The sequence below is a fragment of the Cupriavidus sp. SHE genome (assembly GCF_000812445.1).
Lineage (GTDB): Bacteria > Pseudomonadota > Gammaproteobacteria > Burkholderiales > Burkholderiaceae > Cupriavidus > Cupriavidus metallidurans.
In genome coordinates, this window is the sequence record NZ_JWMB01000042.1 from 113,473 (window position 1) to 168,575 (window position 55,103).

Sequence of the window (55,103 nt, forward strand, 5' to 3'; positions counted from 1 at the left end):
GATTTCGCCACGCGGCACCGCCAGGCTGACGGCATCGACGGCACGCACTTCGGTGCCATCCTTTTGGTGGAAGGTCTTGGCAAGTTTGTCGAGTTCTATCATTGACGGATTCCTTTCGGCGTCAGCGCGCGCTGCAGTGCCTGCAGGCACGCGTCCGCCACAATGGCGAGCAGGCTGACGAGAACCGCGCCCACGGCCAGCTTGCTCATGTTGCTCTGGCTGATCGCTTGCAGGATCAGCACGCCCAGGCCACCGGCGCCGATGACCGCCGCGATCGTGGCCACACCGATGTTCATCACGACGGCGGTACGCACGCCGCCCAGGATCACGGGCACGGCGAGCGGAAGATCCACCAGCCGCATACGCTGCCATGTGGTCATGCCAATGCCGCGGCCGGCTTCCTGGATGCCAGGATCGATATTGGCCAGCGCGGTGTACGTGTTGCGCATGATCGGCAGCAGCGAGTACAGGAACACGGCGGTCACGGCCGGCAGGTAGCCCAACGCGTGGCCGAAGCGCGCGAAGATCGGGATCATCAGGCCGAACAGCGCAATCGACGGCAGCGTCAGCACCACGGTCGCCAACGCCAGCATCGGCCCGGCCAGAAAGCGGTGTCGCGTGATCAGGATGCCGAGCGGCACACCGATGACGATGGCCAACCCGACTGCGGAGCCAACGAGCGCAAGGTGCTCGCCAGTCAGCCGCAGCAGCATCGGCCAGCTATGGTGAAGGTAGGTCAGCAGATCCATGATGGGCTCCTCAGATCAGGCCATGGCTGCGCAGGAAGTCTCCCGCCACCTTGTCCACTGGCTGCTGGTCGATGTCGACCTGATAGTTCATATCGGTCATCGCCGCGTTGTCGAGCTTGGCGGCGAGCGCGTTGAGCAGGTCGGCAAGTTCGGGATGCGCGTCGAGCGCGGCCTTGCGCACCACGGGCACCGCGTTGTACGGCGGGAAGAAATGCAGGTCGTCCTCGAGCAGGACCAGATCGAAGCCCTTCACTCGGCCATCGGTCGTATAGACGAGACCCAGGTCCACCTGGTTATTCTTCAGCGCCGTATAGACCAGGCCCGGATCGAGCTGGATGACGTCCTTGCGCGTGAATGGCAAGCCGTAGGCGGCTTTCAGTGGATCGAGTCCGTCAGGGCGCGCGGCGAATTCCATGTCCACCGCCAGCGGGTGCCGCTTGTCCTCGCCGTCGGCACGCATTTTCTCGGCATACGCGGATAGCGTGGTGGCGGTGCCGGCGCGCTCCTTCGGCATCGCCAGCGCGTACGTATTGTTGATGGCCGACGGATCGAGCCAAACCAGCCCCTTGGCCGCGTCGAGCGCCTTCACACGCGCGTAGCTCTGCGGGCCGTCCAGCTTTTCCTCGACCTTGTTGAAGACGATCAACGCCGTGCCCGTGTAGTCCCACACGACGTCAAGCTGACCGGACTCCATGGCCTGGCGCATCAGCGTGCTGCCCAGCCCCGCGGTCAACGTGGTGTCGACACCGTGGGCACGCAGGTACTGCGATGTCATCGACGACAGGATCAGCTGTTCGGTGAAGTTCTTGCCACCGATGCGCACCGGATCGCTGGCGCTCTGCGCGCGTGCCGGAGCGGTGGTCAGCAGGATCGCCGCGAACGCCGCGCCCAGCGCGACGACCAGCCAGTAGAGCCGGCTCTCGGAGAACGGCGAACGGTGTCGGTTCTTGTTGGATCTCATGGATGATTCCTCAGCGTGCCAGCCCGCGGCGGCGCAGGTAGACATGGCCAGCGGTGGCGAACAGCGCGTCCAGCGTGAGGGCCAGCAGCGCGGTGGCGCCGGCACCCAGCAGCAGGAGCGACTGGTTGTTCAGGTAGATGCCCGGGAAGATCAGTTCGCCAAGGCTGTTGGCACCGATCAGGAATGACAGCGGCACGGTGCCAACATTGATCACCAGGCTGATACGCACGCCGGCCAGGATCACGGGCAGCGCATTGGGCAGTTCCACGCGGATCAGTTGCTGGCACGGCGTCATGCCGATGCCGCGCGCGGCTTCGAGCAAGGCAGGCGACACATTGCGCAGGCCCTCGTACGTATTGCGCACGATCGGCAGCAGCGATGCCAGCCACAGCGCCAGGATGGCGGGCCGTTCGCCGATGCCGAGCACCGCCAGCGCCAGCGCCAGCACCGCCAGCGAAGGCACGGTGTTGCCGACGTTGAAGATCTGCATCAGCCGGTCGGCCCAGCGGTGCATGCAGGGGCGGCTCAGTCCGATTCCGGCGGGGATGCCGGTAGCCAGCGCGAGCGCCATCGAAATGGCCACGAGGCGCAGGTGATCGACCACATCGTAGAGCAGGCGTTCCTGGTACTGGTTGATCACATCGACGCCAATCCAGGCGACGAGTCCCGCCAGTGCGACGGCAACGACGCCACTCCAGGCAAATGCCCGGATGGTTTGCTTTGACATATTCCCTCTCTCCTCTTCCGGAACGAAAAGCGAAAGAGATTTCGCCGCCACTTCCGAAATGCGGAAAACAAAGGGGCCGGCGGAGTTGATTGGGGGTGCCCGCCGGGGCCCGTTTCAGATTGCCTTGCCGCCATGACCGGCACGATTGCCGGCGGACGGACTTTCGGGTGTCACACCACCGATGGCAGTGGCGAATCACCCTGTTGATGGGGTTCGAGCAAGAAGCCAGAACCCGCAGATTGCGGCGCAACCCGGAGGGCTGGCCAGTGGCGGCGACTGATGTCGTGTCAAACGCGCTTCGGTGGAGCGCCGCCAGGTCAATCGGCCGTTGACGGATAACGCTTCGCGGGGTTCAGGAAAGGTCCGAGCCCATCGAAATTCACGTCAACGGATGACAAAGAGAGCGCTATTATACACATCTTCTGCGATTTCGTCATCATCGCGAATTCTGACGCCTCAATGACCCGATTTCGCCGGCATTTTCCGGCCACCGCGGCGTTGCAAAAATGCGCAGGACATACCCATTCTCGTCCCATACACAGAACAATCTGTTGCCTCCTGCCCCACTACCGCTTTGGCGCCAAAGCCTTACATTGAGTGGGTAGATCCGACGGCCAGAGCGCCGTCTCAATGGAGAGAAATTCATGGACACCACCCGCATCCAAACCGTTCCGGCAACCGCCACGGAAGCCGTGCAGCGTTCGCGCAGCGTGGACCGCGTGGTTCGCGGCATTGCCACGTCCGACGGCGCCGGCGTCAAGCTGACCCGTGTGCTGACGCAGAACCTGCAGCGCAGGCTCGATCCGTTCCTGATGCTCGATGCCTTTGGCACCGACAACAAGGACGACTACATCGGCGGCTTCCCCGATCACCCGCACCGCGGCTTCGAGACCATCACCTACATGCTGGCCGGCCGCATGCGTCACCGCGACAGCGCCGGCCATGAAGGCCTGCTGGAAAACGGCGGCGCGCAATGGATGGTCGCAGGCGCCGGCGTGGTGCACTCGGAACTGCCGGAGCAGGAAGACGGCCGCATGGAGGGCTTCCAGCTCTGGCTGAACCTGCCGGCTGCGGACAAGATGACGACGCCGTGGTATCGCGACATGCCGGCGTCGGCCATCCCGACCGTGGCGCTGCCATCGGGCGGCACCGTGCGCGTCCTGGCGGGCGCCTCGCATGGGGTGGCGGGCGCGGTGACGCGGCCAGTTACCCAGCCGCTGTACCTCGACGTGCACCTGCCCGCGGGCCAGACGTTCGCGCAGACGCTGACGGCCGGCCATAACGCGTTCCTCTACGTCTATCGCGGCGCGGTCACCGTGGGCGATGCCGATGGCGCCGTGGTTGAGGCCCAGCGCATGGGGGTGCTCGACAACGCCACCCGTGCCGACGGGGTCGTGATCAAGGCCAATGAGGACGCGCGCTTCCTGCTGATCGCAGGTCAGCCGCTGAACGAGCCGATCGCGCAGTACGGCCCGTTCGTGATGAATACGCAGGATCAGATCTACCAGACCCTGGCAGACTTCCGCGATGGCCGTTTCGCCACGATTCCGGCGAACCAGGCCAGTTGACCTGACCGTCTGAGCGCGTCGCCCGACGCGCCCGACGTGCACCCAGCCGCCGCTGGGTCGGGGTTTCCCCGGCCCAGCGGCGGTTTTTCTTTGCCACTGTGGTCGGCACGCGACTTGCAACCTTCCTGGAACCGTTGTGGGGCATGGGAAAGGGGTCAAAGTGACCCGCCGAACCCCCACGCACTTATATAATTCACCGCAAATTCCGGGCATCACGCAACCATGATGATGACGACCTGCCGCGCAGCGATGCTGCGCCACGCACAGCCGCTGTCACGTGCCTGATCTCAACGTTGCTGCCACAACAATTCGAGCCGCCTCAGTGACATTACAAACTCCCTCCAGGCTGGCGCTTGCGCATATCACCAAGCGCTATCCCGGCGTGACCGCCAATGACGACGTCAGCCTTAGCGTCGCACCCGGCGAAATCCATGCCGTCCTTGGCGAAAACGGCGCCGGCAAATCCACCCTCATGAAGATCATCTTCGGCGCGGTTCGCCCCGACGCCGGCGAGGTGCACTTCAATGGGGCGCCAGTATCGATCAACAGCCCGCATGACGCCCGCAACCTGGGCATCGCGATGGTCTTCCAGCATTTCTCGCTGTTCGATACGCTGACCGTGACTGAGAACATCGCGCTTGGGCTGCCCCCCAAGGACATCGGCAGCATGAAGCAGCTCGCCGAGCGAATTCGCGCCACGGCCGAACGCTACGGCCTGCCGCTGGAGCCGCACCGGCACGTGCACACGCTCTCCGTGGGCGAACGCCAGCGCGTAGAGATCGTGCGCGCGCTGCTGGCCAATCCCCAGTTGCTGATTCTCGACGAGCCCACTTCGGTCCTGACACCGCAGGCCGTGGAAACGCTCTTCGTCACGCTGCGCCAGTTGGCCGCCGAGGGCACAAGCATTCTCTATATTAGCCACAAGCTCGACGAGATCCGCGCGCTGTGCCATCACGCGACGGTGATGCGAATGGGCAAGGTCACGGGTGTGTGCGATCCGCGCGAGCAAAGCGCCGCGTCGCTGTCGCGCATGATGATTGGCGGCGAGCCGCCGCGCGAAGCCCGCGTGACTGCCGAACGCGGCCCGGTCCGGCTTGCCGTGCGCGATCTGTCGCTGCCGCCCGCGCACCAGTTCGCTACCGAACTGCAGCGTATCTCGCTGGATGTCCATGCGGGCGAGATCGTCGGCATCGCCGGCGTTTCCGGCAATGGCCAGCAGGAACTGCTGGCCGCGCTGTCCGGCGAAGACGCACGCACGGCAAGTACAGCCGTGCATCTCGACGGCAAGGCGGTCGGCAAGCTTGATGCGCGTGGCCGTCGCCGCGCCGGCCTGGCCTTCGTTCCCGAGGAGCGCCTGGGCCGTGGCGCGGTGCCGGGCATGAGCCTGTCGTCGAACACGCTGCTCTCTCACCAGACGCCGCCGTTCGTCCGCCATGGCATGGTGTCACCGAAGGCCGCCGATGGCCTGGCGGCCGGCATCATCAACCGCTTCCGCGTCAAGGCAAGCGGCCCCGCCGCGCTGGCGCGCAGCCTTTCGGGCGGGAATCTGCAGAAGTTCATTGTCGGCCGCGAGATCGAGACCGGTCCGAAGGTGCTGATCGTTGCCCAGCCAACCTGGGGCGTCGACGTCGGCGCCGCCGCCCAGATCCACAACGAGATCCTGGCGCTCAAGGCTACCGGCTGCGCAATTCTCGTCGTCTCCGAAGAACTCGACGAACTGTTCGCGATCTGCGACCGGCTACACGTCGTCGCCAAGGGCCACCTGTCGCCGTCGATTCCGGTGGAATCGGCCACGCGCGAGCAAGTGGGCCTATGGATGAGCGGGCTATGGGAAGGCGGGCCAGCCAGCCAGCATGACGGCGTTGCCGCGGAGGTGACCGCCCATGGCTAAGCTCCTCTCCCCCGTCGTGCTCGCGCCGCGCGGTGTCCCCTCGCGCCGCATGGCCTATGCGTCGCCGCTATTCGCGATCGTGCTGACGCTGTTGTTCGGCGCCATGCTGTTCCTGTTGATCGGCAAGGATCCGATGGCCGCGCTCAAGGTCTTCCTGGTCGATCCGCTCAAGGACAAGCGGGCGATCGGCGAAGTCCTGCTCAAGACCGTGCCGCTCGTGCTCTGCGCGCTTGGCCTCTCCGTCTGCTATCGCGCCAATGTGTGGAATATCGGCGCGGACGGCCAGCTCATTCTCGGCGGCATCTTCGCCGGGGCCACCGTGCTCTGGTTCGACACGCCGGGCAACACCACCAGCGGCTTCGTCGTGCTGGTGCTGGCTTCGCTGGCGGGTGTCGTCGGCGGCATGGTGTGGGCATCCGTCACCGCGCTGCTGAAGGATCGCTTCAATGCCAACGAGATCCTGGTCTCGCTGATGCTGACGTATATCGCGCAGCAACTGCTGCTGTGGGTCGTCAATGGGCCGCTCAAGGACCCGAATGGCATGAACTTCCCGCAGTCGAAGGTGTTCTCCTCGGCATTCCTGCTGCCGAACCTGCTGCCCGGCTCGCGCCTGCATGTGGGCTTCGCGGTGATGCTGGTGCTTGTGGTCATCATGACCGTGTTCGTGTTCCGCAGCTTTGCCGGATACCGCCTGCAGGTGGGCGGCACCGCGCCGCTGGCCGCGCGCTACGCCGGGTTCTCGTCGCGCAATGCGCTGTGGAGCGCGCTGATGGTCTCAGGCGGCACCGCCGGGCTCGCTGGCGCGTTCGAGGTCACCGGCCCGATCGGTCAATTGCTGCCGTCGATCTCGCCGGGCTACGGCTTTACCGCGATCATCGTCGCGTTCGTGGGTCGGCTGCATCCGGTGGGCGCCGTGTTTGGCGGCATCGTGATGTCGCTGTTCTATATCGGCGGTGAGATGGCGCAGTCCCGACTGGGCTTGCCGTCGGCAATCGGCTGGGTGTTCCAGGGAATGTTGCTGTTTTTCCTGCTGGCCTGCGACACGCTGATCGATAACCGCCTGCGCTGGCGCGCCCGCGCCGCCTGATCCGGAGCCCACAAGAACATGGAACAACTCGCTCCCCTGATCGCCACCGCGATCAACGCCGGCACCCCGCTGCTGCTGGCCGCGCTCGGCCTGCTCATCAACGAACGCGCCGGCGTGCTCAATCTTGGTGCTGAAGGCATGATGCTGGTGGCCGCCGCATTCGGCTTCATGGTCGGCTACCAGACCCAGTCGCCGATGCTCGGCTTTGTCGCGGGCGCCGTGGCCGGCATGCTGATGGCCACGCTGTTCTCGTGGCTCGCGCTGGTGCTGGCCACCAATCAGGTGGCCACCGGCCTGGCGTTGTCGATCTTCGGCACGGGCCTGTCGGCATTCATCGCCCAGCGCTTTGTCGGTTACGCGATGCCCGCGCAGGCCAAGTCGGTCCCATATCTGGCCGACCTGCCATTCGTCGGCCCGGCGTTCTTCCAGCATCACTGGATGGTCTATTTCAGCCTGGCCCTGTGTTTCGCCATCATGTGGTTCCTGTTCCGCACACGCGCCGGCCTGACACTGCGCGCGATCGGCGAATCGCCCGAATCGGCGCACGCGCTCGGCTATCCGGTGCGCTGGATCCGCTTCTGCGCGCTGCTGTTCGGCGGTGCGTGCTGCGGCCTTGCCGGCGCGTACCTGTCGCTGGTCTACACGCCGATGTGGGTGGAAAACCTCGTGGCCGGCCGTGGCTGGATCGCACTGGCGCTGACCACGTTCGCAACCTGGCGTCCTGGCCGCGTGCTGATCGGCGCCTGGCTGTTCGGCGGCGTGACGATTCTGCAGTTCTACCTGCAGGGTATCGGCGTATCGGTGCCGTCGCAGTTCCTGTCGATGTTGCCGTACGCGGCGACGATCGTCGTGCTGGCACTGATTTCGCGTAACCCGGCCTGGATCCGCCTGAACATGCCGGCCTCGCTCGGCAAGCCGTTCCGCCCCGGCAACGCGTGACCCGTTTTCAGCAGTCAAACGAAGTCGAACCACAACTCGAATCACAAACGCATCACAAGACGTTCTACTAGGAGAGATCGATGATCGTCACACGCAGGACCACCCTCGCGGCCCTGGCCGCCACCGCAGTACTGGCGCTGGCCGGCTGCGGCAAGAAGGAAGCCGAGAAGCCGGCCGAAACCGCCGCCCCGGCATCTGCGCCGGCCGCTGCGGCTGCCGAGCCGCTGAAGGTGGCGTTCGTCTACATCGGACCGGTCGGCGACGCCGGCTGGACCTATGCCCACGACGCGGGCCGCAAGGCCGTCGAAGCCAAGTTCGGCGACAAGGTGAAGACCACCTTCGTCGAGAACGTGCCCGAGTCCGCCGCTGACGCCGAGCGCGTGTTCCGCGACCTGGCCAGCCAGGGCAACAAACTGATCTTCGGCACCACGTTCGGCTACATGGAATCCATGCTGAAGGTGGCCAAGGAGTTCCCGGACGTCAAGTTCGAGCACGCCACCGGCTTCAAGACCGCCGAGAACCTGGCGCAGTACGACGTGCGCACCTATGAGGGCGCGTACCTGGCTGGCGTGGTGGCCGGCAAGATGAGCAAGACCGGCAAGATGGGCGTGGTGGCGTCGGTGCCGATTCCTGAAGTGATCCGCAACATCGACTCGTTCACGCTGGGCGCGCGCAGCGTGAACCCGAAGGCCACGGTCAAGGTGGTCTGGGTCAACAAGTGGTTCGATCCGGGCAAGGAACGTGAAGCCGCCACGACGCTGATCGGCCAGGGCGTAGACATGCTGATGCAGAACACCGACTCGGCCGCCGTGGTGCAGACCGCACAGGAAAAGGGTGTGTACGCATTCGGCTGGGACAGCGACATGAGCAAGTTCGGCGAGAAGGCTCACCTGGCCGCGTCCGTGATCTCGTGGGGCGTCTACTACAACAAGGTGGTCGAGGACGTGCTCAACAACCAGTGGAAGCCCAACACCACGTGGTGGGGCCTGAAGGAAGGCATGATCGACCTGAAGGGCTTCAACACCGTGGTGCCGGATGACGTCAAGGCACTGGTGGAAGAGCGCAAGAAGGGTGTGATCGACGGCACCGCGCCGATCTGGAAGGGTCCGCTCAAGGACAACGCCGGCAAGGAACAGCTGACCAAGGATCAGGTGGCCGACGACAACTTCCTCCACAACATCAAGTTCTACGTGGAAGGTGTGGAAGGGAACGTTCCGGGCTGATTGACCTGGTGACTGGTTCCCCACTCCCGCCTTGCGGGAGTGGGGAGAAAACCAAAGGAACTTGAATCGGCTCCGGGCAGCCCAAACTAGCTGTTCACGCGCATGCGTGACATGTGATCGAGGAGGCCCACCATGTGGAAACGATTCTCAGCCCTGTGGACGCTGGTACGACGTGACGGCCGGCTATTCTGGTTTGCCCTGCGCCACCCGGACTCGCCGCCGTGGCTGAAACCCGCCGCAGCCGGGCTGCTGCTCTACGCGATCTCGCCGATCGACCTGATTCCCGACTTCATCGCCGGACTCGGCATCGTGGACGACGTCGTGCTGATTCCACTCGCCATCCATCTGATTCTGAAGCGCCTGCCGCCGCATATCCTGCGCCAGGCTGAAATGCGCGCCAGCGCGACCACCGTGCGGTCGCGCTGACTGCCGTACTACTACCGTACTTCCTCAGGGTGCCGCGTCGTCGGCGGCTGCCTGATCTTCCTCAAAGCAGATCCGCGCAAGTTCCACGACCACCAGTTCCGCCGTGGCAAGGTTCGTCGCGCATGGCACGTTGTGCACGTCACACGCGCGCACCAGCGCGTTGATATCCGGTTCGTGCGGCTGCGGCGTCATCGGATCGCGCAGGAAGACCACCGCGGTGACGCGGCCTTCCGCGAGCTGCGCGCCGATCTGCAGGTCACCGCCCCACGGGCCGGACAGCATCCGCGCGACAGGCAGCCCCGTTTCGGCAGCGATCCGGCCGCCGGTGGTGCCGGTGGCCAGCAGGTCGCACTGGGCCAGGAAGTCCCGATGGCGACCCGCGAACGCGACGATGTCATCCTTCTTGTGATCGTGCGCGATCAGCGCGATGCGTGGCTTGCTGCGCATGTCAGAACGTCCCCGGATACGCACCGCCGTCGAGCAGCACATTCTGGCCGGTCATGTATGCGGCTTGGCGGCTGCACAGGAACGCGCAGGTAGCGCCGAACTCAGCCGGGTCGCCGAAGCGGCGCGTCGGGTTGGACGCCGCGCGGCGCTGCGCCATTTCATCGACGCTGATGCCAGCCTTCTGCGCGCCGCCTTCCATCGTCTTGTAGAGACGATCGGTGTTGAACGGTCCGGGCAGCAGGTTGTTGACGGTCACGCCGTGCTGCGCCACTTCGCGCGCCAGGCCGGCGACGAAGCCGGTCAGCCCCGAGCGGGCGCCGTTGGACAGGCCCAGCACGTCGATCGGCGCCTTCACCGCGCCGCTCGTGATGTTGATGATGCGGCCCCAGCGGCGCGCGATCATCCCATCGACCGTGGCCTTGATCAGTTCGATCGGGGTCAACATGTTGGCGTCGAGCGCCTTGAGCCATTCATCGCGGCCCCAGTCGCGGAAGTTGCCCGGGGGCGGGCCGCCGGCGTTGTTGACCAGGATGTCGAGATCGCCCAGCTTTGCGGCTGCGTCGAGGGCAAGCTTGCGGCCTTCCGGCGTGGTGATGTCGGTAGCCACCGCCAGCACGCGGCGGCCGTGACGGGCGCGCAGATCGGCTGCTGCCTTCTCCAGCGGCTCGGCGCCACGCGCCACGATCACCACATCCACGCCTTCCGCCGCGAGCGCATCGGCACACGCAAACCCGAGCCCCTTGCTGGCGCCACACACCAGCGCATGCTTACCGCGCAGTCCGAGATCCATTTCTTGCTCTCCTTCCTTGGTTGATTCTTCTCGAATTTTCGAATTCAGGCTTTCTTCGTCGAAAGCAGATACATGCCGCCGAGCACCAGGGCGCTACCGATCATCTGCACGCCGCTGATTGGCTCGCCAAGCAGCCAGAACGCCAGCAGCAACGTCGAGACCGGACCGATCATGCCAGCCTGCGACGCCATCGGCGCACCGATCCGCGCCACCGCGATCATCGTCAGCGACACCGGCAACACGGTGCAGAACACCGCGTTCACCACCGACAGCCACATTACCGGCGCCGGCTGCGCGAGTTCCGCGATCGGCCGGCCCAACGCCAGATATTGCACCACGCAGCAGAACGTGGACACGCACATCGCATAGGCGACAAGCCGCAGCGATCCCACGCGCTGCACCAGTTCACCGCTCAGGATCAGATACACACCATACGACATGGCGCTGCCAAGCACCAGCGCGCCGCCCAGCCAGACCTGCGGGCCGCTCACGTCGAGGTCGTGCGCGAACACCAGCACGATGCCCGCATAGGCCAGCAGCAGCGATATCCACTGGCGGGCCGCGATAGGCCGGCGGAAGACCAGCGCGGTCGTCAGCAGCACGAAGGAAGGAGTCAGAAACAGGATCAGCCGCTCGAGGCTCGCGGTGATGTATTGCAGCCCGATGAAATCGAGGAAGCTCGACAGGTAGTAGCCGATGAAGCCCAGGAACACCACACGGCCGCGATCGGCCCAGGACAACGCGGGCAGCTTGCGCGCCTGCCACCAGCCGATCGCCATGAACAACGGCACCGCGAACAACATGCGTAGCGTGATCACCATCACGGCGTCGACGTTGTAGCGGTACATCAGCTTGGCGACGATGGCCTTGGCCGAGAAAAGCACGGCGCCGATGGCCGCGACGGCAAGCCCGACGCGCTGTGCGGCAGGCACTTCGACGGGCGGAGACAAAGACTTCTGGGAGGCAGGCACGGGGGGACGCAGTTCGGGCATACGCCGGGCCGGCACGTTCGATTCGTGCGGCGCTTGGCGGGAACCCGGCGATTGTATGCCAAAAGACGCAATGCTCGCCGGGGCCGCGCCAATGCCTGCTTTCCCATACAATGGCCGGCGCCTGTCCGGCTCGCCAGAGCGGCGCGCCGGACAGGAACAACAAGAAACTGGAGATACCCGAGTCATGCCGTCCTACCGCTTCACGGCGCGCCGCCGTGCCATCCTGTCCGCCACCCTGCTCGCGTTCGCCGTGCCGTCGGCCGCCTTTGCCGCCGACAGCTTCCCGAGCAAGCCGATCCGCTTCATCGTGCCCTACGCCGCAGGCGGCACCACCGACCTCGTAGCCCGCACCGTGGGCCAGCGCGTGGCCGAAAAGCTCGGCCAGCCGGTCGTCATCGAGAACCGGCCGGGCGCCGGTGGCAACATCGGCATGGATGCCGTGGCCAAGGCACCGGCCGACGGCTACACGATCGGCTTCGGCGCGATCTCGACCAACGCCCTTAACCCGCATATCTACAAGCACGTGCCGTTCGATCCGCGGCGCGACTTCACGGCGATCAGCCTGCTCGGCACCTCGACCATCGTGCTGGAGGTGAGCGAGAGCCTGCCGGTGAAAACCGTTCCGGAACTGATCGCCTATGCGAAGGCTCATCCGGGGCTGACCTATGCCACGGCTGGCACGGGCACGTCGATGCACCTGGCCGGCGCGATGTTCTCGCAGGTGACGCAGACGAATCTAACTCATGTGCCGTACAAGGGAAGCAGCCCTGCCATCAACGACATGCTCGGCGGCCACATCCAGGTGATGTTCGACAATCTGCCGGCCTCGCTGCCGCACATCCAGGCAGGCAAGTTGCGCGCGCTGGCGGTGGCTGGCAAGACACGCTCGCCGTCGCTGCCGAACGTGCCGACGCTGGCCGAAGCCGGACTGCCGGGCTATGCCGTGGACCCATGGTTCGGCGTCTACGGCCCGGCCAACCTGCCGGCGCCAGTGGTGCAGGCGCTCAATGCGGCGTTCGTCGAAGCGCTGGCGCGTCCGGACGTGCGCGACAAGCTGGCCCTGGCCGGCTTCAACCCGAAGGGTTCGAGTGCAGCCGAATTGCAGACACTGACCCAGACCGAATACGAACGTTTCGGAAAGGTCGCAAAGTCGGCCGCGATCACGGTGGACTGACCACCGGGCAGGCCCGCGCATCCATTACAATCGCGCTGCACAGGGCCCTCCCGCTCCAGGGAGGGCCTTCCCGATTTCCGAGCCTGCCGCCATGAAACAAGATCCGCGCTTTCCCAATCTCTTCATCCTCGATCACCCACTGATCCAGCACAAGCTCTCGCACATGCGCGACAAGGAAACGTCGACGCGCACGTTCCGCGAGTTGCTGCGCGAAATCACGCTGCTGATGGGCTACGAGATCACGCGCAACCTGCCGCTGACCACGCGCCGCATCGACACGCCGCTGGTACCGCTGGACGCCCCGGTCATCGCCGGCAAGAAGCTGACGATCGTGCCCGTGCTGCGCGCCGGCGTCGGCATGAGCGACGGCCTGGTGGAACTGATTCCGTCGGCGCGTATCGGCCATATCGGTGTATATCGTGACGATCAGCACCGCCCGGTGGAGTATCTGGTGCGCCTGCCGGACGTGGAAGATCGCTCGTTCATCCTGTGTGACCCGATGGTCGCCACCGGCTATTCGGCCGCCCATGCGGTGGATGTGCTCAAGCGCCGTGGCGTCAAGGACGAATCCATCACCTTCGTGGCGCTGGTGGCTGCGCCCGAGGGCGTCGAGGTGTTCCAGAAGGCCCACCCCGGCGTGAAGCTCTACGTCGCCTCGCTGGACAACCATCTGGACGACCATGCCTATATCGTGCCGGGCCTCGGCGACGCCGGCGACCGTCTCTTCGGCACCAAGAACTAAGCTCGAACTGAACTGGATTCGTCTGAATGAAATTGAGGCGCTTGATGCGCCTCAATGTTTTTGTGGGATGGCCTTTCCCTGTGACTTGTACTGACTACACTGTCCGCCATACACGGTGAATCAATATAAAAGCGAAGGGAGTCCCACATGGAAGCCATCAAGATCCTGTTCACAACGCCCACCGGGCTCGGCAGTCTGGCCGTCATTGCCTTCATCATCGGGATGGGCGCGTTCTTTGCGCGGATGTTCGCACGCAAGATGCGCGAGGACGCAGAGGCCGCGCGGCGCGGCGGCAACTGAGCCCCTGGCCAGCGGCACCGACGCTGGCCCCGGCCCCTGACCATCCCCATGAAAAACGCCCGCATCGCGCGGGCGTTTTGTTTTGATGCATCGGCGTTGGTCCTGCTTCGCAGGCTACTTGCGCTTGCCGCCGCCGAGCAGACTGCCCAGCACGCCGCGAATCAGTTCCCGTCCCACCTGGGAACCCACCGTCCGCGCCGCCGACTTGGCCATCGACTCGAGGATCGAATCGCCGCGCCCGGTCTTGCCGGTGCCTTTCGTCAGCGTGCCGAAGATCTCGCCAGCCTGATCGAGCCAGCCGCCCTGCTCCGCGCTACCACTTGTCCCGCCTGCCGCGCCGCCAGTGGCCGGCCCCGCCGTTCCCGTTCCCGACGCCGCCGCGTTGCCGCGCAACTTCTCGTACGCCGATTCCCTGTCAATCGTTTTCTCATAGGTACCCGCCACCAGGGACCCCGCGATCAACGCCCGACGCTCGTCGTCCGTGATCGGGCCGATACGGCTGCCTGGCGCAAGCACCCAGGCACGCTCGGTGACGCAGGGCGTGCCCTTGGCGTCGAGGCACGACACCAGCGCCTCCCCCACGCCGAGTTCGCCGATAACCTGCTCCAGATTGAGCTTCGGGTTCGCGCGCATCGTCGTGGCCGCCACCTTGACCGCCTTCTGGTCACGCGGCGTGAATGCGCGCAGCGCGTGCTGCACGCGGTTGCCAAGCTGACCGAGCACAGTGTCCGGGATATCGACCGGATTCTGCGTCACGAAATACACACCCACGCCCTTCGAGCGCACCAGCCGCACGACCTGCTCGATCTTGTCGAGCAGCGCCTTGGGCGCATCGTTGAACAGCAGATGCGCCTCGTCGAAGAAGAACACCAGCTTGGGCTTTTCCAGATCGCCGGCCTCGGGCAGCTTCTCGAACAGCTCGGACAGCATCCACAGCAGGAAGGTCGCGTAGAGCCGCGGCGCGTTCATCAGCTTGTCGGCGGCCAGGATGTTGACCACGCCCTGCCCCTTCTCGGTCTGGATGAAGTCCTCGAGATTGAGCATCGGCTCGCCGAAAAACTTGTCCGCCCCCTGCGATTCGAGCCCCACCAGACCACGTTGGATCGCGCCGATCGACGCCGCCGAAATATTGCCGTACTCGGTCGTGAACTGGCCCGCGTTGTCGCCCACGTACTGGAGCATCGCCCGCAGATCCTTGGAATCGAGCAGCAGCAGGCCGTTGGCGTCCGCGATGCGGAATACCAGGTTCAGGACGCCTTCCTGGGTATCGTTGAGTTCGAGCATCCGCGACAACAGCAGCGGCCCCATATGGGAAACCGTCGCGCGCACCGGATGGCCTTTTTCGCCGAAGACGTCCCAGAGCGTGGTCGGACACGCGCCCCAGACCGGCTCGGGCAGGCCATGCTCGGCCAGGCGGGCCTTGAGCTTGTCCGTGGGCTGGCCGGCCTGGGAAATGCCGGTCAAGTCACCTTTTACGTCAGCCATGAACACCGGCACGCCCAGCCGCGAGAAGCCCTGGGCCAGCGTCTGCAGCGTGACGGTCTTGCCCGTGCCGGTCGCGCCGGTGATCAGGCCGTGGCGGTTGCCCATTTCGGGCAACAGCACGAGTTCTTGGTCGGCATTCTTGGCGATGAGGATGGGATCGGCCATGTGATCTCGGGAAGCGGGAATGAACGGGGTAGAAATGCACCCGCGGCCACCGGCAGAGGCGCGATGCATGGCGCTTCGGAGCGGCGGGGGCGCGTGATAAAATCCTGCGCTGATTATAGCCAGCAGATTGGCACATCAATCACATGGCGCGGCCGCCGGATTGTCAGCAACTGTCAAGGAAGCCTGATCCACGCCCGCGCCGCGCCAACAGCGGCTGCACGCCGCACGATTCGTTTTTGCGCCACGGAGAGAAACATGGCCGGTCATTCCAAATGGGCCAACATCAAACACAAGAAAGCCGCCGCTGACGCCAAGCGCGGCAAGGTCTGGACGCGCCTGATCAAGGAAATCACCGTTGCCGCCAAGCTCGGCGGCGGCGAATTCGACTCCAACCCGCGTCTGCGCCTGGCCATGGAAAAGGCCATGGACGCGAACATGCCCAAGGACAACATCCAGCGCGCGATCCAGCGCGGCGTGGGTGGCCTGGAAGGCGCAAACTACGAAGAAATCCGTTACGAAGGCTACGGCCTGGCCGGTGCCGCCATCATCGTCGACTGCCTGACCGATAACCGCACCCGTACCGTGGCCGAAGTCCGCCACGCGTTCTCGAAGCACGGCGGCAACATGGGCACCGAAGGTTCGGTGGCCTTCATGTTCACGCACTGCGGCCAGTTCCTGTTTGCCCCGGGCACCCCGGAAGACAAGCTGATGGACGCCGCGCTGGAAGCCGGCGCGGACGACGTGGTCACCAACGACGACGAATCGATCGAAGTGACTTGCCCGCCCAATGACTTCGGCGCGGTCAAGGCCGCGCTGGAAGCCGCCGGCTTCAAGGCCGAAGTGGCCGACGTGGTAATGAAGCCGCAGAACGAAGTGAGCTTCGTCGGCGACGACGCCGTCAAGATGCAGAAGCTGCTGGACGCGCTGGAAAACCTGGACGACGTACAGGAAGTCTTCACCAACGCGGTGATCGAGGAATAAGCCTCTCGCGCCGCGCCCCATGGCGGCAGCCCGGCACCAGCCAGCTGCCGCTTTTCGCATGCGTTTCTTTTCTGGCAGTGGATCATGAAAGTTTTGGTTGTCGGCTCGGGTGGACGTGAACACGCGCTGGCGTGGAAGTTGGCCCAGTCCCCCAAGGTGCAAGTCGTATACGTGGCACCGGGCAACGGCGGGACGGCGCTGGACAAGCGTCTGCAGAACGTGCCGCTGACCGACCCGGAGGTGCTGGCCGCCTTCGTCGAGCGTGAAGGTGTGGCGTTCACCGTGGTTGGCCCCGAGGCGCCGCTGGCTGGCGGGATCGTCGACGTGTTCCGCGCCCGCGGCCTGCGTATCTTCGGCCCGACCAAGGCCGCCGCCCAGCTGGAATCGTCGAAGGACTTCGCCAAGGCCTTCATGCACCGCCATGGCATTCCCACGGCCTATTACCAGACGTTCTCCGACGCCGCCGGCGCCCACGCCTATATCGACGCCCAAGGCGCGCCAATCGTGATCAAGGCCGATGGCCTGGCCGCGGGCAAGGGCGTGGTGGTGGCGATGACGCTGGAAGAAGCGCACGCTGCGGTCGACATGATGCTGGCCGACAACAAGCTCGGCGATGCCGGCGCCCGGGTCGTGATCGAGGAATTCCTCGAAGGCGAGGAAGCCAGCTTCATCGTGATGGTCGACGGCAAGAACGTGCTGGCACTAGCCACTAGCCAGGACCACAAGCGCCTGCTGGATGCGGACGCGGGCCCCAACACCGGCGGCATGGGCGCGTACTCGCCTGCCCCCGTGGTCACGCCCGCGCTCCATGCGCGCGCGCTGCGCGAAATTATCCTGCCGACCGTGCGTGGCATGGAAAAGGACGGCATCCCGTTCACGGGCTTCCTGTACGCCGGCCTGATGATCGACGCCAACGGCAACCCGAAGACGCTGGAATTCAACTGCCGCATGGGCGATCCGGAAACGCAGCCGATCATGGCGCGCCTGAAGACCGACCTGGTGGACGTGATGGAAGCGGCCGTGGACGGTAAGCTGGATCAGATCGAGCTGGACTGGGACCGCCGCACCGCGCTGGGCGTGGTCATGGCCGCCTACGACTATCCGGAAAACCCGCGCAAGGGCGATGCGATCACCGGCATCCCCGCGGAAACCGCCGACGCCGTGACGTTCCACGCCGGCACCACGCTCAAGGATGGCACGCTGCTGACCTCCGGCGGCCGCGTGCTCTGCGTGGTGGGCCTGGCCGATACGGTCAAGGCAGCACAGAAGAACGCCTACGCCGCAGTGGAACAAATCCGCTTCGACGGGATGCAATTCCGCACCGACATCGGATACCGCGCCATCAAGCGCTGATGACCCCAGGTATCCGACCATTCGCCCCACGACACGTGGGGCGAAGCCAGCCGGTACAATCATGACACCGCAATGACAGCCGGAGCGCCCGCCGCCCGGCTGTCCTGCTACCGGCCTATTCAGACCCACCCATCATGATCGATTCCCAGGCAGTCCGTGACTATCTGCTCGGCCTGCAAGACCGCATCACCGACGCCATCGCCGCTGTCGACGGCCAGGCGTTCCTGACCGATAACTGGGAGAAGCCCCCCACCGAGCGCCTGCGCGGCAGTGGCCGCACGCGCATCCTGGAGGGCGGCGCCGTGATGGAGCGGGCCGGCGTGGGGTTCTCGCACGTGCGCGGTGACACGCTGCCGCCGTCGGCCAGCGCCAACCGGCCTGAACTGGCCGGCCGCAGCTTCGAGGCGATGGGCGTCTCGCTGGTATTTCATCCGCGCAACCCGTACGTGCCCACCGTGCACATGAACGTACGCTGCTTCATCGCCGTGAAGCCCGACGCGGAACCGGTCTGGTGGTTCGGGGGTGGCATGGACCTGACGCCGTACTACGGCAATGCCGACGACTGCGCGCACTTCCACCGCACCTGCAAGGATTCGCTGACCCCGTTCGGCGACGACCTGTATCCGCGTTTCAAGCAGTGGTGCGATGAGTATTTCTTCCTGCGCCATCGTGGCGAGGCACGCGGCATCGGCGGCATTTTTTTCGATGATTTCTCGGCGCTCGGCTTCGACCGCAGCTTCGAGATGCTGCGCTCGGTCGGCGATGCGTTCCTCGCCGCCTACCTGCCGATCCTCACCGCACGCAAGGACGCCCCCTATGGCGAGCGCGAGCGCGATTTCCAGGCCTATCGCCGCGGCCGCTATGTCGAATTCAATCTCGTGTTCGATCGTGGCACGCTGTTCGGCCTGCAGTCGGGCGGTCGCACGGAGTCGATCCTGATGTCGATGCCACCGCAGGTATCGTGGCGCTATGACTGGCAGCCCGAGCCGGGCACTCCGGAAGCCGCGCTCTATACCGATTTCCTGCCGGCGCGGGACTGGGCCTGAATCGATGACCGATAAGAAGCCGGCCACCGCCAACGGACAGCAGCGTCCCTACCGCCTGGGTATCCTCGGCGGCACCTTCGACCCTCCGCATCGCGGCCACGTTGCGCTGGCCCAGTTGTGCATCGATCACCTGGATCTGGACGAACTGGTCTGGATTCCCACCGGCCACTCGTGGCAGAAGGGCGACCACGTCACCCCCGCCGCCGACCGTCTGGCCATGACGGAACTGGCCGCCGACACGCTGGATCCGGGCCGCGCCAAGGTCCGCGTGAGCCGCATGGAAGTGGAGCGCGAGGGCCCGAGCTACACGATCGACACGGTGCGGCAGTTGCGTGCCAAATACGGCGCCGACACGTCGATGTCCTGGCTGATGGGCGCCGACCAATTGCTGCGCCTGCACACCTGGCACGGCTGGGAGGCCCTGTTCGAGCAGGTGCACCTGTGCATCGCCACCCGCCCAGGTTTCGACCTCGCGGCACTGGACGGCCCGGTGCTCGACGCGATGCAGCAACGGCTGGCGGACACGCACCTGATACAATGCACGCCCTCCGGCCATATGTGGATCGACCAGACGCTTGCCGTCGACCTGTCCTCCACCGGCCTGCGCCAGCGCCTGGCCGATGGCCCGATCACGAATGATCCGGCGGATGACCAGTTGCCCGCCGGCGTGGCACACTACATTGCGCGTCACGGCCTGTACCAGCAGGCCTGAGCCGACGCGCCCCCTACCGAATGAAGCTGAACAAGAAAGACACCATGGATATTCGTAAACTGCAGCGCGCGATCGTCGACGGGCTCGAGGATGTGAAGGCGCAGGACATCAAGGTGTTCGACACCACTCACCTGACCGAACTGTTCGACCGGGTGGTGATCGCCAGCGGTAATTCGAACCGTCAGACCAAGGCGCTGGCGGCGTCGGTACGGGATACGGTCAAGGATGCCGGCGGCCACATCGTGGCGGTCGAGGGCCTGGAGACCGGCGAGTGGGTGCTGGTGGACTGCGGCGACGCCGTGGTGCACATCCTGCAACCGCAACTGCGCCTGTACTACAACCTGGAAGAGATCTGGGGCGACAAGCCGGTGCGCGTGAAGCTGGCTGCTGGCAAGGGCCTGGCCAAGGCCAGCGAGCCGATGGACGACGAGGATGCCGAGCCGGCCCCGCGCGTGCGTCGCGCATCGAACCTGCGCCCGGCGCTGGCCCGTTTGCCGGAAGGCATGAAGGAGCCGTCGCCGCCGATGGGTCACGAGGACACCGATCCGGACGCGATCGCCACGATCCGCAAGCCGACGCGCAAGACCAGCAGCACGGGCACCGCAGCCAAGGCACCGGCACGCAAGACCACAACGGCTCGCAAGACGACGACCGGCACGGCCGCCAAGACGCCGGCCCGCAAGTCGGCAACCGGCACCGCCACCAAAACGACGGCTCGCAAGACCACTGCGACCAAGACTGCTGCTGCCAAGACCGCCGCACCGCGCAAGCGCGCAACGCGTTCGGCCTGACCCTTCCTGACGTACCGACCACCGGGCATCTCTCATGCAACTTGCTATCGTGGCTGTCGGCCACAAGATGCCCGCGTGGATCGAAACCGGTTTCAACGAGTACACCAAGCGGATGCCGCCCGAGTTGCGCATCGAGCTTCGCGAGGTCAAGCCGGAAGCCCGTTCATCGAGCAATAACGCCGCCACGGTGATGCAACGCGAAGCCGCGCGCATCGAGGCCGTGCTCGGCTCGCTGTCGAAGCAGTGCCGGATCGTGGCGCTCGACGAACGCGGCAAGGACTGGACCACCGTGCAACTGGCCGAGCAACTGACCGGCTGGCAGCGCGAAGGCGGCGACGTCGCCTTCCTGATCGGCGGTGCGGACGGCCTCGATCCGGCGCTCAAGGCACGCGCGCACACACTGTTGCGTATATCGAGCCTGACGCTGCCACACGGCATGGTGCGCGTGCTGCTGGCCGAGCAGCTTTATCGTGCCTGGTCGGTCACGCAGAATCATCCGTATCATCGCGCCTGAGTCATCGCGCCTGAGTCATTGGGCCTGCGTCATTGGGCCTGAATCATCGGGCCTGAACACCGGCGGCGGTTGGCCCGCTCTCCGTGATAGCGGAAAGGCAAGCCAGTACAATCGGGGCAACTGTTTCTCTCGCCTCGATTTCCCATGACCTCCATCCTCTATCTGGCTTCCCAGAGCCCGCGCCGCCGCGAGTTGCTGACGCAGCTCGGCGTGACCTATGAACTGCTGCTGGCGGATGCCGGCGAGGATGCCGAAGCGCTCGAGGCCGTCCGGCCCGGCGAGTCCCCCGATGACTACGTCCAGCGAGTCTGCGCGCTGAAGGCCGACGCGGCACTTCAACGCCGCGCGCGTCGCGGCCTGCCCGAGGCGCCGATCCTGACTTCCGACACCACGGTCTGCCGTGGCGGCGACATTCTCGGCAAGCCCGCCGACGCGCGCGACGCTGCTGCCATGCTGGCGTCGCTTTCCGGCACCACCCATCGCGTATTGACTGCCGTGACGGTCGCGACGTCCGCCGGCCAGCGCCATGCGCTGTCGATCTCCCACGTCACTTTCCGGCCGATGCTCGCCCCCGAGATCGAGCGCTACGTGGCCAGCGGCGAGCCGCTCGGCAAGGCAGGCGCATACGGCATCCAGGGCCGCGCGGCGGAGTTTGTCGAGCAAATCGACGGTAGCTATTCGGGTATCATGGGCCTGCCCTTGTTCGAGACGGCGGCACTGCTGCGCGAGGCCGGTTTGCACTTCTGACCGGCGCTTCCAACCCGGCCTTCCGACCCAACCTCTCCGACAAGGCCCCTGGGGTCAAATGCCCGGCCACGAGCCGGGCCACAACAACAAGCGCCAACGGATCGGCGACGCGAGATTAAGCGTATCCATCGCTATGACCGAAGACATCCTCGTCAACATCACGCCGCAGGAAACACGCGTCGCCATCGTGCAGCAGGCGGCCGTTCAGGAACTCCATGTCGAACGCACGCTAACGCGCGGGCTGGTCGGCAACATCTATCTGGGCAAGGTCGTGCGGGTGCTGCCGGGCATGCAATCGGCGTTCATCGACATCGGTCTGGAGCGCGCTGCGTTCCTGCACGTGGCCGACATCTGGCATCCGCGTGACGGCGACAAGAACGGCCACCTCGCCATCGAGAAAACGCTGTTCGAGGGCCAGGCGCTGATGGTTCAGGTCATCAAGGACCCGATCGGCACCAAGGGCGCGCGGCTGTCCACACAGGTCAGCATCGCAGGCCGCACACTCGTCTATCTGCCGCAGGATCCGCATATCGGCATCTCGCAGCGTATCGAGGGTGAAATCGACCGCGAGGCGCTCCGTGCCCGCGTGCAGGGCCTGGTGCCCACCGACGAGCGCGGCGGCTTCATCGTGCGCACGATCGCCGAGGAAGCCAGCGACGAGGAACTTGGCAACGACATCGCCTACCTGCGCAAGATCTGGGCGACGATCCGCTCCAACGCCACCACCCTGCCCGCGCCGAGCCTGCTCTATCAGGACCTGAACCTGGCCCAGCGCGTGCTGCGCGACTTCATCAATGACGCCACTGGCGTGATCCAGATCGATTCGCGCGAGAACTACCAGAAACTGGTGGAGTTCGCGCAGGAATACACGCCCGCCGTGCTCCCGCGCCTGTCGCACTACACCGGCGAGCGCCCGATCTTCGACCTGTTCAACATCGACGCGGAAATCGAAAAGGCGCTGTCGCGCCGGGTAGACCTGAAGTCCGGCGGCTATCTGATGATCGACCAGACCGAAGCGATGACGACGATCGACGTCAACACGGGCGGTTATGTCGGCGCGCGCAACTTCGACGATACGATCTTCAAGACGAATCTCGAAGCCGCGCACACCATCGCGCGCCAGCTCCGGCTGCGCAACCTGGGCGGCATCATCATCATCGACTTCATCGACATGGAGAACGTGGAGCATCGCGACGCGGTGCTCTCCGAACTGAAGCGCGCGCTCTCACGCGACCGCACGCGCATCACGGTCAACGGCTTCTCGCAACTCGGTCTGGTGGAGATGACACGCAAACGCACGCGCGAATCGCTCGCGCATGTGCTGTGCGAGCAGTGCCCGGTCTGCACCGGCAAGGGCCAGGTCAAGACGCCGCGAACGGTCTGCTACGACATCTTCCGCGAAATCATGCGCGAGTCGCGCCAGTTCAATCCGCGCGAGTTCCGCATCCTGGCCTCGCAGGAAGTCATCGACCTGTTCCTCGAGGAAGAAAGCCAGCATCTGGCGATGCTCGGGGACTTCATCGGCAAACCGATCTCTCTCCAGGTGGAATCGACGTTCCACCAGGAGCAGTACGACATCATTCTGATGTAACCCCCACCCGCCGGCCGCGCAGGGCCACGTGGAACGCCACGAGCCCTGCGATCTGCAAGCCGGCCATGCCGAGCGCCATCTTCATCGTGGAGTCCAGCAGCAGCGGCACCAGCAACGCGGAAGACAGCAAATTGCCGATCTGCTGCGTCGTGACGTAGCCGCTGGAGGCCAGACCCCGCCGCTCCGGAAAGCAGTCCAGCGCCAGCAGTTGCAGGCTGGGCTGCGTCATCATCATCCCCGCCGCGAAGACCGGCAATGCGACCAACGCCCAAGGCATCGGCGGCAGGTGCAGCGCGGCCACCGCGAGATTGAAGACGCCGGCCGCCATCATCACGAGATGGCCCCGATTTACGCTGGACTCCGGACTCGTGCGGCCGGCAATGCGATGCGCCACCAGCGCACCCGCGATGATGCCCGCCACGATCGGAATGAACAGCCAGCCAAACGACTGCGCGCCGAGTCCCAGATGCTGATAGACGAAGCGCGGCGCCGCGAAGACGTAGATGTAGATCGCCAGGTTCACCCCGGCATTGGCCAGCGCCAGCGACATGAATCTCCGGCTCGACAGCATGGCGAAGTAGCCCCGCGCGAGCAGCTTGGGGTGCATCGGATGCCGACATGCTGGCGGCAAAGTCTCCGGCACCCAGATCCAGCAGGAAACCAGCAGGCTCCCCGAGATCAGCGCAAGGAACACGAAGATGCTGCGCCAGCCCATCCAGACCAGCAGCCAGCCGCCGCAGATCGGCGCCAGGGCCGGTGCCAGCGCGAAGATCATCGCGATCAGGGCCATGACTTTCTGGGCCTGCATGCCGTCGAACGTATCGCGCACCATCGCGCGCCCGACGATGACGCCGATCCCGGCCCCCACGCCTTGCAGTGCCCGCCCGGCGTAGAACATGTCGATGCCGGTCGCTCCGGCGCAGACCAGAGATCCGGCTACAAAGAACACGCAGCCTGCAAGAATCATGCGACGGCGGCCAATCGCGTCAGAGATCGCTCCGTGCCAGGGCAGCAGCAATGCAAACGGCAACAGGTAGGCCGTCAGCGATTGCTGGACCTCGGCAGTGCTCGCATGAAGCGCGTTCGCGATTGCCGCGAACGCTGGCAGGTACGTCGCAATGGCAAACTGCCCCAGCATCGACAAGCCAGCGGTCAGTGCCGCCATGCTGCCGACGCTGGGGCGCCTGGGGCCCGCTTCCGCACCCACCGCTACGACTGCCCCAGGCACATCCACTTCACTCATCACGCTGCCATCGAAGCCGCGGCCCCGGCAGGTTGTTCGGCGATGGCGGACTGGATCTGCGCCACCTCCTGCAGATCGCGCTCATAGGTGCGCGATGCGCGCAGCAGGCACAGCGCCGCGAGCAGGCCAAAGACCGGCATTGCCGTCAATGCCGCTTGCAGGCCGAATGCGTCGGAGAGCGCACCGCCCACGAACGGGCCGATGGCGAGTCCGAACAGATTCTGGAACAGCGACAGCAGCGCCGCGCCGGTGGAGCGCAGCCCCGGATGCACCACGTCGAGCACCACGCTCGAAGCCGGCCCAACCGTGCATGTCATCAGGAAGCCACCCAGCGCGATCAGCAGGAACTGCTGGTTCATGGACTCCGCCGCGCTGAATGCAACCACCAGGATCGGCGCGGTCACCATGCACAGGAACGACACCGTCTTGAGCTTGTTGCGCGGCTGCTTGGTGCCGGCGACATCCGCAACAATGCCCCAGACGAAACAACCCACCGCGCCGCACAGCACGATCAACGCCGACTGCATGGCAGCCTGATCCACCGGCGTGCCGTGGAGGCGATTGAAGTAGCTCGGCAGCCAGGCCCAGATCGTCGATACCACGACAAGCTGCAGCGCCGCGCCCAGGCAGGTCCACCACATCGTGCGCGAGCTGGTCAGCGCCGAAACCATATGCGCGAGCAGGCTCTTCGCTTTCCCTTGCTCATGGGCAGGACGCGTGTCCAGCGCCGCGGTCTTGTAGTCCGGCACGAACATGTAGAGCAGCGCCAGCAGCAGGCCGGGCACACCCACCACGCCGAACGCGGCCTGCCATCCCCAGCGTGCGGTGATCACGCCACCCAGCACCACGCCGAGCACCGCGCCAATCGATCCGGCTGCGAAGAACGCGCCGAGCAGCATCGAACGCAGCCTTGCCGGGAACAGGCTGGCGATCAGCGCCGCGCCGACGGAACCGTAACCGGACTCGCCCACACCCACCATCGCGCGCGCCATGAACAACTGCGAGTAGTTGCGGGTGAACATGCACGAAATCGTCGCCAGGCTCCAGACCACGCCCATCACCACCACGCTCTTGACGCGGCTGACGCGGTCCGCCAGCAGTGCAACGGGGATGCCGCCCAGCGCAACCACCACCGAGATGATCGACACCAGCCCGCCCAGTTGCTTGTCGGAAAGATTCCATGCGGCCTTCAGGTGCGGAAACAAGGACACGATCACCTGCCGATCGATGTAGTCGAACAGCATCAGCGCGAAGGTCATGGCAAACGCAAACCATGCGCGTGATTTGCTGACCAGATAGTCGTTGTTGTTAGCCTGCTGCGTGTCGGCGGAAAGATGGTGCATGAGCGGTGTCTCCTGTGCAGGCCGGCTGTCGGGCCCTGTCACAACTGCCTGGTTTTCTATCGGAAGCCCGCCGTTTTTCCCTCCAGATTCCGGCGGTGCGTCAAGCAGTATGGAGGCTCACCGAATGTCGATTTGACTGCGCGGGACATCAATTTGACATACCGGGACACTAAGGGAATGTTCTATCCGTGACCGGCCATTGGGAGTGACGCCAACCGGCGTCATCGTTCTGTCACTGTCGGCCGCCAGAATGCGCCTGTCATTCAAGGAAGGAGTCGACATGACGCATGCAATCGAAGTCCGCGGACTGAGCAAGTCGTTCCGCGCGGACCGCAAGGCGCTTGACGATGTCACGCTGCAAATCGCCCCGGGTGAAATGGTTGCGCTGCTGGGCGCATCGGGCTCGGGCAAATCGACGCTGCTGCGCCATGTGGCCGGTTTCGTCACGGGCGATGCCGGTTCGGGCGAGATCCTCGTCAACGGCCGCACGGTGCAGCGCAACGGACGTCTGGCCCGCGATGTGCGCCGTGTACGTGCAGACATCGGATTCGTATTCCAGCAGTTCAACCTGGTCGGCCGCCTGCCAGTGATCACCAATGTGCTCGTGGGAATGCTGACGCGCGTGCCGAAATGGCGCAGCCTGCTCCGCATTTTCAAGGCCAGCGAAGTGCAAGCCGGGCTCGATGCGCTTGCTCAGGTTGGTATAGACGACTATGCGTTTCAGCGTGCCTCGACCCTGTCGGGCGGGCAGCAGCAACGTGCCGCGATCGCCCGCACGCTGGTGCAGAACGCGCAAGTGATCCTGGCCGACGAGCCGATCGCCTCGCTCGATCCTGAATCGTCGCGTCGCGTGATGTCGCAACTGGCGCAGATCAACCGCACGCGCAAAGTCGCCGTGGTGGTATCGCTGCATCAGGTGGACGTGGCGATGCGCTATTGCCCGCGCGTGGTGGCACTGCGTCACGGCAAGGTGGTCTATGACGGCCCCTCCGCCGCGCTGACGCAGCAGATGCTGCGCGACCTGTACGGCAGCGAAGCCGACGAGCTACTGCACGACAGCGTGCCCGAGGCCCCCTCTTGCGCCGAAGGCGTGCCCGCGCCGGTGATGGTCAGGATGGATCTGGCCGCAGCCTGAGGCTTGCCTCGCACGCCTCACCACGCCAGCCCATCGCATCGCCGGCCTCGCACTGTCAGACCCGAATACCCGATTCACCCAACCCGTATTTACCTTCAGCCTTTCCAAACGGAGTCATCGATGCTTCGCAGAACTTTCCTCGCCGTGGTCGCTTCGGGTGTCGTCGCGCTGCCCGCCTTCGCCCAGGACGTCAAGACCCTGAACATGGGCATCATTTCGACGGAAACGTCGTCGAACCTGAAGTCCGCATGGCAACCCGTGATCGACGACCTGAGCCGCGCACTCGGCGTGCAGGTCAAGCCGTTCTTCGCCTCGGACTACGCCGGCATCATCGAAGGGATGCGCTTCAACAAAGTGCAGATCGCCTGGTACGGCAACAAGTCGGCCATGGAAGCCGTGGACCGCGCCAACGGCGAAGTGTTCGCATCGGTAATCGACAAGGACGGCAACCCGGGCTACTGGTCGCTGCTGATCGCTCGCAAGGATAGCGACCTGAAGTCGGTCGAGGACGTCATCAAGCGCGGCAAGGACCTGACCTACGGCGCCGGCGATCCGAACTCCACCTCGGGCACGGCCGTGCCGGGCTATTACCTGTGGGCCGCCAACAAGGTCGATCCGAAGATGCTGTTCAAGGCCGTGCGCATCAGCAACCACGAAACCAACCTGCTGTCGGTGCTGAACAAGCAGGTGGACGTGGCCGTGAACAACACCGAGAACTTCGAGCGCTATCGCATCAACACGGGCAAGAACGCCTATGACGACGTGCGCGTGCTGTGGAAGTCGCCGCTGATCCCGGCCGATCCGCTGGTCTACCGCAAGGACCTGCCGCCCGAGCTGAAGAAGAAGATCCAGGACTTCTTCGTCAACTACGGCAAGGGCGCCGACGCCGCGCGCGAAAAGCAGGCGCTGGCCACGCTGACCTACCAGGGCTTCCGCGTCTCGACCGATGCCCAGCTCGTGCCGATCCGTCAGATCGAACTGGCCAAGGAAAAGGCCAAGATCGAATCCGACAGCACGTTGGCCGCTGCCGACAAGGAAAAGAAGCTGGCCGACGTCTCGCGCCGTCTGGCCGAACTCGACCGCACCAGCAGCACGCAGTAAGCCTCGCCTGAAGCCGATGGCGCCACTCGGGTCGCCATCGGCTTTGCATTTTCCGCTTCAGCTTTACCTCTTCCGACTGCCCATGACCGCCACCGCCAAGCCCGGCCTGCCGCCCACACCTCAGAGTACCGTCCGGCCGCCGCGCAATTCCCTTTCCGTGATGCTGATCTGGGCAATCGTACTGGCCACGCTCGCCATGTCCTGGCAAGGCGCGGACATGCGTCCGATGGACCTGTTCCGCGATTCCGGCAACATGGCCAAGTTCGCCGCCGATTTCTTCCCGCCTGACTTCCGCGACTGGCACACCTATCTCGACGAAATGCTCGTCACCGTGCAAATCGCGCTGTGGGGCACCGCGCTGGCCGTCGTCATGGCCGTACCGTTTGGCCTGCTGTGCTCGGCCAACATCGTGCCGGCCTGGGTTTATCAACCAGCCCGCCGTCTGATGGACGCCTGCCGCGCGATCAATGAAATGGTCTTCGCGATGCTGTTCATCGTCGCCGTGGGTCTGGGACCGTTCGCCGGCGTGCTGGCGCTCTGGATCCACACCATGGGCGTGCTGGCCAAGCTGTTCGCCGAAGCCGTGGAAGCGATCGATCCGCGCCCCGTCGAAGGCGTGCGCGCCACGGGCGCCGGCCCGATCGAAGAAATCGTCTACGGCGTGATTCCACAGGTGTTACCGCTGTGGCTGTCGTTCGCGCTGTATCGATTCGAGTCAAACGTGCGCTCCGCTTCGGTGGTCGGCATCGTCGGCGCCGGCGGTATCGGCACCGTGCTGTGGGAAATCATCCGCAGCTTCCAGTATGCGCAGACCTGTGCGGTGATGATTATCATCATCGTGTTCGTGACCGGCCTCGACATCGTCTCCGCCCAGATCCGCAAGGTGCTCGTATGACAACGCTGACCCTTTCCAGCATCGCCGCGCTGTTCGAGAACCACGGCACCGCGTACTACGGCGGCGAGGACATCAGCCAGACCGCCCACGCGCTGCAGTGCGCGCAGCTTGCCGAGCAGGCCGGCGATCCGGAACCGCTGATCGTCGCGGCGCTACTGCACGACATCGGCCACCTGATGCTGGCCGAAAGCCTGACCACCGACATGCGCCACCAGGAAACCGGTGCCGACGCGCTGGCCAGCCTGTTCGGCGAAGACGTCACCGAGCCGGTGCGAATGCACGTGGCGGCCAAGCGCTATCTGTGCGCAGTCGATCCCGCGTACTTCGACACGCTCTCGCCGGTATCCGTGCACAGCCTCTCGCTGCAGGGCGGCCCGTACGACAGCGAACAGGCCAGCGCGTTCGCCGCGCAGGCGCACGCCGACGCCGCTGTGCGTCTGCGCCGCTACGACGACCTGGCCAAGGTGGTAGATCTGCAGACCCCTACCCTGTCCCACTATCTCGACATGGCGGCACGCTGTGTCCGCGTCGGATGAGCGAAGCCGATTTCTCCACAGCGCTGATGCTCCGCGAAGTGCAAGGCACCGACGCAGAGCTGGCGCACCTGTCCGCCCTGCTGGCGACGATGGATAACGAGACACCGCTACCGCTGGCGACCATGCGCGAGCGCTTTGCCGCGATGCGTCGCTACCCGGACTACCGTGTCTATCTGATGTTCGATGCGGACGGGGTGCCGCTCGGCACGTTCAGCCTGCTGGTGTTTCCGGTGATGGTGCACGACGGACGGCCCGAGGCGATACTCGAAGCCGTGGTCGTCGCGCCGGCCGCGCGAGGCCGTGGAATCGGCAAGCAGATGATGCAGGAAGCCATGCGACTGGCGCGCGAAGCCGGCGCGGCCAAACTCATGCTCTCATCGAATGCGCGGCGCCTGCAGGCGCATCAGTTCTATCGGCAGCTCGGGTTCACCGAGCACGGGATCAGTTTTAGTACGGCGCTTTGAGTCGCACCCGGGAGCATCGTCGTTCAAACGCTTGCCCTTTCCTCCGGGCACGCTCCCACATGCGGGCAAAGGGTGCAAGCCTCCAGGATTCGAAGCACCGTTGATGTTTTCCCCTCTCCCGCGTAGTGGCGAGAAGCCGGGAGACACGGGCTGTGCCTCAATCCCCCGCGGCCCCAACCAACCGCGCGAATGCATCGGCCGAATCGGCCAGGTCGCCACTATTGTCGATCTCGACTACCCGGCAGCCAGGCGGCACATCGAACGGCTGCTCCGCGCGTGCCAGCCTCCGGGCAATGCCCTCTTCCGACTCACGCCCGCGCTGGCGCAAACGCGCGGCCAGCACCTCGGGTTTCACGCGCACATGCACGGCGCATAGATGCGGATAGCGAGCCACCGCCTGCGGCAGGTACTCTCGGGAGCCATTGACGACAACCTTGATGCCCTGCGCCAGCCACTGTTCGATCTCCACGCCAATGCCATAGTGCAAGCCGTGGCTATTCCAGTGCAGCGCCAGACAGCCAAGATCCGCGCGGCGGTGAAACTCGTCCGCCGACAGCGCGACCGATGCCTCGTTCTCGTCGGCAGCACGCGTGATATAGCGATGCGCCACCACGATACGATCATCGCGCTGCAGCCGTTCGCGCAAGGTCCGCAGCAGCGAGTCCTTGCCGCTGCCGGACGGGCCCATCACATAGAACAGCCCGCTGCCATCAGGCGCGGAGCCGGAGTGGAATCGTGTGGTCATGCCGAAAGATAGCCGACACCCGCGCCATCGACAGTGGTGCCATCGAAGCCGTAGTGACGTGCAACGATGAAATCCGCACCGGGCTCGGGTTGGACGAAGAGACTGATGGCATCGACATGCAGCGGGCTCTCGAGCAACCTGCCGCCGCTGGCCGATAGCTGCGCGAACGCGGCGGCCTCGTTGTCGGCATCAAGCATGCCGGTCAGCGTGATATGGAACGTGAACGTATCGAACGCGTACGGATAGCCCCAGGCGTCGAGCATCTCGCGCTGCGCGGCCGTCAGTTGGTCAGGCCGGCGCCGGCTCACTTCCTCCGGCGTGGCCGGCGCGCGGAAATGGTCGAAGGCACGCATGCAGTCGTCGGCAAGCTCATGCATCCGCTTGCCGCCCTGCGCCCGTGCATCGTCAAGGCACCAAGCCAGGAACCCACGCAAGGCACGCAGCGTCAGCGGCGCGTCAAACGCGGCGCGCTCCCGTGCGAACGCGCGGACGGCGGCGTCGAGCATGGGCGCATCGGTGCCATCGGCCAGACGGAACGGCGGCTTCAGCGTGGCGTGCAGCGCATAGTGCGCCGGGGCCTTGACCCATTCGGCGAGGCGCGACGCGATGCCCGGCGGCAACGGCGTTGGCTGTCCGGTGTCGGCATCGCGGCCAAGCCATTGCGCGCCGAACGTGCGAAATGGCTCGGCGGGTGCGAGATAGATCGCGTAGCGGTGCGCCTGCATCGTCATGCCGCCAGGCTGCCGCGAGCGTCGGCCACATCTGCGAGATCGGCCAGGTCAGTCATCGACAGCGCGCCAGACGCATGACGCACCTCACCATTCACGATGGTGGCGCAGACACGCGGCAATCCCGGCTGGCTGTCATCGACGAGAATCGCATCGGCGCGCATTCCCGGCGCGAGCACGCCACGGTCGCGCAGTCCCGTCGCGCGGGCCGGATTACGTGACACCAGGTGCCAAGCCTCGGGCAGCGAGCACACGCCAAGCTGCGCGAGCTTGAATGCGGCCTGCAGCAGCGCGGGATAGTAGTAATCGGAAGCCAGAACCGAACACAGGCCGGCGGCCACCATTTCCGTGGCGTTAGGCGCGCCGGTATGGCTCTTGCCGCGCAGCACGTTGGGCGCGCCGAAGACGGTTTCGTCGCCGATCTGGCGTGCCAGCGTCGCGGCCTCCACCGTCAGCGGGAACTCCGCGATCCGGCAGCCCTGGGCGTGATAGTGCTGGCGCGTCGCCACATCGGGGTCGTCATGCGATGCAATCGGCAGATTCGCGGCCAGCGCCGCGGCGATCAGGCACGACATCGCGGCAGGTACTTCCTGCGCATTGCGGCTGGCTGCGCGCAGGCGGTTGCGGAATGTCTCGGTATCGCACTCGGCGCGTTCCGCATACTGCACGAGCTTGCGCTCATCACTCATGCGGCGAGCCATGGTCGGCAGGTGATCGTTGATCGCCAGCAGGGCCACACGGCCATCCGCCATCCACGACAAGGCCGTCTCCACGCCAGCGAGGTGATAGGCCTCGAAGCGCAGATGCACCTTGTGCTCCGCGCCCAGCACGGGCTGCAACTGGGCCAGCGCATCGAACATGCGCAGCGCGTAGGCCTCGCCACGCAAGCCGCCCTCCCACGACAGGGTCACGCCATGAAACTCGGTCGTGATGCCGTGCGCGAGCAACTGGCGGTCGACGTCGAGCAGCGCGGCGCCGTACGGGAAGCTCACGCCGGGACGCGGCATCACGGAACGCTCGAACGCATCACCGTGAATGTCGACAATGCCCGGCAGCACCAACAGGTCGCCCGCGTCGATGCAGGGGCCACTTGCGGGTGGCTGCGCCATCACGCTGCCGTTGTGAATGCCCAGCGTTGCCAGGCCGATGCCGTCGGCGCCCATCACGCGGCGGCCGGTGATCCCCGCGAGCGGGGTCGATGAAGTTTGAGAGATCGTATGCATGGGCAATACGTTAGCTTTGGTAGATGACAGACGGATGTCTAGACCAATACGTGCGGCTCACCCCGCTTGAAACCGCGGGACGATGCCGTCATTTCAATCCTGATCGGAGACCGTAAGTTGCACCCAGTCGCCGGCAAAGCGCGTCATGCTGTATTGGACGGGGGCGCCGTCGATATCGATGTTCAGTGCCTCCACTTGCAGGATAGGACGCGTCTTCGGCTGATTCAGCAATCGCGCCACCGGGGCGCTCGGCATGGCCGCCGTGATCCGCGACCACTTGCGGGTGTAATCGGCAATGCCATACTTCGCCAGCGCGCGCGAGATCGATTGTGTCTCGCTCACCTTGTCTTCGAAACCGGGAAAACGCTTAGGATCGAAGTAATGCTCGGCCACGTCGATCGTGCGCCCTTCGGCCTTGCCGAGCATCTGCACATGCAGAATCTCCGCCGTGCGGGACAGACCTAGATGTTTGGCGATTTCCGGCGCGCGCAGGATCTGGCTATCGACGAGTTCCGTGTGCCCGCGCATCCCCTGCGCGGCCAGGTTCTGCGAGAAGCGCGTGCGACGCCCGATGGCGTAATCAATGGCGTGCTCCTGCACGAAGGTGCCTCGGCCCTGCTCGATCCGCACCAGGCCGCTCAGTTCGAGCTCACCCATCGCGCGCCGGATCGTATGCCGGTTCACGGCGAAGCGCGAGGCCAGTTCCGGTTCCGGCGGCAACTGCTCGCCCGGCCCATAGAGTTTGTTGCGGATGTCCTCCGCAAGCGCCTCGCCAATCTGCCGCCATACGGCGACGCCGGAACCCCGTTCGACTTCCCGATCAGACATCTTGCCTTGCCCTGTTGTCATCAAGCATTCACCAATAGCGTGCGATTGTGCCTCATGCCTTGGCGCCGATGTTGCGTGTCCGAGGAAAGGCCCGACCCGTCACGAAACGTTCATGTGCCTGTGTTCTAGTATCGCCGTGTTGTGTTAGTGTACATCTAAACGTATAGACGTATAGGGGTGATCATGCAAAGCGAAACCGCCAACCAGGCCAATGCGGCACGGGCCGCGTGGCTGAGGATTCTGGCGCTGGCCCAATCGGATGCGCTCGATGCGGCCTACTCGCGGCTCGGCGACGCTGCGGCACTGCCCGGCTACCGACTGCTGCGCAAGCCCGAATCGGGCATGGCGATGGTCCGGGCCCGCGCGGGTGGCACCGGTGCCCAGTTCAATCTGGGTGAGATGTCCGTCACGCGCTGCGCCGTGGTGCTCGACGAGACCGAAGGCCAAGCCGCCACGGCTGGCGTGGCCTACATACAGGGACGCGGCACGCGCCACGCCGAACAGGCCGCCGTGCTCGACGCACTGCTGCAGCGCCCGGCCTGGCACCAGCGCGTGCATGACGTGGTCATCGCGCCGCTTGCACAGGCCCTGACCGAGCGCGCGGCCCACCAGGCCGCCACCGCCGCGCAAACGCGCGTCGAATTCTTCACGATGGCCCGCGGAGAGGATTGAGATGCCATCCACCCATTCAATGACCACCGCCCCCACCACATCGCTGCTGCCAGGTTTCGATAATCCCGTGGACGACGCGCAACAGGTGTTCCGAGCGGCGCTCGAAGCATTCGCCCATCCGGGCCGCCTGGAAACGCTGCCTGTGACGAGCGGCCAGCCCGAGGGGCTGTCCCCGGCGCTGACCGCCCTCCTGCTGACGCTGGCGGACCCCGACACCCCGGTCTGGCTGCCCGCCGATGTGCCCGCTGCCGCGCGCGCGTTCCTGCGCTTCCATTGCGGCTGCCCGCTCGTGGACAACCTGGGCGAAGCCACCTTCGTCTGCATCCCCGCCGGCCATGCGATGCCCGCGCTCGCCGATTGCGCGCAGGGCTTGCCCGCCTACCCGGACCGCTCCGCCACGCTGCTCGTGGAAGTCGCCTCGCTGCACGCGGGCGACACGCTCACGCTGCGCGGCCCCGGCATCGAAACCACGCAATCGCTGTGCGTGACCGGCCTGCCCGCGGACTTCCGCGCAAGCTGGCGCGCCAACAACACGGGCTTTCCGCTCGGCGTGGATCTGCTGCTGGCCAGCGGCGACGAATTCTGCGCGATGACGCGCACCACGCTCGTGGAGGACTGAGATGTACGTAGCCGTCAAAGGGGGCGAACGCGCCATCCTGAACTCTTACCAGATGCTCGACGCCTATCGTCGAGGGGACACGTCGGTACCGGAAATCACACTCGAACAAATCCGCGAGCAGATGCCGCTGGCGGTATCGCGCGTGATGGCCGAGGGTTCGCTCTATGACCCGCGCCTGGCCGCCCTCGCGCTCAAGCAGGCTGCGGGCGATCAGATCGAAGCGATCTTCCTGCTGCGTGCCTATCGCACCACGCTCGCGCGCTTCGGTTATACCCTGGCGCTGGATACCGGCAAGATGCGCCTGCAGCGCCGGATCTCGTCGACGTTCAAGGACGTGCCCGGCGGGCAAGTCCTCGGGCCGACCTACGACTACACGCAGCGTCTGCTCGACTTCACGCTCGAAGCGGGCCGCGACCCCGCGCCGCTAGCGCCCTCGCCGGAACCGCTGGCCCCGAACATGCCGCGCGTCACCAGCTTGCTGGAAGCCGAATCGCTGGTGGAAGCCGACGCGATTCCTCCGGGCGACCCCGCCCCGCCGGACCTGACGCGCGAACCGTTGACGTTCCCCGCCGAGCGCCCCGCACGCCTGCAGAACCTGGCGCGCGCTGATGAAGGCTTTCTGCTGTCGATGGGCTACTCCACGCAGCGCGGCTATGGCAATTCGCACCCGTTCGCCGGCGAGATTCGCTATGGCAGCACCGAAGTCGAGATGTTCATCGAGGAACTCGGCTTCGCCATCACCATCGGTGAAGTGGAAGTGACCGAATGCCAGATGGTGAGCCAGTTCGCCGGCAACGCCGACGAAGCGCCGCGACTCACGCGTGGTTACGGTCTCGTGTTCGGCTACAACGAGCGCAAGGCGATGTCGATGGCGCTGGCCGATCGCGCGATGCGCGCGGAAGAGCTCGGCGAGGCAGGTGACGCACCGGCCAACGATATCGAGTTCATGCTGTACCACAGCGACAACGTCGAAGCGTCCGGCTTCGTGCAACACCTGAAGCTGCCGCACTACGTGGACTTCCAGGCCAACCTCGAACTGCTGCGGCGGCTGCGCGCCGAGCAACAGGGCGCGGCCACCGATGCGCCGGCCGAAGACCAACCCCAGGAGGAGTCGCTGGCATGAACGCCACCGCTACCGTCGCACGCGACGAACACTACAACTTCGCCTATCTCGACGAATCGACCAAGCGGATGCTGCGCCGGGCGCTACTCAAGGCCGTTGCGATCCCCGGCTACCAGGTGCCGTTCGGCAGCCGTGAAATGCCACTGCCGTATGGCTGGGGCACGGGCGGCATCCAGGTGACCGCCGCGATCATCGGCCGCCAGGACGTGCTCAAGGTCATCGACCAGGGATCGGACGACACCACGAACGCGATTAACATCCGCCGCTTCTTTGGCCGCGTGACCGGCGTGCAGACGACCGAGCGCACCACCGACGCCACCATCATCCAGACCCGTCACCGTATTCCGGAAACGAAGCTGAGCGCGGGCCAGACGATGGTCTACCAGGTACCTATTCCCGAGCCGCTGCGCTGGCTGGAGCCGAGCGAAACCGAAACGCGCACGATGCACGCGCTGGCCGAATATGGCTCGATGCACGTGAAGCTCTACGAAGACATCGCCCATCACGGCCATATCGCCACCACTTACGACTACCCCGTGATCGTCAACCAGCGGTACATGATGCGGCCTTCGCCGATCCCCAAGTTCGACAACCCGAAGCTCGACCGTAGCCCCGCGTTGATGCTGTTTGGCGCCGGGCGCGAGAAGCGCGTCTATGCCGTGCCGCCGTACACCACGGTCAAGAGCCTCGACTTCGCCGATCATCCGTTCACCGTGGAAAAGTGGTCGAGCTGCTGCGCGCAATGCGGCGCCACCGACAGCTATCTCGACGAGATCATCACCGACGATGCCGGCACGCGCATGTTCGTGTGCTCGGACACCGAGTACTGCGCCGACCGCCAGGCCGCGCAGGCTGTGAAGCAGGCCGCAGGAGGTGCCCAATGAACGCGACGCCTCTGCTCTCCGTACGCAACCTGACGCACACCTGGGACGGCGTGCATGGTTGCCACGATGTCAACTTCGATCTCTATCCGGGCGAAGTGCTCTGCGTGGTCGGTGAATCGGGCTCGGGCAAGAGCACGCTGCTGCAAGCCCTGTCGATGCAGGTCAAGGCGCAGCGCGGTAGCGTCAGCTACGACATGCGCGAATCGGGGCTGACCGATCTGGCTGGACTGTCGAGCGCGCGGATGCGCCTGCTGGCCCGCACGGACTGGGGCTTCGTGCGGCAGCACGCCCGCGATGGCCTGCGGATGCAGGTGAGCGCCGGCGCCAATATCGCCGAGCGCCTGATGGCCGTCGGCAATCGCCACTACGGTGACCTGCGCGAAATCGCGGGCGCCTGGCTCGAGAAAATGGAGATCGACCTCGCCCGGCTGGACGATGTGCCGACCACGTTCTCGGGCGGGATGCAGCAGCGTCTGCAGATCGCGCGCAACCTGGTCACGCACCCACGCCTGGTGTTCATGGACGAGCCGACCGCGTCGCTCGACGTCTCCGTGCAGGCCCGGCTGCTCGACCTGATGCGCCGCCTGGTCACGGACCTGGGCCTGGCCGCAATCCTTGTCACGCACGACCTGGCCGTGGCACGCCTGCTCGCGCACCGCACGCTGGTCATGCAGGGCGGCCGCGTGGTCGAACAGGGCCTGACCGATCAGATCCTCGATGACCCGCAGCATCCGTACACGCAGTTGCTGGTCTCCTCCATCCTGCAGGGATGATCATGATGCAAACCAACAACCAGAAACTGATCGAGGTCCGCGGCCTCGGCAAGATGTTCACGTTGCACAACCAGGGCGGCATTCGCCTGCCCGTGCTGCGCGCTATCGACTTTGACGCCTCGCGTGGCGAATGCCTCGTGCTGTCCGGCCGGTCCGGCACCGGCAAGAGCACGCTGCTGCGCTGCCTCTACGGCAACTACCTCGCGACCGAAGGCACGATCCGCCTGCGCGACACGAGCGAGGCCAGCGAGCCGTGGGTGGAACTGACCAACGCCCCGGAACAACGCGTGCTCAAATTGCGCCGCGATGTGATCGGCTATGTCTCGCAGTTCCTGCGTGCGATCCCGCGCGTCTCCGCGCTCGACGTGGTAGCCGATCCACTGCAGCAACGCGGCGCCAGCCACGAGGAAGCCCGCGCCCGCGCCGCGACGCTGCTCGAACGGTTGAATCTGCCACGCCGCCTTTGGGACCTGCCACCCGCCACGTTCTCCGGCGGCGAGCAGCAACGCGTGAATATCGCGCGCGGCCTGATCGGAGGCCATCCGATCCTGTTGCTCGATGAGCCCACTGCATCGCTCGACGCCGACAACCGGGCGGTGGTGATCGAACTGATCCGCGAAGCGCTGGCCGAGGGCCGCTCGCTGATCGGCATCTTCCACGACGAGGCCGTGCGCGATGCGGTGGCCACGCGGATGCTGCCGCTGCAGCCGGCCACCGCGCTTGCCTGAACCTGAACTGGAACCGGACATGTCTACCACCTACCTCACGCACGCGACGCTGGTACTGCCGGATCGCGTCCTGCACGACAGCGCGATGCTGATCGCCGACGGCCAGATCGCCGCCATCGAGCCAGCCTCCGCCCCAGCCGACGCCGAGGTCATCAACCTGCGCGGCCACACCGTGATGCCCGGACTGATCGACGTCCACTGCGACGCCATCGAAAAGGAAGCCGAGCCGCGCGCCAATGTGCTGTTTCCGCTCGACTTCGCGGTGGCGCAGGTTGACCGCCGCAATGCCGCAGCCGGCATCACCACGCCGTACCACGCATTGTCGTTCGCCAGCAACCAGTTCGGCGTGCGCAACAACGAGACCGCCGCGACGCTGGTGCGCACCGTGGCCGCGTATCGCGCGCACAGCCTCGTCGACAATCGCATCCACTGCCGCTATGAAGTCACCGATAACGCCGCCGTGCCGGTGCTCGAGATGCTGATGGCCGAAGGCGTGGTCGACCTGCTGTCGGTCATGGACCACTCGCCGGGCCAGGGCCAGTTCAAGACGCTCGATGCTTACCTGTCGTACATGATGGGCAATCACGGCATGAGCCGCGAGGAAGCCGCCGACGCGGCTGCGAAGAAGTCGGCCGAGTTGGCCGGCGCGACTGAGCGCGTCAACCGTCTGGTCTCGAAGGCGCACGAACTCGGCATCCCCACCGCCAGCCACGACGACGACTCTCCGCAACGCATCGCCGCGATGCACGCGCTGGGGGTTCGCATGAGCGAGTTTCCGATCAACGTGGAGACGGCGCAGGCCGCCTCGGCCCACGCGCTCCCGACGATCCTCGGCGCGCCGAACGTGCTGCGCGGCAAGAGCCAGAGCGGTTCGATGCGTGCGATCGATGCGATTCACGCCGGCGTCGGCCACATCCTCTGCTCGGACTACCAGCCGTCCACGCTGATCGCGGCGGCATTCGCCGCCTCACGCCTCGCCGACCTTCCGCTCGACCGGGCGCTGGCACTGGTCACGTCCAATCCGGCAGATGCCTGCCTGCTGGACGATCGCGGCCGGCTGGCGCCGGGCAAGCGTGCCGACGTCATCGCCGTGGGCAGCGTTGCCGGGCAGCCGCTGGTCACCCATACGTGGTCGGCCGGGCGTCTGGTGTTCGCAGCGGGATATCCGATGGTGCAGCCTGCTGCGCCGCGTGCCACTGAGATGCAAGCGGTGGCTTGACATGTGATTGGCCATTGAGAGGCCTCGCCCTCTCCCCCAGCCTCTCGCCCGCAGGCGGGAGAGTTGCGGGGCAAGAGGGCGGGTGCCCCCGACGCGGGCACATCCGTTGAGTATAGGTTCCGCTCCACCGCCCATACGCTAGGACTTCCACGGAACATATCCTGCTGGTCTTTGCAGCGGCATCCCCTACAGTAGATGAACGGGTCGCGTGAAGGGGGCCGATATGACGTTAAGAAATGCAATGCCAGCCATGCTGGCTGTTTTTTTGTGCGCCGCCTGCGTCGAACCGTTCGCTCCGAAAGGGCCGCCCACCTACACCGGCCAGCTTCCCGCACCCTACGCCTCGAAGACCCCCGAAATCGCCGTGCGCGCCACACCGATCGCGGCGCACGAGATCGACATCTCCGGCATCTGCCGACGCACCGAGGAAGATGGTTTCCGCGAGGACGCGACAGTGCGTGTCTCGCACAATGCCGTGGAAACGCTGACCTGGAAGCTGTGGGTATCGCGCCGTGGCTGGTGCCACTTCGACCTGTCGGAATTCAAGCAGGTACAGCAGACGCCACACATCGAACTGCATGCAATAGATGGCAGCGGCTGCACGCTGATGGTGTGGCAGGACCCGCGCCGTATCACGCTGGCCCATGCCCGATGCGAGAAGCACTGCACGCCGGGCATCTACGACCAGGCGTGGCCCGTGCTGTTCGACCCGAAGAACGGCGGCTGCGCGCAGATCCGCTGAGCCGCCGAATCGCCCTACTTGGCCTTCGGCACGCGCCCCATCAGGAAGAACTGCTCGTTCGGACGCATGCCGATCGTGTTGGCCATGCGGTTGGAGAGCCCGAAGAACGCCGTGATGCCGGCGATGTCCCACGCGTCCTCGTCGTCAAACCCATGGGCGCGCAGTGCCTCGAAATCGGCTTCGCCGATCGTATGCGAGTCCGTGCAGACCTTCATCGCGAAGTCGAGCATGGCGCGCTGGCGCGGCGTGATATCTGCCTTGAGGTAGTTCACCGCGACCTGATCGGCCACGAGCGGCTTTTTCTCGTAGATGCGCAGGATGGCACCGTGGGCCACCACGCAGTAGAGACACTGGTTCACGCCCGACGTGGCCACCACGATCATCTCGCGGTCGCCCTTGGTCAGACTGCCGGTCTCCTTGAGCATCAGCGCGTCGTGATAGGCGAAGAACGCGCGGCACTCGTCGGGACGATGGGCCAGGGCCAGGAAGACGTTGGGAACGAAGCCGGCCTTCTCCTGGACTTCGAGCACGCGCTGGCGGATGTCGTCCGGCAGGTTCTCGATGGCGGGAACCGGATAACGGCTGATGGGTTGGGTCATGTCTGTCTCCTCAGCGGGGTATGTTCCCCTGTTGGTACATGCCCGGCCGTGACCCCTCGTCACGGCCGTCGAATCACTAACAGCTTATGCCTGTGACGCGAACTGGATGCGATGCAGGCCCGCGTACAGGCCGTTCTTGCCGATCAGCTCGGCGTGGCTGCCCTGCTCGGCTACGCGACCCTGCTCCAGCACCACGATCCGGTCGGCGTTCTCGATCGTCGACAGGCGGTGCGCGATCACCAGCGTGGTGCGACCGACCATCAGCGATTCCAGCGCGGCCTGCACCTGACGCTCTGACTCGGAGTCGAGCGCCGAAGTCGCCTCATCGAGGATCAGGATCGGCGCATCCTTGTAGATCGCTCGCGCGATGGCCAGACGCTGGCGCTGGCCGCCAGACAGCTTCATGCCGTTGTCGCCGATGTTCGTTTCGAGCCCTTCCGGCAGGCCCCTGACCACGTCGGTCAGGTAGGCAGCCGCCAGCGCGCGTTCCACGCGGGCCATATCGATTTTCTCGCGCGGATGCACGCCATAGGCCACATTGGCGGCCACGGTGTCGTTGAACAGCACCACGTCCTGGCTGACGAAGGCGATCTGGCGACGCAGGTCGGCCAGCGCGAAGCGGTCGATCGGCTGACCGTCGAGCAAGATGTGACCCTCGGTCGGATCGAAGAAGCGCGGCACCAGGTTCACGAGCGTGGTCTTGCCGCTACCCGACGGCCCCACCAGCGCCACGACCTCGCCCGGCGCGGCACGCAGGCTGACATGGTTCAGAGCAGCGCGCGCGGCATCGCCATAGCGGAAGCCGACGTTGTCGAACACCAGATCGCCACGGGCCCGCTCCAGCGGCAGGCCACCGTTCTGGGGCTCGATCGGCTCGTCGATCAGGCCGAAGATCATCTCGGCCGCGGTCAGGCCGCGCTGCAGCGGCTGGTTCAGGTCGGCCAGATGCTTGAGCGGCGAGATCAGCAGCAGCATCGCCATCACGAAGCCGGTGAAGCCACCGATCGTGGTCTGGTTGCCCTGCGCCTGGATCATCGCGATCGTCAGGATCACGGACAGCGCCAGCGATGCCAGGAACGCCGTCACGGGCTGATTCAGGCCACCGGCCACAGCCATGCGCATCGAGTAGCCGCGCAGCCGCTCGGCCATCGCCTCGAAACGCGACATTTCGTACGCTTCGCCACCGTGCAGCTTGACCACCTTGAACCCGCCCACGGATTCCTCCACCACATAGGCGGCGGTGTTGGTCAGCGCCTGATGCTCACGGTTCAGGCGACGCAGGCGGCGGTTGACCTTCGACATCACGAAGCCGATCGCCGGCAGCAGCACTGCCACCACCAGGGTCAGCTTCCAGTTCGTGTAGAACAGGTAGATCAGCAGCGCCACCACAGTCAGCGAGTCACGCACCAAGGTGATCAGCACGCCTGTGAGGATCTGCATCACCTGGTTCACCTCGAAGATCACGGCATTGATCAGCGAGGCAGCGGTATTGCGGTGGAAGAACAGCGCCGGCGCGTGCAGCATCCGGTCGAACATCTGCATCCGCATCTTCAGCAACACGCCGTTCGAGATCTGCGAAAGCAGGTAGCCAGAGGCGAACTGCGCCAGGCCGCGCACCAGCGCCACGCCCACCAGCAGCGCGGGCACATGCCAGAGCTTGCCGGCGTAGCTGCCGCCGAAGCCCTTGTCGAGCAGGTCGTTGACGACCTTCGGAATAATCCCTTCGCTGGCCGCCACCAGGCCCATGGCGATGATGGCCAGCACGAAGTTGCGCTTCTCGGGCTTCAGATAGGCCCAGACGCGCTTGAGGGTATCGGATTCCTGGGGCGTTTGTTGTTTGTTGTCGGTCACGTTCGCTCCACTTGCCAACGGGAAAGGGACGCCGGGGCGACTGCCGCTAGAATGGCGGGCAGCGTCGGCGTGCGGAATCCCATTGCAAGCATCTCTATGAAAATCTCTGTCGTACTGATCACTAAAAACGAGGCACACAATATCCGGGAGTGCCTCGAGAGCGTCTCCTGGTGCGACCGCGCGATTATAGTGGACTCCGGCAGCACGGACGGCACGGTGGAAACTGCACGCGCCATGGGCGCGGAGGTCCACCAGACCGCGACGTGGCCCGGCTTCGGTCCACAGAAAAACCTCGCCCTGTCCAAGGCACAAAGCGAGTGGGTACTCTCCATCGACGCCGACGAGCGCGTCACGCCAGAACTGCGCGACGAGATCCTGGCAGCCATCGCATCGGGTCAGGCCGACGCCTACGACATGCCCCGCCTGTCACGCTTCTGCGGCCGCTTCATCCGGCACAGCGGCTGGTACCCCGACCGCCTGACCCGCCTGTTCCGCGTGGGAAAGGCCAGGTTCACCGACGACCTCGTGCACGAAAACGTCGTCACCGACGGCCCGATCGCGCACCTCCGGAATCCGCTGCTGCACTACACCTACGACGACTTCTCGCAGGTGCTGCGGAAGGTCGACCAGTATTCGACGCTGGGCGCCACGCAGGCATTCCAGCGTGGCAAGACCGCCACGCCGGCCAGCGCGTGGCTGCATGGCAGCTGGGCATTCCTGCGCACCTACCTGCTACGCCGCGGATTTCTGGACGGCCCGCAGGGCTTGGCCATCGCGCTGATGAACGGTCAGGCCAGCTACTACAAGTACATCAAGCTGTGGCTGCTGCAACAGCCGGCACGCCAGCCCGCCGCATCAGGCGATCCGCAAGCACGCTGAACGCCTGGGCCGTCGGCCTGAAGCCCATCTGCTCGATATGGGTCGCTGCGTGGGCCAGCAGTGACTCGCGCAGCGCAGCGTCCTGCAGGCCACGCCTGATCGCCGCCGCAAGCTGCGCGGCATCGCCCACCGGCACCAGCAGCCCGGCGCGGCCATCGTCGAGGATCTCGCGCGGCCCCGTCGGACAATCTGTGCTGACCACCACCTGCCCGACTGCCAGCCCTTCGAGCAGCACATTGGGCAAACCTTCCATCTTCGAACTGAACGCCAGGAGCCGCGACTTGCGAATCCAGGCATGGGGGTTCGACTGGAAGCCAGCAAAGGTCACGCGATCGGCGATACCGAGCGATGCGGCCAGCGCCTCGAGTTGCGGCCGCGATGCGCCATCGCCGACCAGCACCAGATCCTCGTCGATACCTTCCTTCGCAAGCTGCGCATAAGCGTGCAGCAGCGTCGTGAAATCCTTTTGGCTTTCCTCGAGCCGACCGACGGACACGATGTACGGTCCCGCCGGCTGCGCGGAAGCATCGAGCGGCGCGTTCGCCCTGGCGCGGATGCTGTCGAGGTCGATGGTGTTGTAGAGCCGCACGAGCTTGTCCGCCACATCGGGAATCAGCGCCCGCGCATCGTTCAACATGCTGTCGGTCAGCATCACCACAGCTGCGTAGTCGGTTCGGCACTGGTGCCGAAGCTTGCGCAGCTTGCGCCGATGACCCCGCTCGAGGTGCGCCACGCTGAAGTGCTGGTATCCCATCATCGGGACCGGCAGCGGACCGGTGATGCGCGACAGCGACATGTCGTAGTCGACCACCACGTCGTAGCCCTGCGCCAGCACCTGCCGGAAGCGGCGATTCATCAGCGGCTTGCGTACGGGCGGCAGCAGCACTTCCTCGTAGATCTTGCCAAGCGGCCCGAGCTTGCGCGCCTTCTTGAGCTGGCGGCAATGCGAGAGCCAGCGCTCGGGCGCCAGCACCTGAAGCTTCACGCCGGCCGGCAGCCGCGCGCGGAAATGGGTCTCGAGCGCCTCGGACGGATACGTCACCGTCAGGCCGATCTCGAACCCTTCCCGATCCAGCGCGGTGATCAGCGACACCAGCGACGTTTCGATCCCGCCGTGCAGGAAGTGCGTGACGTGAAACAGGACGCGCGGCTTGCGCTCGCCCTGCACGACCGGCTCCTTCGTCTGGTCAGCCATACAACACGCGCACGGTATCGCCCAGGGCGGTACGCAGGCTCGTCAACGCTTCCTCCGAAGGCGTGATCTGCCATTGGTCGCCCAGCATCGCCTCGCACTGCGCGGTCTTGTTGACATAGCTGATGCGAACCGGCACGCCGGGGGTCTGCGACACGTGGGCCAGGTACGGCGTCAGCAGCTCGCGCAGGCGCTCCGTCGAGGCATTGCCGTTGAAGCCGAGGCACACGGCATCGGCGTAACGGGCGCGCGCGGCAACCAGGTCCTGCACCGAATCCGCCGTAAAGCGCACGCCGCCCGTGAAGGTGTCGTGGCGCGCATTGCCCTGCGCGATCAGCAGTTCGTCCTCGCGGAACATGTGACGGTTGGCGTCGTACAGCTCGTTGAACACCGTCATTTCGATCTGCGCGGTGCCATCGTCAAGCAGCACGATGATCAGCTTGCCGCGCTGGGTCATCTGGGTACGGATGCCGGTGATCACACCGGCAATCACCTTGCCACGCACGTCGCGGCCGTAGCCACCGCCATTGCCCTGCACTTCCTTTTCGAGCGCGGCAAGCGTGCCCTTGACGAACCGGCGCACCTCGTCGCGCGACGCATCGAACAGGTGACCCGAGAAGTAGTAGCCGAGCGCCTGCTTCTCTTCCTGCAGCGTGCGCTTGGGCGTCCAGCGCGGCTCATCCACCAGTTCGGGGCGATGCGACGCGCCGGCGTCATCCATCAGGTCGAACAGCGACACCTGGTTGGCCGACTCGGCCTTCTGGTCTGCCGCCTCCATCGCGATCGATACCGAGGCCAGCAACTGGGCGCGATTGTCGTTGAGACTGTCGAACGCGCCGGCGCGAATCAGCGCCTCGATCGTGCGGCGATTGACCTGGCGGCGGTCCACGCGCTCGCAGAAATCAAACAGGTCGTCGAATGGCCGCTCTTCCCGCGCACGCAGGATGTCCTCGATCGCCCCCTGGCCCGAACCCTTGATGCCACCCAGGCCGTAGCGGATAGTCTTCGCATCGGTCGGCGCGAAACGGTACTCGCTGGCGTTGACGTCCGGCGGCAGCACTTCGATCTTGTTCAGGCGGCAGTCCTCATAGAGGATCTTGACCTTGTCGGTGTCGTCCATGGCCAGCGACATGTTGGCTGCCATGAATTCGGCCGGATGATGCGCCTTGAGCCAGGCCGTGTAGTAGGCCAGCAGCGCGTACGCAGCCGCGTGCGACTTGTTGAAGCCGTAGCCCGCGAACTTCTCCATCAGGTCGAAGATGTCGTCGGCCTGCTGGGCGGTCAGCCCGTTCTTGTCGGCACCCTCGCGGAACATGTCGCGGTGCTTGGCCATTTCCTCGGGCTTCTTCTTGCCCATGGCACGGCGCAGCAAGTCGGCGCCGCCCAGCGAGTAGCCGCCGATGATCTGCGCCATCTGCATCACCTGCTCCTGGTAGACCATGATGCCGTAGGTCTCCTTGAGCACGGGTTCGACGCGCGGATCGGGATACTCGACCTTCTCGCGGCCGTGCTTTCGGGCACAGAAGCTCGGTATCAGGTCCATCGGGCCGGGACGATACAGCGCCACGAGCGCGATGATGTCCTCGAAGCGGTCAGGCTTCGCGTCCTTGAGCATCCCCTGCATGCCGCGGCTTTCCAGCTGGAACACCGCCACCGTGTTGGCGCTCTTGAGGATGTCGAATGCGGGGCTGTCGTCGAGCGGAATCTGGCTGCAGTTCCAGTCGGCCTTGCTCGGGTCGAGCCGGCGGATGTACCGCTCGGCCCAGTCGAGGATCGTCAGCGTGGTCAGGCCCAAGAAGTCGAACTTGACCAGTCCGGCCGCTTCCACGTCATCCTTGTCGTACTGGCTGACCACGCCGCTCATGCCGTCCGTGCCCTGCGTGTAGAGCGGGCAGAAATCGGTCAGGCGGCCGGGGGCGATCAACACGCCACCAGCGTGCATGCCGACGTTACGCGTCATGCCTTCCACGCGCTGCGCCAGTTCCAGCAACTGGCGCACTTCCTCTTCCGTGCGCTCGCGTTCGGCCAGCGCCGGCTCTTCCTTCTTCGCTTCCTCCAGCGTGACCAGCTTGCCGGGCTTGAACGGAATCAGCTTGGCCACGCCATCGACAAAGCCATAGCCGAGATCCAGCACCCGGCCCACATCGCGCACGGCCGCCTTGGCAGCCATGGTGCCGAACGTGGCTATCTGCGACACGGCGTCCTTGCCGTATTTCTCCTTCACGTACGTGATCACACGATCGCGGCCGTGCTGGCAGAAGTCGATGTCGAAGTCGGGCATCGAGACCCGCTCCGGATTCAGGAATCGCTCGAACAGCAGCGCGTACTTGAGCGGATCGAGATCGGTAATGCCAAGGGCGTAGGCCACCAGCGAACCCGCGCCGGAACCCCGGCCCGGCCCTACCGGCACGCCATTGTTCTTGGCCCAGTTGATAAAGTCCGCCACGATCAGGAAGTAGCCCGGGAAACCCATCTTGATGATGGTGCCGGTTTCAAACTCCAGTCGCGCGTAGTACTCGGCACGCTTGCTCTCGCGCTCGGCCTCGTCCGGGAACAGCACCAGCATCCGCTTCTCGAGGCCTTCCTTGGCCATGAACACAAGGTAGTCGTCGAGCGACATGCCATCAGGCGTCGGGAACAGCGGCAGGCGTGGCTTGCCCAGCTCCAGCGTCAGATTGCAGCGCTTGGCGATCTCGACGGAGTTCTGCAGCGCCGACGGGATATCCGCGAACAGCGCGGTCATCTCGTCCTGGGTCTTGAAGTACTGGTCGGTGGTGAACTTGCGCGTGCGGCGCGGATTGGCGAGCAGTTCGCCCTCCGCGATACAGACGCGCGCCTCGTGCGCCGTGAAATCGTCCGGCGTCATGAATTGCACCGGATGCGTGGCGACCACCGGAAGCTGCATCGACGCGGCCAGTTGCACAGCCTGCGGCACGTAGGCGTCGGTGCCAGGCTGACCGGCACGTTGCAGTTCGATGTAATAGCGTTGCGGGAACACCCGGGCCCAATGCTCGGCAGCACGGCGTGCCGCCTCGGCATTCCCATTGGCCAACGCCTGGCCGACATCACCACCCATCGCGCCTGACAGCGCGATCAAGCCGGTGGCCAGCGGCAGGCCTTCCTCGCCCGGCTCCTCGAGCCAGCCCGGCTCGAACTCGGCACGGCCGCGATGCTGGTTGCCAAGCCATGCACGCGACAGCAGCGTGCACAGGTTCAGATAGCCGATGCGATCCTGCACGAGCAGCAACATGCGCGCAGGCTTGTCGCGATCTTCGGCATTGGTCAGCCAGACGTCAGCGCCCACTACCGGCTTGACGCCCCCACCACGGGCCTCCTTGTAGAAGCGGATCAGGCCAAAGGCGTTGGCGAGGTCGGTCAGTGCAAGCGCGCCCATCCCATCACGGGCGGCGGCCTTGACGGCGTCGTCGAGGCGGACGATGCCATCCACGATCGAATACTCGGAGTGCAGGCGGAGGTGTACGAAGCGGGGTGCGGACATAGGGCGCCATTGTACCGGCTCCCCCATCGCCGCACTTGGGGGTTTTTGCGCAGGCGCAATGCGAAGCGCCCCCGAAGAGGTGTCGGGATGCGGCCTGAGGGGCTATAATTTCGCCTTTCCAATCAGGCAGTTATCGAGCACCCTCGTTTCGGGTGCCCGGCCCTGGCAGCGTCATCCATGCAGATCGTCAATATTTCCGCTTACAAGTTCGTCACGCTCGAAGACATCGAGACCCTGCGCCCCGTCATGCGCGATCGCTGTGACGCGGCTGGCCTGAAGGGCACGATCCTGCTCGCGCCAGAAGGCATCAACATGTTCCTGGCCGGCACGCGTGAGCAAATCGACGAGTTCATGGCGTGGCTCCACGCCGATGCCCGGTTCACGGACATCGCGCCGAAGGAAAGCCTGTCAGAAAATCAGCCCTTCAAGCGCATGCTGGTGCGCGCCAAGAAGGAAATCATCACGATGAAGATGCCGCTGATCCGCCCCGAGGCCGGACGCGCGCCTTCGGTGCGCCCCGTGGATCTGAAGCGCTGGCTCGACCAGGGACATGACGACGAGGGACGCCCGGTAGTGATGCTCGATACGCGTAACGCATTCGAGGTGGCGGTTGGCACCTTCGACAAGGCGGTGGAGTACGGTATCGACAAGTTCAGCGAATTCCCGCCAGCCGTGGCGGAGAACAAGGCCGAGTTCGAAGGCAAGACCATCGTGTCGTTCTGCACCGGCGGCATCCGCTGCGAGAAGGCCGCCATCCACATGCAGGAAGTGGGAATCGACCACGTCTACCAACTCGAGGGCGGCATTCTGAAGTACTTCGAGGAAGTCGGTGGAAGCCACTACAACGGCGACTGCTTCGTGTTCGACTACCGGACCGCCCTGAATCCGAACCTGGAACCCGCAGGGCCGGTTCAGTGCTTCGCGTGCCGCGCAGTGGTCACGCCAGAGGAGCAGCAGCACCCGAAGTACGTGGTGGGCAAGAGCTGCCCCCACTGCGTCGACACCGCTACTCAGGCCGCGGCCTGACGAAGACCGGCGGAGCGGGCGGCGGCGCGGCTCAGGCCGCGAGCAGGTGGTAGAGATTGCGCAGCATGCCCGCCGTCGCGCCCCAGATAAAACGCTGGCCGCCGCCTTCGCGCGGGTAAGGCATGGCGTAGAACATGCGCTCGCCGCCTTCCCAGCGGAACAACCGGCGCTCATGCCGTGCGGGGTCCATCAGGAATGCCAGCGGCACCTCGAAAATATCGGCCACCTCGCGTTCATCGGCACGGAGCGTGAACCCTGAATGCACCAGTCCGACAACGGGGCTGACGTGATAGCCGGTACCGGTGATGTAGTCCGGTAGCGATCCCAGCACTTCGACGTAGTTACGGGTCAGCCCGATCTCTTCCTCGGTTTCGCGCAACGCCGTGGCGATGCGATTGGCATCGTAGGTTTCCTGCCCGCCTCCCGGAAAACTGATCTGCCCGGCATGGGCATTCAGATTCGCATTGCGCTGTGTAAGCAGCACCGTCAGACCATCCGAACGCTCAACCAGGGGCACCAGTACCGCCGCCTCACGCAAGCCGCGGGTCCGGTCGTACACACGGGATTCATCGGTCAGTTCGGGTTCCCACGCCGGTGGCGCAAGCAGACGATGCCGGATGAAATCCGGTCTCATGCGCGGCGTGGAGAGGGGGGCGTGGCGGCTATCGGTCTCGATGATCGGTAGCGTTTCAGGATCGAATGTTGGACGCATAGCGCTTTCAAGTATGACAGAAGCGCGTAATGTTGCACGGCAGCAAGAACGCATGGCGTTGCGCCGCCGCCAAACAAAAAGGACACCCGAGGGTGTCCTTCGCAATCCGGCACAGCGCCAGTTACCTGGCGCCTGACAGGGAAAGCTTATTCCGCGGCAACGGCGGCCGGCTTGGCCTTCATCACCAGCTTTTCCTTGATACGTGCCGACTTGCCCGAGCGCTCGCGCAGGTAGTACAGCTTCGCGCGACGTACGTCACCGCGACGCTTCACTTCGATGCCGGCGATCAGCGGCGAGTACAGCTGGAACGTACGTTCCACGCCTTCACCCGACGAGATCTTGCGCACGATGAAGGACGAGTTCAGACCACGGTTACGCTTGGCGATCACCACGCCTTCGTAAGCCTGCACGCGCTTGCGATTACCTTCAACCACGTTCACGTTGACGATAACGGTATCGCCAGGCGCGAATGCGGGGATGGTCTTATTCGCGGTCAGACGCGCGATCTCTTCCTTCTCGATTTGCTCGATGATGTTCATCGTTTTCTCCATAACCATCGTGCCAGCGTTGGATGCCCCAGACACTTGCTGGGCCCCGGCAGAGGATGGGGTTTTCACTTGGCGGGAGCGAACTCCTGCCCTGCTTTCGCCGCCAGTTCCGACAAGAACTTCTCGTCGGCCTTGGACAACAATCCTTGCTCGCGCGCGGCCACGATCAGGTCGGGACGCTTGCGTGCGGTATTGGCCAGCGCCTGCCGGCGCCGCCACTTTTCGATCTCGGCATGATGGCCCCCGAGCAATACATCGGGCACCCGCACACCTTCATATTCTTCCGGCCGCGTGTAATGCGGACAATCGAGCAGGCCATTGACGAAACTGTCCTGGACCGCCGACTGCGCATCGCCCAGCACGCCGGGCAAATGCCGCACCACCGCGTCGATCAGCGCCATCGCCGGCAGTTCGCCGCCCGACAGTACAAAATCGCCGAGGCTGATTTCCTCGTCCACGCGACGATCGATCAGACGCTGGTCGATCGCTTCATACCGGCCGCACAACAGCACCAGGCCGGGCCGTTGCGACAACGCCATGACCTTCTCGTGCGTCAGCGTCGCGCCTTGCGGCGACATCAGCACCACGTGCGGCCTGCCAACACCTGCATCCGACTGCGCCGCTGCGGCGGCGTCGATCGCGTCCTCGAGCGGCTTGGCCAGCATCACCATGCCGGGTCCGCCACCATAGGGCCGATCGTCAATCGTCCGGTAGTTGTCCACGGTGAAATCCCGCGGATTCCAGGTACGCAATGCGTAGCGCTGCTGCTTGGCTGCCCGGCTGGTGATACCCCAATCGGTCAGCGCGCGAAACATCTCGGGAAACAGCGTGATTACATCGAACTGCATCCGCGCCTCCCCTGACACTTCAGTAATCGAGCCCCCAGTCCACCACGATCCGCCTGGCCGGTGTATCCACCGTCCGCAGGAACGCGTCGACAAACGGGATCAGCCGCTCAGCGGCCTTACCGTCCGGCAGCTCGTAGGCCACCTGAAGGATCTGATGGGCGCCATTGTCGATCAGGCCGGTCACCTCGCCGAGCGCTTCGCCCTGCTCGTTGACCACGGCACAACCGATCAGGTCGACCCAGTAAAACTCACCCTCTTCCGCCGCGGGAAAATCCGCGCGCCGGACCCAGACACGACGCCCCTTGAGCATTTCGGCCACACCGCGGTCCGAAACGCCGGCCGGCTGCGCAACCACGGTACCGCTGTGTTCACGCGACTGGGAGATCTTGATGCTGACAGCCTCGGCCGACTGCGCCGGCGCCGACACCACGCCGGCCGGCGGCGCGCGAAGCAGCCACCAACGGCGGGCGTGGAGCAATGCGGAGGCGTCGTCCGCATGTGGCTGGACCTTGATCCAGCCTCGGATACCATAAGCCGCGCCCACGTAGCCAACCTCGACCAGATCGTCGGGCAGGCTGTCCGTGAACAACAGCGCGGCGGGCAGTTTTTCCTGCCGGCCGGAGGCACCGCCTTGCGTGGCGGCCAGATTCAACGGCTTGCGGCCGGGGGCATTGCCAGTCACTTTAGCGGTGCGTCAGTTCTGCATCGGCGGGCCATACGGGCACGCCGCGCAAGACCTATCAGGCTGCAGCCTTGCCGGCTTGCTTGACCAGGCGGGCAACGGTCGGCGACAGTTGAGCGCCAACGCCTTGCCAGTAGGCCAGACGGTCCTGCACAACGCGCAGGCCTTCTTCCTTGTCGGAAGCCAGCGGGTTGTAGAAGCCAATACGCTCGATGAAACGGCCATCGCGACGGTTGCGCGAATCGGTAGCAACGATATTGAAGAACGGGCGCTTCTTGCTGCCGCCGCGAGCCAGACGGATTACGACCATGTTAATTCCTCGAAAAAACGGGAGCGTGCGAACACGAAACGCAAGAGTATAGCCCACTTCCCGAGCCCAAACAAACACTTAGGACTTTCCCGCCCTGTTCGGCCCCATCGGTGCGCTTCTGACGCAACACGCGGCCAGCCGAACCGTGGCGAAAACCGCGAACTGGAGGCATGACATGCGGCCAAATCGGCACACTGCGCAATACCTCGCGAAATCCCTCTGCAGCCTGGCACTGCTGGGTGCCGCCTGGTCTGCGGCGACGGCGCAGGCCGCCCTGCCGATCGACCAGATCCGGCTGCCGCCAGGCTTCAAGATCGAAGTGCTCAGCGACGACGTGCCCGGCGCGCGGGCCATGACGCTGTCGCCGAAGGGCACGCTGTTCGTGGGCAGCCGCGCGGAGGGCAAGGTATATGCGCTGGAGTCGCCGCTCAGCCCGCATCCGAAGATGCGCGTTATCGCATCCGGACTCACGATGCCCGTGGGCGTCGCCTTTCGCGATGGCGCATTGTATGCATCATCGACGTCGCGCATCGTGCGGCTCGACAACATCGAGGGCCGCCTCGACGACCCGCCGCGCCCGGTCACTATCAGCGACAAATTTCCGACCGAAACCCATCACGGCTGGAAATTCATTGCGTTTGGACCTGACGGCTATCTCTACGTGCCTGTCGGCGCGCCATGCAATATCTGCGCGCCGGACGAGAACCGTTACGCGAACATCATGAAAATGAAGCCTGACGGTTCCGACCTGCGCGTAGTGGCCCGGGGCGTGCGCAACACGGTTGGCTTCGACTGGCATCCCGTCACGCACGAACTGTGGTTCACGGACAATGGGCGCGACTGGCTAGGCGACGACCAGCCCGACGACGAATTGAACCGATTGACGCGTGAAGGCGAGCACTTCGGCTTTCCGTATTGCCACGCCGGCACGATTGCCGACCCGGAGTTCGGGAAACAGCGCCCGTGTTCGGCGTTCATACCGCCTGTCGCCAAGCTGGGGCCACACGTGGCCGCGCTCGGGATGCGCTTCTACACGGGCACGCAGTTTCCACCGGAATATCGCAAGAACAACATCTTCATCGCCGAGCACGGTAGCTGGAACCGCTCCACTGCAATCGGCTACCGGATTGCGCGGATCGTGCTCGATGACGATGGGCGCGTCATTCGTCAGGAGATCTTTGCCGAAGGATGGCTGCGCGACGGCAAGGCGTGGGGTCGCCCGGTCGACGTGCAGGTGGCAAGCGACGGTTCGCTGTTGGTTAGCGACGACAAAGCCAATGCGATCTATCGTATCCGCTACGCACCTTGAAAACGCTGCGATGCCGCGCCAATGCTGGCCTGGCGCGGCATCGCAGCAGACGCTCCAAAGCTGACAAATTTGACGAAACAATCCGTTACACCGGTAACGGGATTGGCATAGGCGGTCACACGGCCCCTGCGTACCATGAACCCAACTCCTGACTTCTCTCAGCAACAGGACCTTGGGATTCCGCATGTTTACCCGCCCCCTCCTGCGCCTTATGGTGGCTGGTAGCGTGGCTGTTGCCGGCCTTGGCGGCAGCATTGCAGTCAGCCACGCGCAAGTCGCCTTCTGGCATCACAGCCGCACCGCTCGCACGGTGCAGGCGGTGCATGCTGCCAACGGATGGGAAATCGCCAGCGTGCGGGCGGAAAACCGCGATCATGTGCAGGCACAGATTGATCGCATGGAAGCAAGGGCCCGTAACGACGACCGCCTGAGCGGACGCCCCGCCAGCCCTGGCGGGCGCGACGACGAACAACGCGCACGCCAGCCCGGTGGCGGCGATCGCAACAGCCCCGGCGAAGCCACGCTCCGAAATTCCGAAGCCCACCCCGGCAATGTCGGCCCGGGATGGCAGGCGCGCGGGCGCGACGGCGGACGCTAGGCACGCCGACGGCTTGTCACGTAGCCGGAACTTCCTCGCGCCCCCCTTTGTCTCTACATTTGTGCGTGCGAATTGACGCCGCACAGGCTGCCGCCCGGCGCTGTCCGGAGTCGCACAGCGTGCCGTCGTTGCGCAGACGGCAACCGACCTGACCTGCCTCTGCCCGGTACCCATTGATCGACACCAAGGTCGGGCGCAGCCTCCACAAGACATCCTTGTCGAGGTTCATCATGTCCCCGCTTTTTTCGGACCTGGCCCGGCACGCGGGCCATTTGTCATTGTCAGTGCTGTTCATGCTGCTGCTGACGCTCGTGCTGTACAGCGAAACGCATATCTCCGTGCTGGTATCCGGCGCCCTGGCCTCCGTCTGGCCGTTCTGACCGCCGGGGTATCGGTCCGGGCCCGGCGTACAATGTGCGACCACTGCCCGCCATGGCGCCCATACTGTCCCCGTCCCAGTCCCCGTCCCCATACCGATGCCCGCAGCCAGCCAAGCCCCCGCCATCGCCACTGAAGCCCGTAACACACGCGGTAAATCGAAACTGGCCACCGTTGCGTTGGCCTTCCTGCTCGGCAGCCTTGGGGCGCATCGCTTCTATCTGAAAGGACTGGGCGACAAGTTCGGCTGGGTCCACCTGCTTTGCACCG

General features: G+C 65.0%; 59 protein-coding genes (2 of these 59 only partly in view). 36 read left to right on the forward strand and 23 right to left on the reverse strand.

The window, feature by feature from the left end; all coding sequences use genetic code 11:
* The 4 genes in view from RN01_RS20790 to RN01_RS20805 are tightly spaced (at most 10 nt apart) and all read right to left on the reverse strand, a layout consistent with a single transcriptional unit that may run on beyond the window.
* On the reverse strand, positions 1 to 102 hold the 5' portion of the coding sequence (locus RN01_RS20790; RefSeq protein WP_017511210.1) for an ABC transporter ATP-binding protein. It extends 1,095 nt beyond the left edge of the window; 102 of the gene's 1,197 nt are visible here — the first part of the coding sequence; it begins with the start codon at positions 100 to 102; its stop codon lies beyond the left edge, outside the window.
* Positions 99 to 749, reverse strand: a complete 651-nt coding sequence (locus tag RN01_RS20795) for an ABC transporter permease (protein WP_017511211.1) — start codon at positions 747 to 749, stop codon at positions 99 to 101. Before RN01_RS20795 ends, RN01_RS20790 begins: the two co-directional genes overlap by 4 nt.
* Positions 750 to 759: 10 nt before the next feature.
* Complete coding sequence (locus RN01_RS20800) at positions 760 to 1,710, reverse strand: glycine betaine ABC transporter substrate-binding protein (RefSeq protein WP_017511212.1); 951 nt, start codon at positions 1,708 to 1,710, stop codon at positions 760 to 762.
* 10 nt (positions 1,711 to 1,720) lie between these two features.
* Positions 1,721 to 2,437, reverse strand: a complete 717-nt coding sequence (locus RN01_RS20805; protein WP_017511213.1) for an ABC transporter permease — start codon at positions 2,435 to 2,437, stop codon at positions 1,721 to 1,723.
* 644 nt (positions 2,438 to 3,081) lie between these two features.
* Here RN01_RS20805 and RN01_RS20810 point away from each other — a divergent pair.
* The 6 genes from RN01_RS20810 (at position 3,082) to RN01_RS20835 (ending at position 9,571) form a co-directional block, all read left to right on the forward strand.
* Positions 3,082 to 4,005 (forward strand): pirin family protein, encoded by a 924-nt coding sequence (locus RN01_RS20810; RefSeq protein ID WP_017511214.1) that lies wholly within the window; start codon positions 3,082 to 3,084, stop codon positions 4,003 to 4,005.
* 322 nt (positions 4,006 to 4,327) lie between these two features.
* Complete coding sequence (locus RN01_RS20815; RefSeq protein WP_024570718.1) at positions 4,328 to 5,896, forward strand: ABC transporter ATP-binding protein; 1,569 nt, start codon at positions 4,328 to 4,330, stop codon at positions 5,894 to 5,896.
* The gene (locus RN01_RS20820) at positions 5,889 to 6,983 is read left to right on the forward strand and encodes an ABC transporter permease (protein WP_008645196.1); all 1,095 of its coding nucleotides are present in this window, start codon (positions 5,889 to 5,891) and stop codon (positions 6,981 to 6,983) included. The genes RN01_RS20815 and RN01_RS20820 overlap by 8 nt, the downstream gene beginning before the upstream one ends.
* Positions 6,984 to 7,001: 18 nt before the next feature.
* Positions 7,002 to 7,922, forward strand: a complete 921-nt coding sequence (locus tag RN01_RS20825; RefSeq protein WP_008645195.1) for an ABC transporter permease — start codon at positions 7,002 to 7,004, stop codon at positions 7,920 to 7,922.
* Positions 7,923 to 8,002: 80 nt separating this feature from the next.
* Positions 8,003 to 9,145 (forward strand): BMP family ABC transporter substrate-binding protein, encoded by a 1,143-nt coding sequence (locus RN01_RS20830; RefSeq protein WP_017511216.1) that lies wholly within the window; start codon positions 8,003 to 8,005, stop codon positions 9,143 to 9,145.
* A gap of 132 nt (positions 9,146 to 9,277) precedes the next feature.
* Entirely contained in the window at positions 9,278 to 9,571 is a 294-nt protein-coding gene (locus tag RN01_RS20835) for a YkvA family protein (RefSeq protein WP_008645191.1), read from the forward strand.
* Between the two features lie 24 nt (positions 9,572 to 9,595).
* On the opposite strand, the gene RN01_RS20840 is transcribed toward RN01_RS20835, so the two are convergent.
* The 3 genes from RN01_RS20840 to RN01_RS20850 are packed head-to-tail and all read right to left on the reverse strand — an operon-like array spanning position 9,596 to position 11,740.
* Positions 9,596 to 10,018 (reverse strand): methylglyoxal synthase, encoded by a 423-nt coding sequence (locus RN01_RS20840; RefSeq protein WP_008645189.1) that lies wholly within the window; start codon positions 10,016 to 10,018, stop codon positions 9,596 to 9,598.
* Position 10,019: 1 nt separating this feature from the next.
* Complete coding sequence (locus tag RN01_RS20845) at positions 10,020 to 10,808, reverse strand: SDR family oxidoreductase (protein WP_024570717.1); 789 nt, start codon at positions 10,806 to 10,808, stop codon at positions 10,020 to 10,022.
* 44 nt (positions 10,809 to 10,852) lie between these two features.
* Positions 10,853 to 11,740 carry a DMT family transporter gene (locus RN01_RS20850; RefSeq protein ID WP_024570716.1) on the reverse strand — a complete coding sequence of 296 codons (888 nt, stop codon included), beginning with the start codon at positions 11,738 to 11,740 and terminating at the stop codon, positions 10,853 to 10,855.
* A 244-nt stretch (positions 11,741 to 11,984) separates the two neighbouring features.
* Here RN01_RS20850 and RN01_RS20855 point away from each other — a divergent pair, with 244 nt between their 5' ends.
* The 3 genes from RN01_RS20855 (at position 11,985) to RN01_RS33200 (ending at position 14,016) form a co-directional block, all read left to right on the forward strand.
* On the forward strand, positions 11,985 to 12,974 hold the full coding sequence (locus RN01_RS20855) for a tripartite tricarboxylate transporter substrate binding protein (protein ID WP_017511218.1): 990 nt from the start codon (positions 11,985 to 11,987) through the stop codon (positions 12,972 to 12,974).
* A 91-nt stretch (positions 12,975 to 13,065) separates the two neighbouring features.
* On the forward strand, positions 13,066 to 13,716 hold the full coding sequence (upp, locus tag RN01_RS20860; RefSeq protein WP_008645177.1) for a uracil phosphoribosyltransferase: 651 nt from the start codon (positions 13,066 to 13,068) through the stop codon (positions 13,714 to 13,716).
* 147 nt (positions 13,717 to 13,863) lie between these two features.
* On the forward strand, positions 13,864 to 14,016 hold the full coding sequence (locus RN01_RS33200; protein ID WP_008645176.1) for a DUF3149 domain-containing protein: 153 nt from the start codon (positions 13,864 to 13,866) through the stop codon (positions 14,014 to 14,016).
* Positions 14,017 to 14,130: 114 nt separating this feature from the next.
* On the opposite strand, the gene RN01_RS20865 is transcribed toward RN01_RS33200, so the two are convergent.
* Positions 14,131 to 15,666 (reverse strand): helicase HerA-like C-terminal domain-containing protein, encoded by a 1,536-nt coding sequence (locus RN01_RS20865; protein ID WP_017511219.1) that lies wholly within the window; start codon positions 15,664 to 15,666, stop codon positions 14,131 to 14,133.
* 255 nt (positions 15,667 to 15,921) lie between these two features.
* Here RN01_RS20865 and RN01_RS20870 point away from each other — a divergent pair, with 255 nt between their 5' ends.
* The 8 genes from RN01_RS20870 (at position 15,922) to rng (ending at position 23,401) form a co-directional block, all read left to right on the forward strand.
* Positions 15,922 to 16,647, forward strand: a complete 726-nt coding sequence (locus tag RN01_RS20870; RefSeq protein ID WP_017511220.1) for a YebC/PmpR family DNA-binding transcriptional regulator — start codon at positions 15,922 to 15,924, stop codon at positions 16,645 to 16,647.
* 84 nt (positions 16,648 to 16,731) lie between these two features.
* Positions 16,732 to 18,000, forward strand: coding sequence for a phosphoribosylamine--glycine ligase (purD, locus tag RN01_RS20875; RefSeq protein ID WP_008645173.1), 1,269 nt, complete (start codon positions 16,732 to 16,734; stop codon positions 17,998 to 18,000).
* A gap of 134 nt (positions 18,001 to 18,134) precedes the next feature.
* The gene (gene hemF, locus RN01_RS20880) at positions 18,135 to 19,046 is read left to right on the forward strand and encodes an oxygen-dependent coproporphyrinogen oxidase (protein ID WP_017515049.1); all 912 of its coding nucleotides are present in this window, start codon (positions 18,135 to 18,137) and stop codon (positions 19,044 to 19,046) included.
* A 4-nt stretch (positions 19,047 to 19,050) separates the two neighbouring features.
* Entirely contained in the window at positions 19,051 to 19,758 is a 708-nt protein-coding gene (locus RN01_RS20885; protein WP_017515050.1) for a nicotinate-nucleotide adenylyltransferase, read from the forward strand.
* A 44-nt stretch (positions 19,759 to 19,802) separates the two neighbouring features.
* Positions 19,803 to 20,549, forward strand: coding sequence for a ribosome silencing factor (gene rsfS, locus RN01_RS20890; protein WP_024570715.1), 747 nt, complete (start codon positions 19,803 to 19,805; stop codon positions 20,547 to 20,549).
* 34 nt (positions 20,550 to 20,583) lie between these two features.
* The gene (gene rlmH / locus RN01_RS20895; protein ID WP_017515052.1) at positions 20,584 to 21,063 is read left to right on the forward strand and encodes a 23S rRNA (pseudouridine(1915)-N(3))-methyltransferase RlmH; all 480 of its coding nucleotides are present in this window, start codon (positions 20,584 to 20,586) and stop codon (positions 21,061 to 21,063) included.
* A 144-nt stretch (positions 21,064 to 21,207) separates the two neighbouring features.
* Complete coding sequence (locus RN01_RS20900) at positions 21,208 to 21,810, forward strand: nucleoside triphosphate pyrophosphatase (protein WP_024570714.1); 603 nt, start codon at positions 21,208 to 21,210, stop codon at positions 21,808 to 21,810.
* 133 nt (positions 21,811 to 21,943) lie between these two features.
* Positions 21,944 to 23,401 (forward strand): ribonuclease G, encoded by a 1,458-nt coding sequence (gene rng, locus RN01_RS20905; RefSeq protein WP_008645167.1) that lies wholly within the window; start codon positions 21,944 to 21,946, stop codon positions 23,399 to 23,401.
* Here rng and RN01_RS20910 read toward each other — a convergent pair.
* Both RN01_RS20910 and RN01_RS20915 read right to left on the reverse strand, forming a co-directional pair.
* On the reverse strand, positions 23,388 to 24,644 hold the full coding sequence (locus RN01_RS20910; RefSeq protein WP_029700497.1) for a multidrug effflux MFS transporter: 1,257 nt from the start codon (positions 24,642 to 24,644) through the stop codon (positions 23,388 to 23,390). The genes rng and RN01_RS20910 overlap by 14 nt on opposite strands.
* A complete protein-coding gene (locus RN01_RS20915; RefSeq protein WP_024570713.1) occupies positions 24,644 to 25,987 on the reverse strand; it encodes an MFS transporter in 1,344 nt (447 codons plus the stop codon). The genes RN01_RS20910 and RN01_RS20915 overlap by 1 nt, the downstream gene beginning before the upstream one ends.
* A 280-nt stretch (positions 25,988 to 26,267) precedes the next feature.
* Here RN01_RS20915 and phnC point away from each other — a divergent pair, with 280 nt between their 5' ends.
* From phnC to RN01_RS20940, 5 genes are all read left to right on the forward strand, one after another.
* Positions 26,268 to 27,122, forward strand: coding sequence for a phosphonate ABC transporter ATP-binding protein (phnC, locus tag RN01_RS20920; protein WP_024570712.1), 855 nt, complete (start codon positions 26,268 to 26,270; stop codon positions 27,120 to 27,122).
* A gap of 120 nt (positions 27,123 to 27,242) precedes the next feature.
* Positions 27,243 to 28,223, forward strand: coding sequence for a phosphonate ABC transporter substrate-binding protein (gene phnD / locus RN01_RS20925; protein ID WP_017512433.1), 981 nt, complete (start codon positions 27,243 to 27,245; stop codon positions 28,221 to 28,223).
* Positions 28,224 to 28,305: 82 nt separating this feature from the next.
* Entirely contained in the window at positions 28,306 to 29,118 is an 813-nt protein-coding gene (phnE, locus tag RN01_RS20930; protein WP_017512432.1) for a phosphonate ABC transporter, permease protein PhnE, read from the forward strand.
* Positions 29,115 to 29,654: a phosphonate degradation HD-domain oxygenase gene (locus tag RN01_RS20935; RefSeq protein WP_017512431.1), complete on the forward strand. Its 540-nt coding sequence runs from the start codon at positions 29,115 to 29,117 to the stop codon at positions 29,652 to 29,654. The genes phnE and RN01_RS20935 overlap by 4 nt, the downstream gene beginning before the upstream one ends.
* Positions 29,651 to 30,118, forward strand: coding sequence for a GNAT family N-acetyltransferase (locus RN01_RS20940; RefSeq protein WP_017512430.1), 468 nt, complete (start codon positions 29,651 to 29,653; stop codon positions 30,116 to 30,118). The genes RN01_RS20935 and RN01_RS20940 overlap by 4 nt, the downstream gene beginning before the upstream one ends.
* Positions 30,119 to 30,275: 157 nt before the next feature.
* Here RN01_RS20940 and phnN read toward each other — a convergent pair whose 3' ends face one another.
* The 4 genes from phnN to phnF all read right to left on the reverse strand — a co-directional run bounded on the left by phnN (position 30,276) and on the right by phnF (position 33,642).
* The gene (phnN, locus tag RN01_RS20945; protein WP_017512429.1) at positions 30,276 to 30,863 is read right to left on the reverse strand and encodes a phosphonate metabolism protein/1,5-bisphosphokinase (PRPP-forming) PhnN; all 588 of its coding nucleotides are present in this window, start codon (positions 30,861 to 30,863) and stop codon (positions 30,276 to 30,278) included.
* A complete protein-coding gene (locus RN01_RS20950) occupies positions 30,860 to 31,594 on the reverse strand; it encodes a DUF1045 domain-containing protein (protein ID WP_017512428.1) in 735 nt (244 codons plus the stop codon). The genes phnN and RN01_RS20950 overlap by 4 nt, the downstream gene beginning before the upstream one ends.
* Positions 31,591 to 32,814 (reverse strand): alpha-D-ribose 1-methylphosphonate 5-triphosphate diphosphatase, encoded by a 1,224-nt coding sequence (locus RN01_RS20955; RefSeq protein ID WP_024570710.1) that lies wholly within the window; start codon positions 32,812 to 32,814, stop codon positions 31,591 to 31,593. Before RN01_RS20955 ends, RN01_RS20950 begins: the two co-directional genes overlap by 4 nt.
* 93 nt (positions 32,815 to 32,907) lie before the next feature.
* The gene (gene phnF / locus RN01_RS20960) at positions 32,908 to 33,642 is read right to left on the reverse strand and encodes a phosphonate metabolism transcriptional regulator PhnF (RefSeq protein ID WP_017512426.1); all 735 of its coding nucleotides are present in this window, start codon (positions 33,640 to 33,642) and stop codon (positions 32,908 to 32,910) included.
* 183 nt (positions 33,643 to 33,825) lie between these two features.
* Between phnF and phnG the strand changes: the two genes are divergently transcribed.
* From phnG to RN01_RS21000, 8 genes are all read left to right on the forward strand, one after another.
* A complete protein-coding gene (gene phnG / locus RN01_RS20965) occupies positions 33,826 to 34,314 on the forward strand; it encodes a phosphonate C-P lyase system protein PhnG (RefSeq protein WP_017512425.1) in 489 nt (162 codons plus the stop codon).
* A gap of 1 nt (position 34,315) precedes the next feature.
* Complete coding sequence (phnH, locus tag RN01_RS20970) at positions 34,316 to 34,933, forward strand: phosphonate C-P lyase system protein PhnH (RefSeq protein ID WP_024570709.1); 618 nt, start codon at positions 34,316 to 34,318, stop codon at positions 34,931 to 34,933.
* 1 nt (position 34,934) lies between these two features.
* A complete protein-coding gene (locus RN01_RS20975; RefSeq protein ID WP_024570708.1) occupies positions 34,935 to 36,056 on the forward strand; it encodes a carbon-phosphorus lyase complex subunit PhnI in 1,122 nt (373 codons plus the stop codon).
* Positions 36,053 to 36,940: an alpha-D-ribose 1-methylphosphonate 5-phosphate C-P-lyase PhnJ gene (locus RN01_RS20980; RefSeq protein WP_017512422.1), complete on the forward strand. Its 888-nt coding sequence runs from the start codon at positions 36,053 to 36,055 to the stop codon at positions 36,938 to 36,940. The genes RN01_RS20975 and RN01_RS20980 overlap by 4 nt, the downstream gene beginning before the upstream one ends.
* Positions 36,937 to 37,713: a phosphonate C-P lyase system protein PhnK gene (gene phnK, locus RN01_RS20985; RefSeq protein ID WP_024570707.1), complete on the forward strand. Its 777-nt coding sequence runs from the start codon at positions 36,937 to 36,939 to the stop codon at positions 37,711 to 37,713. Before RN01_RS20980 ends, phnK begins: the two co-directional genes overlap by 4 nt.
* 2 nt (positions 37,714 to 37,715) lie before the next feature.
* A complete protein-coding gene (gene phnL / locus RN01_RS20990) occupies positions 37,716 to 38,441 on the forward strand; it encodes a phosphonate C-P lyase system protein PhnL (protein WP_024570706.1) in 726 nt (241 codons plus the stop codon).
* Positions 38,442 to 38,460: 19 nt separating this feature from the next.
* Positions 38,461 to 39,660 carry an alpha-D-ribose 1-methylphosphonate 5-triphosphate diphosphatase gene (locus tag RN01_RS20995; protein ID WP_017514471.1) on the forward strand — a complete coding sequence of 400 codons (1,200 nt, stop codon included), beginning with the start codon at positions 38,461 to 38,463 and terminating at the stop codon, positions 39,658 to 39,660.
* Positions 39,661 to 39,883: 223 nt separating this feature from the next.
* Positions 39,884 to 40,402 (forward strand): hypothetical protein, encoded by a 519-nt coding sequence (locus RN01_RS21000; RefSeq protein ID WP_024570705.1) that lies wholly within the window; start codon positions 39,884 to 39,886, stop codon positions 40,400 to 40,402.
* Between the two features lie 14 nt (positions 40,403 to 40,416).
* Here the strand turns inward: RN01_RS21000 and RN01_RS21005 are convergent, their stop codons facing one another.
* Together RN01_RS21005 and msbA are read right to left on the reverse strand one after the other, a co-directional pair.
* Positions 40,417 to 41,001, reverse strand: a complete 585-nt coding sequence (locus RN01_RS21005; protein WP_011515599.1) for a peroxidase-related enzyme — start codon at positions 40,999 to 41,001, stop codon at positions 40,417 to 40,419.
* Between the two features lie 84 nt (positions 41,002 to 41,085).
* A complete protein-coding gene (gene msbA, locus RN01_RS21010) occupies positions 41,086 to 42,852 on the reverse strand; it encodes a lipid A export permease/ATP-binding protein MsbA (RefSeq protein ID WP_017514473.1) in 1,767 nt (588 codons plus the stop codon).
* Positions 42,853 to 42,948: 96 nt separating this feature from the next.
* Between msbA and RN01_RS21015 the strand changes: the two genes are divergently transcribed.
* A complete protein-coding gene (locus RN01_RS21015) occupies positions 42,949 to 43,731 on the forward strand; it encodes a glycosyltransferase family 2 protein (protein WP_024570704.1) in 783 nt (260 codons plus the stop codon).
* Here RN01_RS21015 and RN01_RS21020 read toward each other — a convergent pair.
* Positions 43,664 to 44,926, reverse strand: coding sequence for a glycosyltransferase (locus RN01_RS21020; protein ID WP_024570703.1), 1,263 nt, complete (start codon positions 44,924 to 44,926; stop codon positions 43,664 to 43,666). The two genes, RN01_RS21015 and RN01_RS21020, sit on opposite strands and share 68 nt — an antisense overlap.
* Positions 44,919 to 48,422: a DNA polymerase III subunit alpha gene (gene dnaE, locus RN01_RS21025; RefSeq protein WP_024570702.1), complete on the reverse strand. Its 3,504-nt coding sequence runs from the start codon at positions 48,420 to 48,422 to the stop codon at positions 44,919 to 44,921. The genes RN01_RS21020 and dnaE overlap by 8 nt, the downstream gene beginning before the upstream one ends.
* 177 nt (positions 48,423 to 48,599) lie before the next feature.
* Between dnaE and RN01_RS21030 the strand changes: the two genes are divergently transcribed.
* Positions 48,600 to 49,448 (forward strand): sulfurtransferase, encoded by an 849-nt coding sequence (locus tag RN01_RS21030; protein WP_017513096.1) that lies wholly within the window; start codon positions 48,600 to 48,602, stop codon positions 49,446 to 49,448.
* Between the two features lie 31 nt (positions 49,449 to 49,479).
* Here RN01_RS21030 and RN01_RS21035 read toward each other — a convergent pair whose 3' ends face one another.
* The 5 genes from RN01_RS21035 to rpsP all read right to left on the reverse strand — a co-directional run bounded on the left by RN01_RS21035 (position 49,480) and on the right by rpsP (position 52,548).
* Positions 49,480 to 50,160, reverse strand: a complete 681-nt coding sequence (locus RN01_RS21035) for a CoA pyrophosphatase (protein ID WP_008643707.1) — start codon at positions 50,158 to 50,160, stop codon at positions 49,480 to 49,482.
* 146 nt (positions 50,161 to 50,306) lie between these two features.
* Complete coding sequence (gene rplS, locus RN01_RS21040) at positions 50,307 to 50,699, reverse strand: 50S ribosomal protein L19 (RefSeq protein ID WP_008643705.1); 393 nt, start codon at positions 50,697 to 50,699, stop codon at positions 50,307 to 50,309.
* Between the two features lie 74 nt (positions 50,700 to 50,773).
* Complete coding sequence (gene trmD / locus RN01_RS21045; protein ID WP_011515592.1) at positions 50,774 to 51,556, reverse strand: tRNA (guanosine(37)-N1)-methyltransferase TrmD; 783 nt, start codon at positions 51,554 to 51,556, stop codon at positions 50,774 to 50,776.
* A gap of 19 nt (positions 51,557 to 51,575) precedes the next feature.
* Positions 51,576 to 52,238 carry a ribosome maturation factor RimM gene (rimM, locus tag RN01_RS21050; RefSeq protein ID WP_017513094.1) on the reverse strand — a complete coding sequence of 221 codons (663 nt, stop codon included), beginning with the start codon at positions 52,236 to 52,238 and terminating at the stop codon, positions 51,576 to 51,578.
* Between the two features lie 58 nt (positions 52,239 to 52,296).
* On the reverse strand, positions 52,297 to 52,548 hold the full coding sequence (gene rpsP / locus RN01_RS21055) for a 30S ribosomal protein S16 (RefSeq protein ID WP_008643697.1): 252 nt from the start codon (positions 52,546 to 52,548) through the stop codon (positions 52,297 to 52,299).
* A gap of 175 nt (positions 52,549 to 52,723) precedes the next feature.
* On the opposite strand from rpsP, the gene RN01_RS21060 reads away from it, so the two are divergent.
* The 4 genes from RN01_RS21060 to RN01_RS21075 all read left to right on the forward strand — a co-directional run.
* Complete coding sequence (locus tag RN01_RS21060; protein ID WP_017513093.1) at positions 52,724 to 53,857, forward strand: sorbosone dehydrogenase family protein; 1,134 nt, start codon at positions 52,724 to 52,726, stop codon at positions 53,855 to 53,857.
* A gap of 184 nt (positions 53,858 to 54,041) precedes the next feature.
* Positions 54,042 to 54,455, forward strand: coding sequence for a hypothetical protein (locus tag RN01_RS21065; protein WP_024570701.1), 414 nt, complete (start codon positions 54,042 to 54,044; stop codon positions 54,453 to 54,455).
* Between the two features lie 230 nt (positions 54,456 to 54,685).
* Positions 54,686 to 54,835: a hypothetical protein gene (locus RN01_RS34365; protein ID WP_164846242.1), complete on the forward strand. Its 150-nt coding sequence runs from the start codon at positions 54,686 to 54,688 to the stop codon at positions 54,833 to 54,835.
* Positions 54,836 to 54,931: 96 nt separating this feature from the next.
* Positions 54,932 to 55,103, forward strand: partial view of an NINE protein gene (locus tag RN01_RS21075; protein WP_008643690.1) — the beginning only. The gene runs 320 nt beyond the window's last position; 172 of the gene's 492 nt are visible here — the first part of the coding sequence; it begins with the start codon at positions 54,932 to 54,934; its stop codon lies beyond the right edge, outside the window.

Coding starts and splice junctions, on each gene's coding strand:
- RN01_RS21030 (WP_017513096.1), top strand. CDS start 48,600: ATGCAGATCGTCAATATTTCCGCTTACAAGTTCGTCACGCTCGAAGAC.
- RN01_RS34365 (WP_164846242.1), top strand. CDS start 54,686: ATGTCCCCGCTTTTTTCGGACCTGGCCCGGCACGCGGGCCATTTGTCA.
- phnD (WP_017512433.1), top strand. CDS start 27,243: ATGCTTCGCAGAACTTTCCTCGCCGTGGTCGCTTCGGGTGTCGTCGCG.
- RN01_RS20810 (WP_017511214.1), top strand. CDS start 3,082: ATGGACACCACCCGCATCCAAACCGTTCCGGCAACCGCCACGGAAGCC.
- RN01_RS20840 (WP_008645189.1), bottom strand. CDS start 10,018: ATGCGCAGCAAGCCACGCATCGCGCTGATCGCGCACGATCACAAGAAG.
- purD (WP_008645173.1), top strand. CDS start 16,732: ATGAAAGTTTTGGTTGTCGGCTCGGGTGGACGTGAACACGCGCTGGCG.
- RN01_RS20800 (WP_017511212.1), bottom strand. CDS start 1,710: ATGAGATCCAACAAGAACCGACACCGTTCGCCGTTCTCCGAGAGCCGG.
- phnK (WP_024570707.1), top strand. CDS start 36,937: ATGAACGCGACGCCTCTGCTCTCCGTACGCAACCTGACGCACACCTGG.
- trmD (WP_011515592.1), bottom strand. CDS start 51,556: ATGCAGTTCGATGTAATCACGCTGTTTCCCGAGATGTTTCGCGCGCTG.
- RN01_RS20910 (WP_029700497.1), bottom strand. CDS start 24,644: ATGAGTGAAGTGGATGTGCCTGGGGCAGTCGTAGCGGTGGGTGCGGAA.
- phnE (WP_017512432.1), top strand. CDS start 28,306: ATGACCGCCACCGCCAAGCCCGGCCTGCCGCCCACACCTCAGAGTACC.
- RN01_RS20835 (WP_008645191.1), top strand. CDS start 9,278: ATGTGGAAACGATTCTCAGCCCTGTGGACGCTGGTACGACGTGACGGC.
- rplS (WP_008643705.1), bottom strand. CDS start 50,699: ATGAACATCATCGAGCAAATCGAGAAGGAAGAGATCGCGCGTCTGACC.
- RN01_RS20870 (WP_017511220.1), top strand. CDS start 15,922: ATGGCCGGTCATTCCAAATGGGCCAACATCAAACACAAGAAAGCCGCC.
- RN01_RS20940 (WP_017512430.1), top strand. CDS start 29,651: ATGAGCGAAGCCGATTTCTCCACAGCGCTGATGCTCCGCGAAGTGCAA.
- rsfS (WP_024570715.1), top strand. CDS start 19,803: ATGGATATTCGTAAACTGCAGCGCGCGATCGTCGACGGGCTCGAGGAT.
- RN01_RS20980 (WP_017512422.1), top strand. CDS start 36,053: ATGAACGCCACCGCTACCGTCGCACGCGACGAACACTACAACTTCGCC.
- RN01_RS21005 (WP_011515599.1), bottom strand. CDS start 41,001: ATGACCCAACCCATCAGCCGTTATCCGGTTCCCGCCATCGAGAACCTG.
- RN01_RS20820 (WP_008645196.1), top strand. CDS start 5,889: ATGGCTAAGCTCCTCTCCCCCGTCGTGCTCGCGCCGCGCGGTGTCCCC.
- RN01_RS20935 (WP_017512431.1), top strand. CDS start 29,115: ATGACAACGCTGACCCTTTCCAGCATCGCCGCGCTGTTCGAGAACCAC.
- phnN (WP_017512429.1), bottom strand. CDS start 30,863: ATGACCACACGATTCCACTCCGGCTCCGCGCCTGATGGCAGCGGGCTG.
- rlmH (WP_017515052.1), top strand. CDS start 20,584: ATGCAACTTGCTATCGTGGCTGTCGGCCACAAGATGCCCGCGTGGATC.
- RN01_RS20845 (WP_024570717.1), bottom strand. CDS start 10,808: ATGGATCTCGGACTGCGCGGTAAGCATGCGCTGGTGTGTGGCGCCAGC.
- RN01_RS21000 (WP_024570705.1), top strand. CDS start 39,884: ATGACGTTAAGAAATGCAATGCCAGCCATGCTGGCTGTTTTTTTGTGC.
- RN01_RS20900 (WP_024570714.1), top strand. CDS start 21,208: ATGACCTCCATCCTCTATCTGGCTTCCCAGAGCCCGCGCCGCCGCGAG.
- RN01_RS20855 (WP_017511218.1), top strand. CDS start 11,985: ATGCCGTCCTACCGCTTCACGGCGCGCCGCCGTGCCATCCTGTCCGCC.
- rpsP (WP_008643697.1), bottom strand. CDS start 52,548: ATGGTCGTAATCCGTCTGGCTCGCGGCGGCAGCAAGAAGCGCCCGTTC.
- RN01_RS20825 (WP_008645195.1), top strand. CDS start 7,002: ATGGAACAACTCGCTCCCCTGATCGCCACCGCGATCAACGCCGGCACC.
- RN01_RS20995 (WP_017514471.1), top strand. CDS start 38,461: ATGTCTACCACCTACCTCACGCACGCGACGCTGGTACTGCCGGATCGC.
- phnF (WP_017512426.1), bottom strand. CDS start 33,642: ATGTCTGATCGGGAAGTCGAACGGGGTTCCGGCGTCGCCGTATGGCGG.
- RN01_RS21065 (WP_024570701.1), top strand. CDS start 54,042: ATGTTTACCCGCCCCCTCCTGCGCCTTATGGTGGCTGGTAGCGTGGCT.
- RN01_RS20915 (WP_024570713.1), bottom strand. CDS start 25,987: ATGCACCATCTTTCCGCCGACACGCAGCAGGCTAACAACAACGACTAT.
- RN01_RS20885 (WP_017515050.1), top strand. CDS start 19,051: ATGACCGATAAGAAGCCGGCCACCGCCAACGGACAGCAGCGTCCCTAC.
- RN01_RS33200 (WP_008645176.1), top strand. CDS start 13,864: ATGGAAGCCATCAAGATCCTGTTCACAACGCCCACCGGGCTCGGCAGT.
- RN01_RS20795 (WP_017511211.1), bottom strand. CDS start 749: ATGGATCTGCTGACCTACCTTCACCATAGCTGGCCGATGCTGCTGCGG.
- RN01_RS20805 (WP_017511213.1), bottom strand. CDS start 2,437: ATGTCAAAGCAAACCATCCGGGCATTTGCCTGGAGTGGCGTCGTTGCC.
- RN01_RS21060 (WP_017513093.1), top strand. CDS start 52,724: ATGCGGCCAAATCGGCACACTGCGCAATACCTCGCGAAATCCCTCTGC.
- phnL (WP_024570706.1), top strand. CDS start 37,716: ATGATGCAAACCAACAACCAGAAACTGATCGAGGTCCGCGGCCTCGGC.
- RN01_RS20975 (WP_024570708.1), top strand. CDS start 34,935: ATGTACGTAGCCGTCAAAGGGGGCGAACGCGCCATCCTGAACTCTTAC.
- RN01_RS20955 (WP_024570710.1), bottom strand. CDS start 32,814: ATGCATACGATCTCTCAAACTTCATCGACCCCGCTCGCGGGGATCACC.
- RN01_RS20865 (WP_017511219.1), bottom strand. CDS start 15,666: ATGGCCGATCCCATCCTCATCGCCAAGAATGCCGACCAAGAACTCGTG.
- upp (WP_008645177.1), top strand. CDS start 13,066: ATGAAACAAGATCCGCGCTTTCCCAATCTCTTCATCCTCGATCACCCA.
- phnG (WP_017512425.1), top strand. CDS start 33,826: ATGCAAAGCGAAACCGCCAACCAGGCCAATGCGGCACGGGCCGCGTGG.
- phnC (WP_024570712.1), top strand. CDS start 26,268: ATGACGCATGCAATCGAAGTCCGCGGACTGAGCAAGTCGTTCCGCGCG.
- dnaE (WP_024570702.1), bottom strand. CDS start 48,422: ATGTCCGCACCCCGCTTCGTACACCTCCGCCTGCACTCCGAGTATTCG.
- phnH (WP_024570709.1), top strand. CDS start 34,316: ATGCCATCCACCCATTCAATGACCACCGCCCCCACCACATCGCTGCTG.
- RN01_RS21015 (WP_024570704.1), top strand. CDS start 42,949: ATGAAAATCTCTGTCGTACTGATCACTAAAAACGAGGCACACAATATC.
- RN01_RS21035 (WP_008643707.1), bottom strand. CDS start 50,160: ATGCGTCCAACATTCGATCCTGAAACGCTACCGATCATCGAGACCGAT.
- RN01_RS20830 (WP_017511216.1), top strand. CDS start 8,003: ATGATCGTCACACGCAGGACCACCCTCGCGGCCCTGGCCGCCACCGCA.
- RN01_RS21020 (WP_024570703.1), bottom strand. CDS start 44,926: ATGGCTGACCAGACGAAGGAGCCGGTCGTGCAGGGCGAGCGCAAGCCG.
- rng (WP_008645167.1), top strand. CDS start 21,944: ATGACCGAAGACATCCTCGTCAACATCACGCCGCAGGAAACACGCGTC.
- RN01_RS20950 (WP_017512428.1), bottom strand. CDS start 31,594: ATGACGATGCAGGCGCACCGCTACGCGATCTATCTCGCACCCGCCGAG.
- hemF (WP_017515049.1), top strand. CDS start 18,135: ATGATCGATTCCCAGGCAGTCCGTGACTATCTGCTCGGCCTGCAAGAC.